The organism is Chlorobiota bacterium (genome assembly GCA_016710285.1).
Lineage (GTDB): Bacteria > Bacteroidota > Ignavibacteria > OLB7 > OLB7 > OLB7.
Genome location: JADJXR010000001.1, coordinates 3001544 through 3059214, shown reverse-complemented (window position 1 = coordinate 3059214; position 57671 = coordinate 3001544). Strand labels below are relative to the sequence as shown.

General features: G+C 56.8%; 49 protein-coding genes, 1 tRNA gene and 1 pseudogene (1 of these 51 cut by a window edge). 19 read left to right on the top strand and 32 right to left on the bottom strand.

What is annotated here, in order from left to right:
- Positions 1-437: 437 nt before the first annotated feature.
- From IPM61_11205 to dnaA, 5 genes are all read right to left on the bottom strand, one after another.
- Positions 438-719 carry a cell division protein ZapA gene (locus tag IPM61_11205; GenBank protein MBK8911882.1) on the bottom strand — a complete coding sequence of 94 codons (282 nt, stop codon included), beginning with the start codon at positions 717-719 and terminating at the stop codon, positions 438-440.
- A gap of 300 nt (positions 720-1019) precedes the next feature.
- Positions 1020-2462: a hypothetical protein gene (locus tag IPM61_11200; GenBank protein ID MBK8911881.1), complete on the bottom strand. Its 1443-nt coding sequence runs from the start codon at positions 2460-2462 to the stop codon at positions 1020-1022.
- 88 nt (positions 2463-2550) lie between these two features.
- The gene (locus tag IPM61_11195) at positions 2551-4947 is read right to left on the bottom strand and encodes a phenylalanine--tRNA ligase subunit beta (GenBank protein MBK8911880.1); all 2397 of its coding nucleotides are present in this window, start codon (positions 4945-4947) and stop codon (positions 2551-2553) included.
- A gap of 93 nt (positions 4948-5040) precedes the next feature.
- Positions 5041-5421, bottom strand: a complete 381-nt coding sequence (locus tag IPM61_11190) for a tRNA-binding protein (GenBank protein ID MBK8911879.1) — start codon at positions 5419-5421, stop codon at positions 5041-5043.
- A complete protein-coding gene (gene dnaA / locus IPM61_11185) occupies positions 5421-6863 on the bottom strand; it encodes a chromosomal replication initiator protein DnaA (protein ID MBK8911878.1) in 1443 nt (480 codons plus the stop codon). The genes IPM61_11190 and dnaA overlap by 1 nt, the downstream gene beginning before the upstream one ends.
- A 259-nt stretch (positions 6864-7122) precedes the next feature.
- Between dnaA and rpmH the strand changes: the two genes are divergently transcribed.
- The 4 genes from rpmH (at position 7123) to yidC (ending at position 10088) form a co-directional block, all read left to right on the top strand.
- Positions 7123-7278 carry a 50S ribosomal protein L34 gene (gene rpmH, locus IPM61_11180; GenBank protein ID MBK8911877.1) on the top strand — a complete coding sequence of 52 codons (156 nt, stop codon included), beginning with the start codon at positions 7123-7125 and terminating at the stop codon, positions 7276-7278.
- 133 nt (positions 7279-7411) lie between these two features.
- Positions 7412-7885, top strand: a complete 474-nt coding sequence (locus IPM61_11175; GenBank protein MBK8911876.1) for a ribonuclease P protein component — start codon at positions 7412-7414, stop codon at positions 7883-7885.
- Entirely contained in the window at positions 7860-8138 is a 279-nt protein-coding gene (gene yidD, locus IPM61_11170) for a membrane protein insertion efficiency factor YidD (protein ID MBK8911875.1), read from the top strand. Before IPM61_11175 ends, yidD begins: the two co-directional genes overlap by 26 nt.
- A gap of 78 nt (positions 8139-8216) precedes the next feature.
- Positions 8217-10088, top strand: coding sequence for a membrane protein insertase YidC (gene yidC / locus IPM61_11165; GenBank protein MBK8911874.1), 1872 nt, complete (start codon positions 8217-8219; stop codon positions 10086-10088).
- A 73-nt stretch (positions 10089-10161) separates the two neighbouring features.
- Here the strand turns inward: yidC and IPM61_11160 are convergent, their stop codons facing one another.
- A complete protein-coding gene (locus IPM61_11160) occupies positions 10162-13269 on the bottom strand; it encodes a hypothetical protein (GenBank protein ID MBK8911873.1) in 3108 nt (1035 codons plus the stop codon).
- Between the two features lie 72 nt (positions 13270-13341).
- Complete coding sequence (locus IPM61_11155) at positions 13342-15018, bottom strand: T9SS type A sorting domain-containing protein (protein MBK8911872.1); 1677 nt, start codon at positions 15016-15018, stop codon at positions 13342-13344.
- A gap of 821 nt (positions 15019-15839) precedes the next feature.
- On the opposite strand from IPM61_11155, the gene IPM61_11150 reads away from it, so the two are divergent.
- From IPM61_11150 to IPM61_11140, 3 genes are read left to right on the top strand one after another with little or no spacing between them, the layout of a single operon-like run.
- Positions 15840-16346, top strand: coding sequence for a DUF4397 domain-containing protein (locus tag IPM61_11150; protein MBK8911871.1), 507 nt, complete (start codon positions 15840-15842; stop codon positions 16344-16346).
- A gap of 35 nt (positions 16347-16381) precedes the next feature.
- Positions 16382-17413 (top strand): DUF4397 domain-containing protein, encoded by a 1032-nt coding sequence (locus IPM61_11145; GenBank protein MBK8911870.1) that lies wholly within the window; start codon positions 16382-16384, stop codon positions 17411-17413.
- Positions 17414-17445: 32 nt separating this feature from the next.
- Positions 17446-18450 carry an aspartate-semialdehyde dehydrogenase gene (locus IPM61_11140; protein ID MBK8911869.1) on the top strand — a complete coding sequence of 335 codons (1005 nt, stop codon included), beginning with the start codon at positions 17446-17448 and terminating at the stop codon, positions 18448-18450.
- Between the two features lie 121 nt (positions 18451-18571).
- On the opposite strand, the gene aroC is transcribed toward IPM61_11140, so the two are convergent.
- The 6 genes from aroC to IPM61_11110 all read right to left on the bottom strand — a co-directional run bounded on the left by aroC (position 18572) and on the right by IPM61_11110 (position 26251).
- Positions 18572-19654: a chorismate synthase gene (gene aroC / locus IPM61_11135; protein MBK8911868.1), complete on the bottom strand. Its 1083-nt coding sequence runs from the start codon at positions 19652-19654 to the stop codon at positions 18572-18574.
- A gap of 28 nt (positions 19655-19682) precedes the next feature.
- Complete coding sequence (gene aroQ / locus IPM61_11130) at positions 19683-20129, bottom strand: type II 3-dehydroquinate dehydratase (GenBank protein ID MBK8911867.1); 447 nt, start codon at positions 20127-20129, stop codon at positions 19683-19685.
- Between the two features lie 62 nt (positions 20130-20191).
- Positions 20192-21643 carry an aminopeptidase P N-terminal domain-containing protein gene (locus IPM61_11125; GenBank protein ID MBK8911866.1) on the bottom strand — a complete coding sequence of 484 codons (1452 nt, stop codon included), beginning with the start codon at positions 21641-21643 and terminating at the stop codon, positions 20192-20194.
- On the bottom strand, positions 21640-22617 hold the full coding sequence (locus IPM61_11120; protein ID MBK8911865.1) for a hypothetical protein: 978 nt from the start codon (positions 22615-22617) through the stop codon (positions 21640-21642). The genes IPM61_11125 and IPM61_11120 overlap by 4 nt, the downstream gene beginning before the upstream one ends.
- Positions 22618-22686: 69 nt before the next feature.
- Entirely contained in the window at positions 22687-24018 is a 1332-nt protein-coding gene (locus tag IPM61_11115; GenBank protein ID MBK8911864.1) for a metallophosphoesterase, read from the bottom strand.
- Between the two features lie 199 nt (positions 24019-24217).
- The gene (locus tag IPM61_11110) at positions 24218-26251 is read right to left on the bottom strand and encodes a tail fiber domain-containing protein (GenBank protein ID MBK8911863.1); all 2034 of its coding nucleotides are present in this window, start codon (positions 26249-26251) and stop codon (positions 24218-24220) included.
- 539 nt (positions 26252-26790) lie between these two features.
- On the opposite strand from IPM61_11110, the gene IPM61_11105 reads away from it, so the two are divergent.
- From IPM61_11105 to IPM61_11090, 4 genes are all read left to right on the top strand, one after another.
- Positions 26791-26877: transfer RNA gene (locus IPM61_11105), tRNA-Ser, on the top strand.
- A 105-nt stretch (positions 26878-26982) separates the two neighbouring features.
- A complete protein-coding gene (locus IPM61_11100) occupies positions 26983-27303 on the top strand; it encodes a YdeI/OmpD-associated family protein (protein ID MBK8911862.1) in 321 nt (106 codons plus the stop codon).
- 177 nt (positions 27304-27480) lie between these two features.
- Positions 27481-28482, top strand: coding sequence for a serine/threonine protein kinase (locus tag IPM61_11095; protein MBK8911861.1), 1002 nt, complete (start codon positions 27481-27483; stop codon positions 28480-28482).
- Positions 28483-28580: 98 nt separating this feature from the next.
- Positions 28581-30209 carry an FAD-dependent oxidoreductase gene (locus tag IPM61_11090; GenBank protein MBK8911860.1) on the top strand — a complete coding sequence of 543 codons (1629 nt, stop codon included), beginning with the start codon at positions 28581-28583 and terminating at the stop codon, positions 30207-30209.
- A gap of 15 nt (positions 30210-30224) precedes the next feature.
- Here IPM61_11090 and IPM61_11085 read toward each other — a convergent pair whose 3' ends face one another.
- The 8 genes from IPM61_11085 to murA form a co-directional block, all read right to left on the bottom strand.
- On the bottom strand, positions 30225-30758 hold the full coding sequence (locus tag IPM61_11085) for a hypothetical protein (GenBank protein ID MBK8911859.1): 534 nt from the start codon (positions 30756-30758) through the stop codon (positions 30225-30227).
- 202 nt (positions 30759-30960) lie between these two features.
- On the bottom strand, positions 30961-31302 hold the full coding sequence (locus IPM61_11080) for a hypothetical protein (protein ID MBK8911858.1): 342 nt from the start codon (positions 31300-31302) through the stop codon (positions 30961-30963).
- A 345-nt stretch (positions 31303-31647) separates the two neighbouring features.
- A complete protein-coding gene (locus IPM61_11075; protein MBK8911857.1) occupies positions 31648-31812 on the bottom strand; it encodes a hypothetical protein in 165 nt (54 codons plus the stop codon).
- 66 nt (positions 31813-31878) lie between these two features.
- On the bottom strand, positions 31879-32283 hold the full coding sequence (locus IPM61_11070; protein ID MBK8911856.1) for a DUF4279 domain-containing protein: 405 nt from the start codon (positions 32281-32283) through the stop codon (positions 31879-31881).
- A 193-nt stretch (positions 32284-32476) separates the two neighbouring features.
- Entirely contained in the window at positions 32477-32827 is a 351-nt protein-coding gene (locus IPM61_11065; protein MBK8911855.1) for a hypothetical protein, read from the bottom strand.
- Positions 32828-32955: 128 nt separating this feature from the next.
- Positions 32956-33876, bottom strand: a complete 921-nt coding sequence (era, locus tag IPM61_11060; GenBank protein MBK8911854.1) for a GTPase Era — start codon at positions 33874-33876, stop codon at positions 32956-32958.
- A 54-nt stretch (positions 33877-33930) separates the two neighbouring features.
- A complete protein-coding gene (locus IPM61_11055; protein ID MBK8911853.1) occupies positions 33931-34854 on the bottom strand; it encodes a M23 family metallopeptidase in 924 nt (307 codons plus the stop codon).
- A 25-nt stretch (positions 34855-34879) separates the two neighbouring features.
- The gene (murA, locus tag IPM61_11050) at positions 34880-36142 is read right to left on the bottom strand and encodes a UDP-N-acetylglucosamine 1-carboxyvinyltransferase (protein MBK8911852.1); all 1263 of its coding nucleotides are present in this window, start codon (positions 36140-36142) and stop codon (positions 34880-34882) included.
- 380 nt (positions 36143-36522) lie between these two features.
- Between murA and IPM61_11045 the strand changes: the two genes are divergently transcribed.
- The 5 genes and pseudogenes from IPM61_11045 (at position 36523) to IPM61_11025 (ending at position 42471) form a co-directional block, all read left to right on the top strand.
- Positions 36523-37791, top strand: a complete 1269-nt coding sequence (locus IPM61_11045) for a PepSY domain-containing protein (protein MBK8911851.1) — start codon at positions 36523-36525, stop codon at positions 37789-37791.
- A 231-nt stretch (positions 37792-38022) separates the two neighbouring features.
- The gene (locus IPM61_11040) at positions 38023-39315 is read left to right on the top strand and encodes a GWxTD domain-containing protein (protein MBK8911850.1); all 1293 of its coding nucleotides are present in this window, start codon (positions 38023-38025) and stop codon (positions 39313-39315) included.
- Positions 39316-39430: 115 nt separating this feature from the next.
- Positions 39431-39736, top strand: a pseudogene (locus IPM61_11035) ((2Fe-2S) ferredoxin domain-containing protein).
- 114 nt (positions 39737-39850) lie between these two features.
- The gene (locus IPM61_11030; protein ID MBK8911849.1) at positions 39851-40432 is read left to right on the top strand and encodes an inorganic diphosphatase; all 582 of its coding nucleotides are present in this window, start codon (positions 39851-39853) and stop codon (positions 40430-40432) included.
- 17 nt (positions 40433-40449) lie between these two features.
- Positions 40450-42471, top strand: a complete 2022-nt coding sequence (locus tag IPM61_11025) for a TonB-dependent receptor plug domain-containing protein (GenBank protein MBK8911848.1) — start codon at positions 40450-40452, stop codon at positions 42469-42471.
- 398 nt (positions 42472-42869) lie between these two features.
- Here the strand turns inward: IPM61_11025 and pckA are convergent, their stop codons facing one another.
- From pckA to IPM61_10975, 10 genes are all read right to left on the bottom strand, one after another.
- Entirely contained in the window at positions 42870-44483 is a 1614-nt protein-coding gene (gene pckA, locus IPM61_11020) for a phosphoenolpyruvate carboxykinase (ATP) (protein ID MBK8911847.1), read from the bottom strand.
- A 246-nt stretch (positions 44484-44729) separates the two neighbouring features.
- Positions 44730-47408, bottom strand: coding sequence for a DNA topoisomerase (ATP-hydrolyzing) subunit B (gyrB, locus tag IPM61_11015; protein ID MBK8911846.1), 2679 nt, complete (start codon positions 47406-47408; stop codon positions 44730-44732).
- Between the two features lie 66 nt (positions 47409-47474).
- On the bottom strand, positions 47475-47768 hold the full coding sequence (locus tag IPM61_11010) for a DUF721 domain-containing protein (protein MBK8911845.1): 294 nt from the start codon (positions 47766-47768) through the stop codon (positions 47475-47477).
- A 74-nt stretch (positions 47769-47842) separates the two neighbouring features.
- Positions 47843-49024, bottom strand: coding sequence for a DNA replication and repair protein RecF (recF, locus tag IPM61_11005; protein ID MBK8911844.1), 1182 nt, complete (start codon positions 49022-49024; stop codon positions 47843-47845).
- Between the two features lie 17 nt (positions 49025-49041).
- Positions 49042-50160: a DNA polymerase III subunit beta gene (gene dnaN, locus IPM61_11000; GenBank protein MBK8911843.1), complete on the bottom strand. Its 1119-nt coding sequence runs from the start codon at positions 50158-50160 to the stop codon at positions 49042-49044.
- 412 nt (positions 50161-50572) lie between these two features.
- Positions 50573-51598: a CPBP family intramembrane metalloprotease gene (locus tag IPM61_10995; protein ID MBK8911842.1), complete on the bottom strand. Its 1026-nt coding sequence runs from the start codon at positions 51596-51598 to the stop codon at positions 50573-50575.
- Positions 51599-51613: 15 nt separating this feature from the next.
- Complete coding sequence (locus tag IPM61_10990) at positions 51614-52606, bottom strand: hypothetical protein (protein ID MBK8911841.1); 993 nt, start codon at positions 52604-52606, stop codon at positions 51614-51616.
- Positions 52607-52718: 112 nt separating this feature from the next.
- The gene (locus IPM61_10985) at positions 52719-53108 is read right to left on the bottom strand and encodes a DUF3037 domain-containing protein (GenBank protein ID MBK8911840.1); all 390 of its coding nucleotides are present in this window, start codon (positions 53106-53108) and stop codon (positions 52719-52721) included.
- Positions 53105-53947 carry an aminotransferase class I and II gene (locus IPM61_10980; protein MBK8911839.1) on the bottom strand — a complete coding sequence of 281 codons (843 nt, stop codon included), beginning with the start codon at positions 53945-53947 and terminating at the stop codon, positions 53105-53107. The genes IPM61_10985 and IPM61_10980 overlap by 4 nt, the downstream gene beginning before the upstream one ends.
- A gap of 119 nt (positions 53948-54066) precedes the next feature.
- Entirely contained in the window at positions 54067-55455 is a 1389-nt protein-coding gene (locus IPM61_10975; GenBank protein ID MBK8911838.1) for a hypothetical protein, read from the bottom strand.
- 118 nt (positions 55456-55573) lie between these two features.
- Between IPM61_10975 and IPM61_10970 the strand changes: the two genes are divergently transcribed.
- Positions 55574-56380 carry a CPBP family intramembrane metalloprotease gene (locus tag IPM61_10970; GenBank protein ID MBK8911837.1) on the top strand — a complete coding sequence of 269 codons (807 nt, stop codon included), beginning with the start codon at positions 55574-55576 and terminating at the stop codon, positions 56378-56380.
- A 38-nt stretch (positions 56381-56418) separates the two neighbouring features.
- On the opposite strand, the gene IPM61_10965 is transcribed toward IPM61_10970, so the two are convergent.
- Positions 56419-56751: a lycopene cyclase domain-containing protein gene (locus IPM61_10965; GenBank protein ID MBK8911836.1), complete on the bottom strand. Its 333-nt coding sequence runs from the start codon at positions 56749-56751 to the stop codon at positions 56419-56421.
- Positions 56752-56833: 82 nt separating this feature from the next.
- On the opposite strand from IPM61_10965, the gene IPM61_10960 reads away from it, so the two are divergent.
- Positions 56834-57433: an RNA polymerase sigma factor gene (locus tag IPM61_10960; GenBank protein MBK8911835.1), complete on the top strand. Its 600-nt coding sequence runs from the start codon at positions 56834-56836 to the stop codon at positions 57431-57433.
- Positions 57430-57671: the 5' end (the start) of a T9SS type A sorting domain-containing protein gene (locus tag IPM61_10955; protein MBK8911834.1), read on the top strand. Its footprint extends 1213 nt past the window's final position; 242 of the gene's 1455 nt are visible here — the first part of the coding sequence; the start codon lies at positions 57430-57432; its stop codon lies beyond the right edge, outside the window. Before IPM61_10960 ends, IPM61_10955 begins: the two co-directional genes overlap by 4 nt.

Below are 57671 nucleotides of genomic sequence, written 5' to 3'. Positions count from 1 at the left end.
CGTGAGAGGTTCGGTGTGGCAAAGGGAAAGGGACACGAACGGGAAAAAGTGCCGCCTGCTCATCGTGCAAAGGCGTGACCCCTGTGAAAACCACAAGGGCGTTGCTTGCAGGCAAAGGTAGAACCCAACAAGAACACGGTGGGTGACTGCCACCACATCGCTCACTTCCACCGATCCCCCCGCAGTGAACGCGGGAAGATTTTTCTGCTGATGCAGAAAACGAGGCCTGTGATTGACGTGTTGAGCCAATCGCCCATAGTCGCAACTATAGGTTCATGTATTGCGATTTTGCACAATGAGCAGTGCGGGCATTGTTCGCGACGTTCGATGTCAAAGAAAAAGTGGAACGAACGGCACAACCGGCAACGGTTGCAAGGTTCCCCACGGTTGCTTGTGGCCAAGCAATGATTTCAACCAGCAGCGCGCCTGCGCTGGGGTTATTCCATCTCCAGCAATTCATGGATGGAAGCTGCCATCCCGTCCAATCGGCGGGCGCAGTCCTGCAGTTCGGTCCGCGAGCGTTCCTGCTCGCCAATCAACAACTCGGCAGTGTTCAACGCCGCCAGCACAGCGATTGTCGCCGGCGGCTGTGTGGGTGCCTTGCTGGAGATGAATCGCATCTGCTCGTTTATTATCCCGGCGGCTTCTTGAATACGCGTGGTGTCGTCGCCACGCAATTTGTATTCCGAGCCATGTATCTGAACAGTAATGGTCTGCATCGTCCCCAATGGCGGGTTGAACGGTGTATGAAAGTGCTGAAAATCTGTTGCCCCCGCCTCGGTTCCCCGGCCCTGAATCTGAAGATCTGGTTGAAATCGCTTAGGCTCCTTTTCCTCCGTGCCAGCAAGGGTTCATCCCCCTGCCGAACGGTTCATGCGCGGTCACTCCCCTTGCTGGTCGTACCATTCTTCCGCGATTGCTGCCGTTGCCCGTGCCACGGGCAACATGGCTCTTCGCAGGAAGACCAGGGTTAATGACTGTGGGCAATTATACTACAATCGCCGTGGCAAAACAAAGCATTATCCACCCAAGTGGCGATCCAGAAGAGCAATCGCCCCAGCAACGCGGTCGCGAAGCTCCTGGCGTTCCCCTTCCTCCATCCCCTCACCCCCCTTCTGCTGCAACGCTTGGCGGTGGTCGTCCAGCTCTTGAGCCAGTTGTTGGACTTGCTCGTTCAAGTCAAAACAGCGCGCACGAATGGCCTCGGATTCCTGCAACGCGGCAATAGTTTCTTGCTCCTTTCGGGCGGCCATTTCCAAGGCTTCGGTAAGGTCGCGGGTTAGTTGCTCAATCCGGGTTTTCTGCTCGCTGGTTGCCTCCCCTTCCATCTCCTCCATCTCTTTCACCCGGTTTTGCATGGCAAAGATTTGCACGAAGGCTTGGTCCCGCTCGGCCTCCATCGAAGCCACCTGCCGCCGCGCCCGCTCGATCTCCATATCGAACTCAATGTGCTTCTCCTCAAGGGCCGATAGCTTTTGGGCGTAGTCCTCTTTCAGCTTTGTCCCGTCGTTTTGTGCGTCGCGGATTTGGACCTCGCGAGCGTCCAACAGCTCGCGCAATCGGGCTATTTCGTTGTTGGCCATTTGCAGCTCCAGCGATGTCCCCCCCTGCTTCTGCTGGGTGATGGCAAGCTCCTCGCGCAGCTTGGTAAGCTCTTCGCTGGCCGAGGTGAAACGGCGGCGAACCTCGTCGGCTTCGTGGCGAAGCTCGTCCGTTTTTGCGGCGGATTGCTTCAGCTGCAACGACTCCGCCTGCATCTGGGCCGATGCCGCAACGGCAAGGGCAGCCTCGTTCCGGGTCATGGATACCTGGCGCGTGGCCGCATCCAACTTGCTGATGGTCTGCTGATATTTTTCTTCCACCCCCACGCGTTGCTCCCCTAACGTCGCGATTGCCTTGCGCAGTTCGGCTATCTGGGCGGTTCCGGCATCCCGCTGGGCGGTGAGCTTCGCAACCTGATCGGCGCGTTCGGCTTCGGAATGCTCCAACTGCTGGGCGCGCTCGTTGCTCACATTTTGGCTGGCCGCAAGCTGATCGCTCAGCTGGGCAATCTTCATGTTCAACTGCTCCGAATGCTCGTCGAACTTCCCCCCTTGCTCCTGCGCTTCCGATAATTGCCGGCGCAACTGGCCGATAGTGTCCTCCTGCTCGGCAATCATGGCTTCGCGCTCGGCCACCACTTCCTCCAATTCATCCACCCGGTGCATCAGCTCCGACAACCGGCGGTCCCCCTGAATCACCCGCTCCTCCAGCTCGGTCCCGCGCCTCCGTTCTTGATTAACGATCTCCTGGTGGACCGAAATGGTCATCTCGGCAGCGGAGCGTTCTTGCTCAAGTTCGGCAATGCGTTCAAGGTTGCGCTTCCGTTCGCGGCGAAGCTCAAGGTAGCGGTCGGCCAGCGCGTCAATGGCTTGTTGGAATCGCTCTAGAGATTTCCGGAGTTCGGCGGATTCGTTCGTCATCGGTTGCTTGGAAGAAAAGTATCTGCTAAAAATACTGCGTGCATCTGTTGGCTGAATGTGCGGAAGTACGCGAAGCGTGTGGGAAAGGCTACTGGCGCAACCGCGCGCCGTGCTCCGCCGAAACGGCAGCCACAATCTGCCCCATCACGCGCTCAATCTCCGCGTCCTCCAGCGTTTGGTCGTGGCTGGTGAAGCTGATGGAGTATGCCAGCGATTTCTCGGTTGGCTCAATCCCTTTCCCCTGGTACAGATCGAACAGCCGCAACCCGCTTAGCAACGCCCCCCCGGCCACGCGGATGGTGGATTCCACCGCGCCGTTGGGAACCGCCGCCGGGAGAATCACGGCGATGTCGCGATGAACCACCGGGAACCGCGAAGGTGCGCGATAGCTGTTCTGCTGGAACGCATGGTTGGCCACCAACTCAAGGTCCAACAGAAGCAGAAATGGTTGCTTCAGAAGATCGTAGTGTTTGGCTGCCGAAGCGTCCAGCGGTCCCATCCTTCCAACTTCCTGGCCGCCGATGTGGATGGCCAGCGCCGGCGCGCCAATCCCCCACTGCGGGACCTCCACCGGGGCGAACGTGGCTTCCCGAACGGAGAGCCTTCCCAGCAATCGCTCCGCCGCTGCGCGAAGGTCGAACAGGTCGAACTGGCGGGCCGGGGTGTCCCAACCGGAAGGCTCGGCGGCCCCGGAAATCAACGCTCCAAGCTCGGTCATCTCCACAAACCCCGGTATCACCCCCTTCCCCGATTGGGAACGGCGGAAGGCCTTGCCGATCTCGAACAATTTTTGATCGGGGCGGCTGTGGCGTTCGTTCAACCCCGCAACGTTTGCCAGCGTGGGGGCAAGGCTGGTCCGCATGGCACTGGTGTCGCGACCAAGCGAGTTTTTCAGGTGGACGGGGTTTCCAAATTGGGCCGCGATTTCGGGGGAGGTTAGATGCAATCCCACAATTTCTGCGAAGCCGTTATCAACAAGGAATCGGCGGGTTTCGGCAATGGTTTTCAGCAGCGGGTCTTCGGAGGTGTCCATGCTGATTGGGGCGCGGGTATCTTCTGGGATGTTGTCGCATCCGTACAGCCTTCCAATTTCCTCGATCAGGTCAATCTCCCCGTAAATATCCACCCGATAGGAAGGGACGGTAACGTCCGCCCCGTTTTCCGATTCGGCAACGCCAAACCCCAATCGCCGAAGCAGCGCGGCTTGGTCCGGCCCGCCAAGCTCCACCCCAAGAATCTCCACCGTGCGAGCGTACCGAAGCTGGATTGTTTGTGGCGTGTGGGGAAGCGGATATTCATCAACGACCCCGGCAAGGATTTCGCCGCCGGCAAGCTGGGCAATCAGCTGGGCAGCGCGGTTGACGGCATAGAGGGTGATCTCAACATCGGCTCCGCGCTCGAAACGATAGCTGGCATCGGTGGCCAAGCCAAGTTTGCGTGCCGTGCGGCGGATTGAGGAGGGGTTGAAGTAGGCCGATTCGATCAGAACGTTGACGGTTGCATCGGTGATCTCCGAATTTTCGCCCCCCATGATTCCGGCAATCGCCACCGGTTTTTCGGCATCGCAGATCATCAAGGCGTTATCGGGAAGGGTCTGTTCCTTGCTGTCGAGCGTCGTGAACTTCTGGCCGCTGACGGCGCGAACAACAATCTGCTGCCCGGCAATGGTATCCAGATCGAAGGCATGAAGCGGGTGGCCACACTCGAACATCACGTAGTTGGCAACATCCACCACGTTGTTCCGTGGGCGGACCCCCAGCTTCCGCAAAAGGCTTTGCAACCATTCCGGCGATGGGCCAATCCGAACCCCACGCACAACGCGGGCGGAGTAGCGGGGGCAAAGCTCCGGGTCCTCAATTCGGATGCTGATTGCACCGCTGGCTGGGGATTCCGATTCGGAAATTTGCGGGGTTGGCCAATGAACCGGGTTCCCAGTCAGCGCGGAGATTTCGCGGGCAAGGCCGGTGTGGCCCAAGCAATCGGCACGGTTTGGGGTGATGTCAACATCGTAGATCACCTCACCCAGCAGGTCCGCCAACGGCGTGCCAACCTGGGCATCATCGGGAAGCACCAGAATGCCATCGTGCCCTTCCCCCAAGCCCAGCTCCTGCTCGCTACAGATCATCCCCTGCGACTCCACCCCACGGATTTTCCGTTTCTCAATCGTGAAGCCTGCGGTGTGGATAAACGCACCGATTGGCGCAAACGCAATCTTCTGCCCGGCGGCAACATTCGGCGCGCCGCACACCACCTGGAACGTCTCGGCTCCGGTGCTGACGGTGCAAAGCGAAAGGCGGTCGGCATTGGGGTGTTGTTCGCGGGTAAGAACCTGGCCAACAACAAACGGAGCCAACGATTCGCGGCGGTTTTCGGCCACCGTTACTTCAAGTCCAAGTTGAAGTAATCGGTCGCAGAGTTCGGTAGGTGAAAACTGATATGGCGTGATTGACTGCAACCACGATTCAGCAACGCGACGAGTGGGCATGGGAACGCACGATCCTAATGAGAAGATGAAGGTTTGGGTGGCAAATGTAGCGAAAGGGAGGCGCGGAGCAAGCAGGAAGGTGCGGATTCAACGCTATGAAACACGGCTTCCGTTGGGAACCGGGCGTTCGACGCCAAGCAGGACCACCCCTTCCGGGGTTTCGATTCCCAGCACCAAGCATTGGCTTTCCACGCCGGCAACGTTGCGTGCCGGGAAGTTCACCACGGCAATCACCTGGCGTGCGATCAAGGTTTCGGGGGAATAGAGGACCACCAGTTGCGCGCTGCTGGTGCGCAGGCCCAGCGGGCCGAAATCAATCGTCAGCACAAACGAAGGCTTGCGGGCGCGTGGATTCAGTTCGCACGCAAGCACGGTTCCAACCCGAAGCTCGCACGCAAAAAACTGCTCAACCGAAACCGCTGCAAGGTTTTGCGGGGAAATCACCCCTTGCTTCTGGAGCGCGACATCGTCCATCACTGCCCCGGCAGGTTCAGTTTTTGGCGGATAGCAAACAGGGCGCGGCGGGTCGGTTCGTCGCGGTCCTTCAGCGAGTCCACCATGGTGATGGCGTGCATCACCGTGGTGTGGTCCCTTCCGCCAAAATGGTTGCCGATTGTTTTCAGCGAGGTGCTGGTCAGCTCGCGGATCAACGCCATTGCAATCTGCCGCGCCTGCACGATTTCCTGCTTGCGGGTTTTCCCTGTCAGCAGGCTAATCGGGAGGTTGAAATGCTCGCACACCGCACTCTGGATCTGCTCGATGGTAATCACCGGGTCAATCGTCACGGCAATTCCGTTGACGACTTCGCGGGTAAGGTCCAGGGTCAGCGATAAGTTCCGAAGCGAACTTTCGGCAAGGAGCGAGATCAAGCATCCCTCCATCTCACGGACGGAGCTTGTCACGTTGCGGGCGATATACTCAATCACATCGGGGGGAAGGTCGTAGCCCTCGCTGATGCTCATTTTCTGCAAGATCGCCACGCGGGTTTCGAAATCCGGGGGTTGGATGTCGGTGGTAAGGCCCCACTGGAATCGGCTAATCAGCCGTTCGTCAACGCCGCGCAGCTGTTTTGGGGGAACGTCGCTGGTCAGCACAATCTGCTTGCCGGTGTGGTGCAGTGCGTTGAAGGTGTGGAAGAAATTATCCTGCGTTTTTTCCTTATCGCTAAAAAACTGAATGTCGTCCACCATCAGCACGTCAACATTGCGGTAGTAGTTGATGAACTCCTGCGACTTGTTGTGCTGAATGGCGTTGACGAACTCCAACGTGAACCGCTCGGAGCTGATGTAAACCACCGAACTTCCCGGGCGCTGCTGCATGACGTGGTGGCCAATGGCCTGGACCAAGTGGGTTTTGCCCAGCCCGACCCCGCCATAAATCACCAGCGGGTTGAAGCGGGTTCCGCCGGGGTTATCGGCCACGGCTTTTGCTGCGGCGTAGGCAAGCTGGTTGCACTCCCCCGTCACAAAATTCTCGAAGGTAAAGCGCGAGTTCAGATATGTGGATTCCGGCTTTGCTTGCTGCTGGATGGAGGGGGTGGAAAATGGAAGCCCGGTTTGGGTTGCCGGATACTTCACCGTTGCGCCGGCAGCGGCGGCTGCGCGGTTCGGCACGGTGATGAAGCGGGCCTCGGCAGGCTCGTTCGGGTTGTCAACCACGGTGTGGTAGCGCAGCTGGGCCTGGTCCCCCAGCACCTGCACCATGGTTTTGCGGACAAGGGCGTAGTAGTGCTCCTCAATCCATTCATAAAAAAATTGGCTGGGGACCTCAATGGTCAGCGTGGCGCCATCAAGCTGCAAGGGCTTGGTTGGCTCGAACCACGTTTTGAACGCTTGATAGGTGACTTGATCTTTGATAAGCTCAAGGCACCTTGACCACGCAGTATGGGCATTCTGTTGACCAGGGGGTTGTATCATTAGATTTTTGTTGGAAGTAGAGAAAGAAGTTAGAAGCCGTGCAAACAGGAAGAACAGCAGCCGGAAAGCAGTGGGGGCAAATTACGACATGGCCAAAAGCTGAAGCAACAGTTCCACAGTTTCACGCAACTTCCCCTACCAAGAAAATTTGTTAGCTACGGTAAGCGGGCAAAAAAACGTGTGATGGATTGCCGGAGCAAGTGTATTTTTGGCGTTCTTCAACTGAGACTTTCAACAACAACATAACCGGAATACCCTTATGAAACGGACGTATCAACCAAGCCGCCGCAAGCGCCGCAACGCTCACGGCTTCCGCGCACGCATGGCCAGCAAGAACGGGCGGAAGGTGATTGCACGCCGCCGCGCCAAAGGCCGCTACCGCCTTACCGTCAGCGATGCGATGCCACAGGCCTAACCTGATTTTGAGAGCAATGCGAACGCGGATTGTGATCGTTCAACAGTGATCGCAATCCGCGTTTCCGTTGAAATAAGGTTGCAATAAGGCCGCAGATCTTTTCTGAAGAACCCCGCACCGTCCCCAAAAAACAATGGATTCCCAGCAACCAATCGGAACCCCAGCCAGCTTGCCACGCTCGGCAATCCTTCGGGGGAACGAGCCGGTCCGCACCCTGTTCCAACAAGGGAAAGGGTTCCGCCAGGGGGCCATTGTGATAAAATACCACGTGGTGGAGCTGGCCCAGGGGGAACCGCCCCAACAGCAAACGGTGTTGGCCGGTTTCTTTGTCCGGAAGGGGAAGGGCGGGGCAATCCGCCGCAACCGGATTCGGCGGCTTCTGCGCGAAAGCTATCGGCTTGTTCGTCATGGGTTCGTGCAATCGCTTCCGCCGGGGCTTACCCTCCATTTGGCATTCCTTTGGAGCGCGCCAAGCGGGGATCAGCAATCCCCTCCTCCTCCGTTTGCCGATATCCAGAATGATGTTCGCAAAGGATTGGAGCGTTTGCGCCGCAAAGTGATGAAGGATTTGCAAGAAGGACATGAACCCGCAACCGCAGAACTATAACCAGCAACGCCCCGAAGCCACTTCCCCCCCCCGGAAAGGACCGGTTACCGTTGGCTTCATCAAAGCGATTCGGGGCTATCAGCGATTCCTTTCGCCGCTGCTTCCGCCAAGCTGCCGTTTCCATCCAACGTGCTCGGAATACACACGGCAGGCGATTGAAAAATACGGGGCGGCGCGGGGAACATATTTGGGGGTGCGGCGCATCTTAAAATGCCACCCGTTCCACCCTGGCGGCTACGACCCTGTGCCGTAGCCGCAACCGGCAATCTAAACAGAAGTTCGCGCCGTCGTCTGGCGCGAAGTCGTTTTCTTGATTTGAGCAACACACAGAATGGACAAACGGACTATCCTTGCATTTGTGCTGATCGGCGTGGTGATCGTCGGTTGGTCAATGTTCTTTGCCCCAACCCCAGAAGAACAAACCGCAAGCCGCCGCGACACCGCCGCGAACACTGCGCCCGCGCCAGCAACGCCCGCAGCACCAACGGCTCCGGCTGCAATCCCGCCCGCGCAACGCCTTCCCGAACAGTACGCCCCGCTGATTGCCACCAGCAGCAAGCTGGTGACGGTGGAAACGCCAACCTACACGGCAGTGCTGAACACACGCGGCGGATTGCTTGCGCGATTCACCCTGAAAAATTACAAAACCTGGTATGGCGCGCCGGTTCAGCTGATTGCCGACAGCAGCGGTTTCCCCGGTGTGCTGGGGTTGGATTTCACCGATGCTGCCGGGAAGGAGATCACCACCGGCGATCTGCAGTTCACGATTGACGGGCCGGAGAAGATCACCCTGGGCGCGAACGACTCGGCAGTGGTGACGGCACGGCTGGCAATCCCAAGCTCCGATTCCACCGGAACAGCACGGACGATTGAGAAGCGGTTTGTGTTCCACGGCAGCAACTACGGCATCGGTTTTAGCGTGGCGATGACCGGGATGGAGGGACAGATTGCCGGGGGGAATTACACACTCCGTTGGACCGGAGGGATGAAGTACCAAGAACACAACAGCGTGGATGAATCCAGCCGTGCAAAAGCCCACGCGAAGGTCAACGACGAGCTTCACAACCTGGACCAAACCGAGACCGGAAAAGGGTCCAGCACCGACTACAGCGGCAGCGTTGAATGGGTGGGGACGCACGTCAAGTATTTCGGCAGCGCGCTGATTCCGGCAACGCCCATCAGCGGCGCGAACGTCCGGCTAACAGGATTCGCCTTCCCGGTGGATTCCAACGGCCACGTGGAAACATACGCTTGGGCATTGCGGGTTCCGTTCAAGGCCAACGCACCTTCCCAACAGTTCACGCTGTTTGTTGGCCCGCTGCAGTACGACGCGCTAAAGCAGTATGGCGTTTCCGATATGTTGGATTTCGGCTGGGCACCAATCCGCCCAATCGGCGAGTATCTGCTGCTGCCGATGTTCCGGTTTCTTCACAGCTTCATCCCGAACTACGGCTTCGTCATCATCATTTTCTCCATCCTGATTCGCTTGGCGTTGTGGCCCCTTTCGGTTCCGCAAATCCGCTCGGCGCGGAAGATGCAGCTGCTGAAACCGGTGATGGACGATCTTCGCCAGAAACACAAAGGCGACCCGCAACGCCAGCAGATGGAGACAATGAAGATCTATCGCGAGTATGGCATCAACCCAATGGGTGGATGCTTGCCGATGGTGCTCCAGCTTCCAATCCTGTACGCACTCTACGCCACGCTCAGCAACGCGATTGACCTTCGGCAAGCCGGGTTCATGCTTTGGATCCACGATCTTTCCATCCCTGATGCAATCCTCCATCTTCCCTTCAGCCTTCCGCTGTTGGGGAACGCAATCAGCGGGATGGCGTTGATTATGGGAGTCAGCATGTTCTTCCAGAACAAGATGCTGATCACCGATCCGCAGCAGAAGATGATGATCTACTTGATGCCAGTCCTGCTTACGCTCACCTTCAACTTCCTCCCTTCCGGGCTGAACCTGTACTACCTCACCTTCAACGTTTTGGCGATTGGCCAGCAGGTCTGGATGACGAAGTACAGCAAAACCACTATGACGCTGGAGACGTTGCGGCGCGAGGCATCGCAGAAGAAGAAAGGGTGGCTAGCGCAGAAGATGGAAGAAGCGCAGCGAATGGCCGAGATGCAGCGGAACGGCCAATCTTCCGGCCCACGCAAAGTTGACGGAAGAACACCAGTGGAGCCAAAGAAGAAGAAATAACCGAAAGCATATCGTTGGGGCATGGCACGTGCCATGCCCCAACGACAGTTTCCAAATCCTTCATGTCAACCGATTACTTCACCACAATCAGCACTTGCTCTGCTTGCCAGCTTCCGCTGCGGATTCGGCAGTAATACACCCCAGAGCTTAACCGATTCGCGTTCCACACTATCCGGTGTTCCCCTTCTCCTAATTCCCCAACAAACAACCGCTCCACCACTAACCCACGGCTGTCGCTGATCTCTACTTCCGTCCAGCCCGATAACCCCAACTCAAACTCTATCTCCGTCGTCGGGTTGAACGGATTCGGGTGGTTCGGGTGCAATGCGTACCCCGACGCACCAACCTCCATCAAGCGATTACTCAAGCCGCAAATCGAATCTACTCCAATCCGACCCGGAACCCATGACAGCGTTCGGCACTCCATCGGCTCCACACTTCCGCCGAGTCGTAACTCGCTCACGACTGAGTCTCCAACAAACCCACCGAACTTCAGCCGTGCAACCTCACCACTTCCCAACAAGCCTTGCCCGCCGGGCGGGATCAAAAGCATTCGCACTTCCCCCAGGCTGTCACTGCTCACCGTCAGGCTCCAGCCAATCGTTGCTTGGCCAATCGCGACTCCTTCGGTTCCCCACTCCTTTGCCAGACTCACCACTCGCGGGTTCCACTCCATCACCAACTCAATCCCCGTCATCATGCTCGATGATGCTCCCTCGGTCACGATGCTCACCTCACTCGTTCCGCCAACACCAACACGGTAGTCACGGCCAATCGAAAACTCTCGCTGCTCGGCGGGGGTGATCCTCACTGTGACGCTATCCTCAACCCAGCAGCCCTCTTGGCTTTGCACTCGCACATGGTAGGTGGTGGTTGCTGATGGGCTGGCGGTTGGCGTGGCGCAGGTGTCGCAGCTAAGGCCAATGCTCGGGGTCCAACGAATTTGCGCACCCGCTGCGTTGCTGGAAACACTCAGCTGTGCCACCCCGCCACCACACATCGCCGTGTCGCCCGATGCCACTGCCAACAGCGGCAATGCCACCCTGACGGTGATGCTGTCGCGGGCGGTGCAGCCGTTAGGGGTCCTCACCGTTGCGGTGTAGGTGGTTGTTTGGGTTGGATTGGCTGTGGTGGTTCGGCAGGTGTCGCAACTAAGGCCAGTGCTTGGGGTCCATTGCACGTCCCCGAAGTCGGCGGTTGCGACCAGTGTGGTGGATTCGCCTGCGCAAAGCACCGGTTTCCCCTGCATCGCAAGGCGAATGCTAGGCTGCGGGTGAACCACCACCAGCACCGAATCTACCAGCGGAGCACCGCAGGCCGTGACGGCGCGCAGGTGATAGAGCGTTGTTGTCGCCGGCGTTGCTTGGGTTGCCATGCAGGTGTCGCAGTCAAGGCCGGTGCTTGGGGTCCAGCCTATCAGCCGTGATCCATTGGAAAGGACTCCGCGAAGGGTGATGCTTTCCCCGGCACAGATGCTTTCAACGGGGTCAATGCGCAGGCTGCCACTGTCGGCCACGGTGACGGTGATGGTGTCGTGGGAAACGCAGCCGTTGCTGTTGCGGGCGGTGAGGATGTAGCTGGCTGATTGACGCGGAACGGCAATCGGGTTGGCGCAATTCCAGCAGGAGAGATCGTTGGTGAACGCCCACGTAAGCGTGCCGCTGCCGCTCCCTTGCAGTTGGAGCGTATCGCCCGGGCAGATGGCCGTGTCGCGTCCGGCGTTGACGGTTGGCGGGGCAACCACACGAAGGGTGGCGCGTGCGGTGTCGGTGCCGAACTCGTTGAAGACGACCAGTTCCACGGTGTAGGTCCCGGGTGAATCGTAGCAGAGGGGCGGAGGGATTGGGAGGGTTGAGGTATCGGGGGTTGCCCCCGGGAAACGCCAGAGCCTGCCGGAAGGTGGACCGAAGGTTGCCGATGGCCGCGAGGTATCTTGCAAGCGGAAGCACTCCCCAAGGCAAAGCACCGAATCGCTGAGGGAGAAGCGTGCTTGTGGCGGCAAGCAGCGGATCGGGTTGGGGTCGTACCAGCTGTCAACAAGGTTGGGGAGGATTACCGCCGATGCCCCTTTCAAGTCCAACCATTGTTCCACATATCGGCACTGGGGTCCAGGCTCATCGGGGCGTTCAAGCATTGCAAGGTAGTACCCCGGCCCCCCAACAACAATCATTCCATTCGGGGCAATTTGCAGACAGTAGAGACCTCCTGTTTTATGCACGACATCATAGGTAGCGATCAACGTTTTCGTGGACAAGAAATCGGGAGCGTTGAGGTCGAACTGGAAGAGGCTATCCCGAAAATTCTCATCATACAAACCAATAACGTACAATTTTGAGCTATTCGGAGAGAAGCTCAATCCGAAGGTCTGTTGCCCGATGGGGATGAGTTGGGAGTTTGAGACAACACCAGTAGTGTTGTCAAAATCAGCAAGTTCAATCGTTCCATCCTGCATGATTGCCGCAGCAAGTTTCTTCCCGTTGGGGGAGATTTTCAAGTAGCCACGAGCGTTGTGGGTTTTTTTATCACGATACTCATGGTTGACTCCGGTGCGGGAGATGACCGGCCCGGCAATCCCGGTGTCGCTGACGTGGTAGGCGTAGTAGCGATCATCGTTCCAGCCATGGGCCAGCACCCAGTATCCCTTGCCAGTGCAGTCTTGGGTGGCAGCAAGTTTCTCAGCGGCGGGCTTAAAGAGTGGAATGTTCTTTTGCACGACATCCCCCAACCCACCATCCCGCCGCATATCCACCACGGAGTAATTCACGCCACGCCGTTGCACTCCTGCGGAATCATCAAAATATGGCTGCCAGTCGGCGGTGAAGATATAGTAGAGCATGGTATCGGCGGGATCAGGAAGGATGAGTGCCGATTGTGAGGATGATGTATGTCCCCAAAGAGCCCCAACCGCCCAGTTCGCATTCGGCATCGTTGTGTGATTGCGATTCCACACCTCTTCGCCGTTGGTATAAAAGAGCCATTGCTTCCCGCTACGGTTGGCAATGCTGGCAATCCCTTCGCCAACATCTGTCGGCTCACTCAATCCTGGGAACGTAGTTGGTGGGGTAGTATTAAAGTCTATTCCAACGTTGACGGTAATCCAGATATTTCCTTCTTGCTGGGCATGGAGAAGCATTGCTGTCACCCACAACACAAGTGGAAGCATCACTATTTGTCGTTTCATCACGACCTCTATGAAAAAATGCCACACACCCTCGGCACATTCCCGTGCCGAGGGTGCATAGCGTGTTGATGATTAACGACGCAGGATGAACGTGCTGTTCATCACTGTTTCCCCGATTTGTATCCGAACACGGTAGCTGCCCGACGGCCAATCCGAACCGTCCACCCGAAGGTCGTTCAGCCCTATTCGGAGGTTTTGTTGTTGCGCACCCATCAGGTTCCCATCCGCTCCATAGATGCTCACCAACGCCGGCCCGCTTCCGGAAACCAGCATCAGCGGTATCGTGGTAAGCCCCGTTGTCGGGTTCGGAACCGGCTCCCCTACGGTTGCCACCACGCTGCTCTGTGTGGTTCCCGCACTGCTGAACGTCGGTAGCTCTGGCGTGGCTTGCTTCATCGGCGGTAGCCCGATCCCCGGCCACGGGTCTTCATCCCAGCCCCCGGTGCTATCAACGGTGATCGTGTCACCGCTGGTGGTCATCGTGATCCATTTTACAACGCCAAGGTTCGTGCAACCGCAGAGCAAGAACTTGATGCAGTCGCAAGGATCAACCGGTGGTCCATCAAAAACCCAAACCGTAGATGGAGGTATTGGAGGGATTGCTGCTTTCCAAGCAGGCCCATGCGGTGGCAGAGCAATAACCCCTGTGCAGGTTGTCCCAACATCAATGACGACCTTATCAAACTTCTTGTTCCCCGTCCCTTTGCTTCCGCCGCACTGGGTGTTGCTGGTGTTCTTGTTGCAGATCTCTAACGTGTCGCACCCGGGAACCGCTGTCCTGCCCAATCGCCCCTCATCCTTGTCCAAGTAGCAGTCAGGGCAATCCAGCTTCGGGAAGGTGTGCTGAATCTGTGGAGGATGATCCCCACTGGCTCCACCAGAACCGCTCCCCGGACTCCAATAGCCACAGAACCCTTCCCCTGGCTGCACATACACCGTCTTCTCTCCCTCGGTACAGCAGAACGGTATCTTGATCTTGAACGAATCGCACGGCTTAAGTCCTTGATTCGTTGACGCAAACGCGAAGTACGTTTTGCCATTGATATACTGCGATTGCGTTGTCACCCAATCGCGGAACTGCGGCTTGTTTGCCTTGGAGCAAATCTCCAGCCCCCCTACCCAAAACTCTATCCGCCGCATCGGGCCGCACTGCGGGTAGCCGTGGTCGTTCTTTACGGTGATTTCTACGTAATCGCACCCGAACTTCACATCCCAGCTGTTGCAGGCCGAGGCGTAGAACTGGCACGCCCCACAGTTCCCCGCATTGCACACCGGCGGGCGAAGTGTCACCCGTTCATAGTTCCGACCGCTCGGCGGACCGGTTTCGTCTACACAGCTTGGATTCCCGTTGGCATCGCTGAAATAGACCTTCATGTCGAACCCGCCGTTGGCACAGCTTGAGTCAATCGACCCGGTGATACACCCTATGCAGATGAGGAACGTGTCAATCTCGCATCGGGCAAAGTCTGGGGCTGGCACGACAGGATCCCGCTGCCACGTTATTTTATTAGGATGATCCGTTGTGTAGGCGTAGTTGGGGTAGTACGTGCCAGATGAATCATACACCCAAGTACTGTCCTTGACCGGGCTAATCTGCACGTTCACGTCCTCGAAGCAGGCAGGATTGACAAGCTCCATGGTGAGATACCGTGCGGTGTCATATGTCGCGCAGCGTGAAGCGACTCCACTATGTTGATGGTTATAGACGATCAAGCGATAGCAGGTGGAGTTATTTTGCAGAGTGGCCACCTCCAACTTGGCTTCGATGCAGTTGGTGGTTTGATCTTGGTCACCCAAACATTTGGCACATTGTCCCCAAAGTGCTGTAGAAGAAGTCCCGAACAGCAGAAGTGCTGTTACAAGGAATATGAAAGTTTTCATTGTCTTTGTTCATGCTTAGTTTAGTATTGTAGTTGGTTACGTCGGCGAATCGGCCTCGGTGGGCCGCCAATAATTCCGTCGTTCGATTGGGGAATCGAGTGTAGTTCCAAGCAGCTACAGATGTGAGTTATGGTGCGCGGTCCATCGGGGCCTCCTTATTTGGTTGATTATGGTTGTTGTGGTATGGCAATGAATGCCGCAGCCCGCTGCGGTGCCAACGGCACGCGGCAGCCAAGAGCCTTAACACACAAGCCCTGAAAAACGAAACGGTTCTGAGCGAAAGTTGCAGCGCAGCGGTATCGAAGCCCCAACGGGGCTTCGTGGAAGAACTTCGTGGAAGAACAGGATTGCAAGAATTCTGCCGAAGTAGGCGATGGTCGTTCGGGTTCATAGGGTCGCTGTACAAAAAACAATGACAGGTGTACCAATCCGATAACGTCGCGGAAGAATCTACGGGCAAAGCTAAGCAGCCCGGATAGACGAAGCAAGGACAATGTGAAGCAATGTTAATTTTTTTTCTTTAACTGACAATAGGCCCATATTTAAGAATAAAACAGCGTTTTGGGGGTGATGTGAGGGAACCCACGGCACCTCCACTGCGGATGTTCATCATCTGCGTTATCTTGTGTCATTCTTGCAACGTGGGGCTTAAATTCCCCCGGCTCTGACACCGAATCGTAGCGTTACCGATGAACAGCACTCTGCTTCGCACCGCCGGCTTGGCCGCCTTCTTTGTTATCGGGTTGCTCCTTGCTTCCTGCTCGCCCGATGACCCTTTTGTCCCAACCCCAAAACCTGACGACACCGTCGTGGACCTGAAGGGGAAAGCCTTTCTGCGGGTCGTTCACGCTTCCCCCGATGCCCCCAACGTCACGGTCCTCCTTGCCGGACAGCCGCTGTTTGGCAACACGCCGCAGCAGTATCTTTTCTTCCAAACCAATATCAACGAAGCCAAATATTACCCGGTGGATACCACTGGCGCGGCGGGCAAAACGTTGGCATTCCTGAACGCTGGAGCGTTGGTGGCGCAAACAACGGCGCGGATGGATAGCGGAGCCTACTACACCGCATATTTGTACGGCGTTTCGGGGGATTACCGCGTGCTGCTTACCGCCGACACACTTTTCCCCACCCCAGCCATTGACTCGGCTACCGTTACCGCATCATCCACCTTTCTCCCGATGCCGGCGCGGTGAATGTGAAGGTTGGCGACCCCAAAGCAAGTGCGGAGTTGGTGATCACCAATCTGAGCTACGGCCAGGCCAGCGCGTACGTCAACAGCCGGTCCTACATCCTGGGGCAAGGGACCGGATTGTACGTGCTGGATGCAGCAACGGGGGATGGCTTATTCGACCTGCCCGCACCGTTTGTCAACCTTCCCGGAACCGCCGCCTTCACCATTGTGATGACCGGCAACGCAAAGCCAAAAGGTGAGCAGCCCTTCCTGTTCTTTAACCTGTTCCAGGAAAACCGCGGCCCCGACAACAACAAACTCTACGGAGGCCTCCCCTTCCGCATTGACTTCGGCGCGGTGCGGACGGTGAACCTTGCGGCCACAAGGGATAGTGCCCTTACCACCACGTTCTACGACCCCAACCGGCTGGCGAAATACGCCACAAACGAATATTACCGCCGGGACTTCACATCAAGCCAGAGAATCGTGTACAACCGTCCGTTTTGGGAGAAGGTCACCGATGCCGAGGAGAAGCAAGGCCCCTACTTTTTACTCAGTCTTCTATTCCGTCGTGATTGGCCGTACCGTGTTGAGATTCACAGGCCATACACCGACTATAACGTCTTCAATTTTGGATACAGCACTCCGCTGGTTGATGGGCCACAGCCATTAAAAATGGAGCCAAACAACCGCTACACCATCTACGTCAGCGGTCCGTTCGACACCACCAAGGCGCGTTCAACCGTTGTTCGCGATAACCTGCCGGTGCCGTCGGGTGGGAACGTGCGGCTGCGGTTCTTCCATGCAGGGTTCAACGATTCCGCAACCACGCTGCAACTTCGGGTAAGCGGGGTGGCAACGCCGCTGCAATCGTACGCCGCCGCGCCAAGCAACACCGCCGCAGCATCGGTGCAGGTTGCCGCCGGGACAATCACCGCCCAAGTGGTGGATGCTTCCGGGAATGTGGTGGCCAGCCGTAACGGGATCGCCCTTCAAGCGGGAAACAACTACATGATCGCCTACTCCAACGACCACGATGGAAACGGGCGGGTCATCTCCGTAATCCCCGAAGAAGTGTTCATCAAGTAACACGCGTTCCCTTTTCTACCAAAACCATTTTCATGAGCTACTCCATTGCCATTGTTGGCGCAACTGGCCTTGTTGGCCGCACCATGCTGCAGGTCCTTGAAGAACGGAATTTCCCAATCGAGAAGCTGACGCTGCTGGCCTCGAAAAACTCCGCCGGAAAGAAGGTGAGGTTCCGCGGGAAAAGCCACACTATCCAAGAGCTTACCCCCGACTCGTTCGCCGGGGTGCAGATTGCGTTGTTCTCGGCGGGGGGAAGCGTCAGCCGCCACTACTGCCCAATTGCCGCAGCGGCTGGGGCGGTGGCCATTGATAACAGCAGCGCGTGGCGGATGGATAAAAAAACCCCGTTGGTGGTTCCCGAAGTCAACCCCGGCGCAGCATTGAAGCATCGCGGAATCATCGCCAACCCGAACTGCTCCACCATCCAGCTGGTGGTTGCGCTGAAGCCATTGCACGAATCCTTTGGGCTGAAGCGGGTGGTGGTTTCCACCTATCAAGCAATTTCTGGAGCGGGGCAAAGCGGGGTGGACCAGTTGATGGCCGAGCTAAAAGGGAAGCAACCGGCCAAGCCGAAGTTCCCCCGCCCGGCGGCCTTCAACACCATCTTCCACAGTTTTTTGGAGGGGAGCGATTACAGCGAGGAAGAGAACAAGATGATGAACGAGACGCGGAAGATTATGGAGCTGCCGAAGCTGGCCGCAACCATGACCTGCGTCCGAATCCCCACGATTGCCGCGCATGCCGAATCGGTCAATGCTGAGTTTTCGCAGCCGGTAACTCCGGCAAAGGCACGGAAGATTTTGCAGAAGGCCAGCGGCGTTATCGTGATGGACGATCCGGTGGCGGACCTCTATCCAACGGTGCTGGATGCCGAGGGGCGCGATGAAGTTTTTGTTGGCCGCATCCGCCGCGACGCTTCGCAGCCGAACACGCTGAACCTGTGGGTGGTTGGCAACAACGTCCGCAAAGGGGCAGCAACCAACGCGGTCCAGATTGCAGAGTTGTTGGTGGAAAAAGGGCTGGTGCAAAAAAACTGATCGGGGGGATTTCCCGGCAATGGCGGCCGCCCCGGGATGCCCGGGGCGTTCCGCATTTTTTTTTGAGGAACGCATCAAGGCTTCAACAATCGCATCCCTTTCCCCCTCGCTTTCCCCCCCGTCAACCACCCCTTGCCGATGCACGATGCAGCAGCCAAAGGTCGGCAATCGTCATCAGGGTCATGGCTTCCACCACTGGCACGGCGCGGACCACAATCGTGGGGTCGTGCCGCCCTTCAATCGCGTGTGTCACGGCTTCCCCGCTGCTGCTGCCGTGTTGCTGCGGAACCGCAATCGAAGATGGTGGCTTGAACGCCACGCGGAACCGCACCGGCATCCCGTTCGAGATTCCCCCCTGCACGCCACCGCTGTTGTTCGTTGCCGTCCGCAGCCTTCCCTCCACCGCAACAAACGGATCGTTGTTGGCCGAGCCACGGCTGTTGGCAACGGCAAACCCGGCACCCATCTCAAACCCCATTGCCCCGTTGATGGAGATCATCGCGGCGGCAAGGCGGGCGCTCAGTTTATCGTAGATCGGCTCGCCAAGCCCGGCGGGAAGGCCATCAACGTGGACGGAGATGACCCCACCGGTGGAGTCGCCAGCGGCGCGGAGTTCGCCAATCAGTGCCGCCATCGCAGCGGAAGCAACGTCGTCGTGGCAACGGACGGGTGAGCCGTAGATCTGCTCCGGGACCATCTCACCAATATCACGTTGGGCAACCACTCCCCCCATTGCTGTCACGGCCACGCGCACCGTCAGCGGCATTTGCTGTTGCAGCATCATCCGGGCAACCGCGCCCCCCACCACCCGCGCCAACGTCTCCCGCGCCGAAGCACGACCGCCGCCGCGGTGGTCCCGCACGCCATATTTTTCGGCGTAGGTAAAATCGGCGTGCGACGGGCGGTAGAGATCGGCAAGGGGGGCGTAATCGCACGAACGTTGGTCGCTGTTCCGCACCAGCACGGCGATTGGCGATCCGGTGGTGAGGCCTTCAAACAGGCCGCTTATCACCTCCGGCTCGTCGGCTTCGTTCCGCTGCGTGGTAAGGGCTTGCCCGGGGCGGCGGCGTGCAAGGTCACGGCGGAGCATCTCCAGATCGAACGGAATCCCCGCAGGGCAACCGTCAACCACCGCGCCAATGCCGGGGCCGTGCGATTCGCCGAACGTCGTCAGCCGGAACAGTGTGCCAAAAGTGTTCGCCATGTGGTGCCGAGGGTGCGTTGCGGTTCGGTTAGTTTTTTTGCTGAAGAAGGTCGCGCAGATACTCCACCGCAAGCAGATACCCCCTCCATCCCAATCCCTCAATCCGACCACGGCAGACCGCTGCAACCACCGAACGTTCGCGGAATGGCTCGCGCGCGTGGATGTTGGAAAGATGGACCTCGATCACCGGAATCTCAATTGCCGCGATAGCGTCGCGAATGGCGATGGAGTAATGGGTGTAGGCCCCGGGGTTTATCACCACGGCATCGGCATGGTGGGTGTGGCGCGCGGCGTGCAAAGCGTCAATAATCGCCCCTTCGGAATTGGATTGGAAGAACCGAAGCGCGACCCCTTTCGGCTGGAACGCCTGCCGCAATTTCTCCTCAATATCAGCCAGCGTTTCGTGGCCGTACAGCTCCGGCTGGCGCACGCCAAGCAGGTTCAGGTTCGGGCCGTTGATGATCTGGATTTCCATGGGCGCATCGTTGGTTGAAAAGTTGGCGAATGGCTTGGCGGGCGTTTGCTCCATCCCTCTATCTATCTATCTGCCTCTCCATTCTCTCTGTCGGGTTTCTCGGCGGGGGCGTTCATCAGCCGCTCGATCTCCTGCGCCGTCCGCTCCAACGCTGCCGACATATTGTGCGGGCCTTGCTCGGTCACCAGAATGTCATCCTCGATGCGGATGCCGATGTTCCACCATTTGGGGTCGCAGGGGCTTCCTTCTTTGATGTAGATTCCTGGCTCCACCGTCAGCACCACCCCGGGAACCAGCGCGCCGTAGTCGCCAACGTCGTGCACGTCAAGGCCCAGATAGTGCGAGGTCCCATGCATGAAATACCGCCCCACCTGCCCGCTGTTTTGGATGATCCCCAACTTGATTAACCCATCGGCAATCACTTTGGTGGCGGCGCGGTGCGGGTCGCGGAAATCGTTTCCGGGAAGGCATTCGGCAATGCCCGCGTTCTGCGCCTGCAGGACAAGATCATAAAGGGTCCGTTGCTCCGGCGTGAACGTTCCGTTTACCGGAAACGTGCGGGTGATGTCGGCACTGTAGCCGTGGTACTCCGCGCCGCAATCCATCAGCACCAGGTCCCCTGGCTCCGACTTCCGGCGGTTGGTTTCATAATGGAGGATGCAGGTGTTCGGGCCGGAGCCGACGATGCTGGGATACCCGGGCCAACGCGCGCCGTTCCGCTGGAATCCGTACTCCATCACCGCCTCGAACTGATACTCGTACATCCCTGGCTTGGCGGTCCGGATCGTCTGCCGGTGCCCCTTAATCGAGGCATCAATCGCCCGCTGCATCAGCGCAAGCTCGTTCGGCGATTTCACCAGCCGCAGCGGGTTCAGGATAATCCCCGCGTTCTTCACCACAAGGCTTGGATTGATTGCCTCCAACTGCTTCAGCATCTGCTCCTCCCAGGCGTAGGCCGTTCCGGTCAGCGGCTCGCGCTCCACGTTAAATTTCCAGTCGTCGTAGTACAGCGTGCCGATGGTTGGAAGCAACTGCTTCATCTGCTGGGAAAGCTGCGAGTAGGGGAGCACTGTTTGGATTCCCGTCACCTTTGCTGCGGTTGCCGGCCCCATGGTGATCCCGGTCCAGACCTCGCTGCTGGCATTCCGTTCTTTCACAAACAGGACCTCCTTCGTGACGGTTCCATTGATCGTGATTCCGTGCGGGACAATCAGCAGCGCGCTTTCATCCTCCGTCACTCCTGTCAGATACAGGAGGTTATTCCGCTGGCGGAATTCGTAGTCAATATCGTTCGAGCGGTTTTTCACGTCGGCGGCGCGGACCAGCAAGGCGGCGCGGTCCTCCAACGCGGAAAGCACGCGGCCACGGCGTGCGGCATATTCGGCACGCGGAGGAAGGTCGGTATCGTAGATGGTGTAGTGGTCGTACCGGCCCGGTTCCTGGGCTGCGGCGATTCCGGCAAGGGCGGTCCAGGCAATCGCCACCACGCTGAGTACTCTTCTTCTGTCGCTCATTTCGATTCCTCCTCCATCAACCAATACTCCATCCCGATAATATGCCGCCCGGTGGCGTGCTGCCCGGTGGAGGTCTCGAAGGTGATGTTCCCGAACGTCACGTAGCTTCCGCCAACAACCCTTCCCTCCTTTGGGGCAAAGTAGTAGTGGCCCGCAGCGTTCACCGCCGTTTGTGTTGTCACCTTCTGGTTATCGGGATGGGTGATGGAATAGACGACGTTGCCCGCATCGGAGAAGGCAACGCGAACCGTCTGCTGGCCCAGCGTATCCACCCGCGCTTCGGTGGAGCGGATCGAGGTGTTGCTGGATTGCAAGGTTGGATAGACGTTCTCCAGCAGCAACGGATCGGTGCGCATTCCTCGGGTCTCGCCAACAAAAGAATGCTCGGGGCCAAGCTCCGGAAGCAGCAACGGCTGGAACGGCGCGCCCGGGGCGGTCCCGTAGGCTTGCGGCGTTGCCGAGGGGATAAGCCGCAACCGCTTTCCCGTTGGGGAGATCACAACGCTGATGTAGCGTCCAACCCAGGGGTGGGTGTCGCGGATTACTGCCGGAAGCGTGTCGGCGCGTTCGGTGGCGATGTAGCTCATCACGGTCATCGTCATGGCGTAGCCGTCGGGGACGATGGAGTCGCAGCGGTAGCGGACAACCTCAGTTCGTTCCCGCACAATCAGCCGGTTGGTGCGGCTGAAGATCATGATGGAGTCGTACGAGAGGGAGCGGTAGCGGACCTCCTGGCCCGGCTTGAACTGATACCGCAGCAGAACGCTGTCAAGCTCCATCTGTGAGCTGTCGGTTCCCGCACCTTCAGTGCTTGGCAATGGCACGTTGGAGAGGGGCAAGGTGAAGGGGTTGTTGGAGTATCCGTTGGAGGTTGCAGCCGGGGTTTCGGCGTGCGGCGCGGCGGAAGCAACGGCCACAGAAATCGCGGCAACGAAGCATGGGGTCCAAAGAGTGCGAAGGAAGAATTGAGTCATGGAACGATTGGGAAGAATCAGCGTGCGCGGAATTTGGTTCGGCAAACTACCACAAAGGAACGGTACTGGTTACACCAGCACGATGCGGGTGATTTCCGGCGGGCAGTTCAGCCGCATGGGAATGCCAACCGTGCCGATCCCACGCGACACGTACAGCTGCGAGGTTCGGTTGCTGCGGGCGCGGTACAGCCCCGCCACATACTTGGAGGCAAGCGAAGCGAACGAGACGTTGACGCTATCCAGATGGGCCAGCACCACTTGCCCGCCGTGCGTGTGGCCGCTGAACATGGCATGGACCCCAAGCTGGCTGTACTCCTCGAACGGATAAGGCTTGTGGCACAGGAAAAGTTTGGTTCCGTTTTCGGGGATGCCGCGGGTTAGGTTTTCCAGCGTTCCGGTCTCGGTCTTCCCCTCTTTCAGGTATCCGTTGATGTCGTAGATGCGGTCATCGTCCATCCCCATCAGCCACAGCTTGGCACCGCCCCGTTCAATCGCCAAATTTTCGTTCCGCAGCAGCCGGATTCCCCCCTGCCCAACTTCTTCCGCCACGGTTTTGATGTCGCCGGTGTAGTAGTCGTGGTTGCCGGTAACGCCAAACACGCCAAGCGGTGCACGCAGCCCAGCGAACGCCTCGGCAAAGGGATAGACCTCACCCACCTTGCTGTTGACAAAATCGCCGGTGACGAAGATCAGATCGGGCTTCAGCTTCATTGTTTCGGCGGCGTATTTCTCCATCTGCTCCCGGGTCATAAACACCGAGGAATGGACGTCGGTCAGCAAGGCAATCGTGGTCCCTTTGAACGGCGCGGGGAGGCCAGGAATTTTCATCACCACTTGCTCAACCTGGTGTTCGTGGGTTGTGCCCAGGGCTTTCAGCATGGTGTTGTTGGCGATCACGCCGCCGGTGGCCAACGCAGCCGTCTGCAAAAATCGCCGCCGCGATGCCGGGTGGATTGCCCCCAACCGTGGCACGCCAGCAAGTGCCGGGGCAGCAAGCGGCGCAGATGCTGGCGGCGCAGCAACAGCTTCGCCCGTGGCGATGTCCGTTCCCTTGCGTGTTCGGCTCCGTTGCGCACGCCAGCGTTTCCACCAACCATGCAACATCCATCCCCCACCCACCACTGCCACGTTGCAATGGAGCAGCACCAGCGGGGTTGCGAAACTTTGCATGAACTGGTCCAGGAAATGGGGATTCCAGAGTTTATACACCAGCATGGTGTGGGCGATTGGGAAATCAAGGAAAAGGATAAACAGGGCAAGCCCACCCACCAAGAAAGTTTTGGAGGCTGGGGTGGATGGCTCAATCAAGCGAACCACCTTCCGCGCCAGCAGCAGGTGGAACCCGAGCGACAATCCAACGGAAATGCAAAACGAGATATAGAGTGCAAGGCGGCTTGACATCGTGCTCGGGATGACGCGGAAGCTATCGGTTGAATTTTGGTTGATGGAGTTCGCCACCTCACTCGCCCCCTCCAATTAGGCGTGAGGTCCGGAGAGAACGGGATCAATCAGGCAAAGAAAAACGAAGAGGAACTCCGCTGGTGGGCGTAGTTCCTCTTCGTAAAAATCATTGATGATCTTCCCGACGGGAAGGGGTGAGTTATTTCACCACAACCATCTTCTCGCTGCCAACGATGTTGCCATCGGCAACAAGGCTGTAGACGTAGGTTCCTGCGCGCATTCCTTTCACGCTGATGGTCACTTTTGCGTTGCCACGGTCGGCAAGCGGGATGCGCTGAAGCTCTTTGCCATTCACGTCGGCGATGACAAGCTCACCGGCCTTCGTGGTGGTTGGAAGCGCGTAGCTGATGGTGGTCTCATCGCTGAACGGGTTCGGCGTGTTTTGGCCAAGCGATGCAACGGAGTTGCTGATTGGCGTGCCTGGTGCATCGGAGATGCGCCCAACGTTGAGCAACGAGTCAACCGAGTGGCGAAGGTTCTTCAGCTCGGCAAGGGCGGTGGCCATTTGCTGCTTCAGGTCGTTGTTCTCGGCCTTCAGGTCGGCAACGTCGTTCTTCAGCGTGCTGTTTTCGCTGCTGAGGGTTTCGATCTGCTTTTTGATGTTGGCATCTTCGGTTGCCAGCGCACCAACTTGCGTTGTCAGGTTGGAGACGTTGGTTTTCACGTCGCTGACATCCTTCTTCAGGTCGGTAACTTCTTCATGGTTGGCGGTGACGACATCGCGTTGTTCGCGGATTGCCTCGGCCATCACCGGCACAAGGCCGATGTAGTTGATCCCTTTGTACTCGGTGGAGTTTTCCTCATCGGCACCTGGAACGAAGTTCGTGGTGACCAATTCTGGGAAGACCTTCTCAACTTCCTGGGCAATGAAGCCAACCTGAGTTCCGGTTGGGAGGTTCATGCCGGCGATGTCGGTTTTGAAGGTGTAGCTTTTTGGAGCAAGCTGGGCAACCTTATCAAGCATTCCGGTCAGCGGTTCCACGTTTTCCTTCAGGCGGGCATCGGAGACGCTGCTGAGGGTTCCGGTGTATTTCAGGTTGCCGTTGGCATAAACCGCAGCGTAATCGGCTTGTGCGTTGCTGCCGACGGTGGTTCCATACACGCCATAGACCTGGCCAAGTCCGGTTCCGGTCGCGCTTCCCCAAACGCCAACTTTCATTCCGTTGGTGCTTGCGCCGTCGGCAATGCCGTTCACGCCACGGGTGGAGGACCAGAAGTTACCGGCGGTTCCGGTTCCCGCTGCTGCGTACACATCCAGCTGGCTGGAAGGTGCGGTGGTGTTGATGCCGACCTTGCCGCTGTTCTTCACGTACACACCGTTGATCCAGGTGATCGGTTTGCCGGTGCCAAGAAGCTGCGCGGTGCGGAGGAAGACATCGCCATCGCGGGTCATGCCGATGCTGGCGGCTTCGTCCTGCATGATGCGCTTGTCAACAAGGTCCGTATAGACGTTGTAGGACATCGCCTTGTAGGCCGCATTATCCTGGAAGGTCCAGCGGTCGCCAATCTGAAGAATTTCTTTGGGATCAGTGTTGGCGATACCGATACGCCCTTGCGCGGTGATGCGCATCCGTTCGGTGGTTCCGTTGGTGGTGTTGACGCGGAAACGGAGGCCGTCGTTCTGGACCGTGGTTTTCACGTCAATGAAGCCGGCTTGCGTGATGCCGTCAACAAGCCCGCCGAAAATTCTCATGCCGTTCTGCCCGAACTCCGGCGTGCCACCAAAGTAGAGGTTGCCGTCGGTTGAGCCGCTACCGGAAGGAAGAAGCAGGTTGCCATTGGCAAGGGTTAGGCGTTGCGTTGGGTCGGTGGTTCCAATGCCCAAGCTGCCGGCACCGGTGAAGGTGAAGCGGGGCATGTTCTCCCCTTGCACCATCACGATGTAGTTGGAGTAGCTCCAGAAGTCAACATCCACCAACCCGAAGCGGGCTTGGCTGAATTTCAGATAGTGGCTGGCATCCATTGACCCGCGGAGCTTCAGCGGAAAGTCGTTCATGGCCAAATCGCCCAGAACATCCAGTTTGGCGATTGGATATTTGCCGATCCCAACTTTACCGCCACGCCAGACCGGATCTTCCAGTGTAGCTTGGCCATCCCACTGCTGTGCGCGGGCCGTTCCCGACAGAGCCAGCAGCGCCAGTGCCGATGCACCGAGCAATTGCATGTTTCTCACGATTCGCATGTTGTTTCCCAGAATGGTTTATGTGTGCGTGATCTTTACGTCTTTGTTTACGTCTTTGTTTGCTTTCTTACTTCCGTAAACCCGCCCCCAGCGTGTTGTTCTGGAAGGGCAAAAAGGCTTGCCAGCTGGTGGAATGGTGGCAACAATGCTACGCAGCGTGTGCGGGGAAAGGAGGTTCGGGCGATGGTATCGGTACCGTGTAGCAATGCCGGCAATAGGTTCAAGTAACAGCAACAGCGCGGGCCACCAAGCACGCCGCCATAAAAACGGCTGCAATGTTATTGAATTTCCGGCAGATATTCAATAACTGTTCCGTTTTCCTTCGATTGGCTCAAATCATTACAGGATGTGGGATTCCGTTGGCTCCCCTTTCCCTCTATCAATTCACCACCGTGAAGCCGTTTCACGATGCGTGAAACAACGGCACATCGCTCATCACTCCCCCCTTCCCCGAAAAACGATTCGTTGCGTTTCCATTGTTGATCCCTGGCCTTTTGGCATCATTCGTTGTGTATATTTGCAGCCCTTCCGGAGGGGTGCCAGAGTGGTTGAATGGGACGGTCTCGAAAACCGTTGTGCTCTTATGGGTACCGTGAGTTCGAATCTCACCCCCTCCGCAATCATCATGTTCCGTTGAAGCCGTTGAACCACTATGTGATCTTCAACGGCTTCTGACTTTCCCGCCTATCGGGCAGGAAGGCTTCACCCACCACTGTACGCCAATGACCACCGTAGAAGTCGCAACTGGAGTTGTACACGATCTGCCGCCGGACTTGCAGCAAGCCCTTGTGGCGGACCCAAACGCGCTGCTGAAATGGAACGGCCTTACCCCCCTTGCCCGCAATGAATGGATTTGCTGGGTGATCTCCGTAAAAAAGCAAGAGACCCGGGATGAACATGTCGAACGGGCAATCGCAGAACTGAAGGAAGGGAAACGCCGCCCATGCTGTTGGCTTGGCTGCATTCACCGGACCGACAAGCCGATGAGCTCGTCGCAAGAATACATCACGAACAAACGGCAGAAAAAGAAGCCCGAAGCATGATTGCCCCCAAGCATGGTTGATCCCAGCAAAAAAGGGATCACCATCCACGCGACACCGAACACAGCCTTGTTGGCGCGACGCAAAATCCGTCCCCTTCAAGGCTGTTTTGTTTGATGATCGCTGCGCTGCCCCCACTTTGCTCCCCTTCCTCCACCCGCTCTGCCGTATCTTCACGCCATGAACCTGGAACCAGACCGCTCAGTAGCCGATTTCCACAGCCTGATCCCCGACCGCGTGCTTGATTATGCCGAGGCCGCGCTGGGCCGCCGATGCAGCTCCATCTGCCGCCCATTGAACAGCTACATCAACCGCGTCTTCGAGCTGCAGACCGATAACGGGGAAGGCGTGATCGCAAAGTTTTACCGCCCCGGACGCTGGACCCACGAAGCATTGCTGGACGAGCATGAGTTCCTGCTGGAACTTGCCGAACGGGAGATTCCCGTTGTGCCGCCGCTGACGTTGCAGAACGGCCAAACAATCGGCCAAGCCGGCGGCATCATGTTCGCGCTGTTCCCCAAACGGCTTGGCCGCGCCTGCGATGAGTTCCAAGATGAGGAGTGGGAGCAGTTCGGGCGGCTGGTGGCGCGGATGCACCGCGTTGGCGAAATGCACCCGCCCCGCAATCGCATCACCATTGCCCCCTGGGCCTCCACCCGGGACCACCTGCAAACAATCTTGCAAAGCGGGCTGGTCCCGCAGGCATTCCGCAACGAGTACGAGTCGGCAGCCCAGGCAATGATTGCCGCCGTAACGCCGCTGTTCCAGGGGGCGGAGATGTTTCGGATCCATGGCGATCTGCACCGTGGGAACATCGTCTATCGCCCCGGCGAATCGTTCTTCCTGATTGACTTCGACGACATGGCCGTGGGGCCTGCCGTGCAAGATTTCTGGATGCTCCTTCCCGATTACGCTCGCGGTTCGTTGTTGGAGATTGACCTGTTCATCGAAGGCTACGAAACGTTCCGCACGTTCGACCGCCGGACGCTGCGGATGATCGAGGGGCTGCGCGGAATGCGCTATCTCCATTTCACCGCATGGCTGGTGGCCCAGGCCCGCGACGGCAACGTTGCCCGAATCGCCACCGGCTGGGGAACGCCCGATTACTGGCGCGCCGAAACTCGCTACCTTCGCGAGCAGTTGCAGGAAATCGCCGCAACGGAAAATCCGATGGGATGGTGAGGGGGGGATTCCCGCCGAACCACAGAACCCACCGGTACGCACGCACCAATCGGCCACATATCACACAACAGAACTTCAACGCAACAACAACGCGCACCATGCCAACTATCCGCCGCCCGTTTGCTTCCAGCGCAGCCCACACTCCGTTGTTCGATCTGCTTCGCCGTGCAATCCGCACCGCCGCGCACTCCATGCAGCCGGGCGCGCCGCCGGAAGATGAGTTGCTGGCCATGCGTGGGCAGTTCACAGCATCGCGTCGTGGATTCCTGAAGACCGTTGGCGCGGCAGCGATTGGCGTGGGGATTAGCGGATTCCTTCCGGGATGCCGCACCATTGAGCGGGGCAAGCAAACCGTCCGCTTGGCGATTGTTGGGGCGGGAATGGCGGGGCTGAACGCCGGCTGGAAATTGCGGAACGCCGGAATTGAACCGATGATATTTGAAGCCAGCCGCCGCACCGGTGGGCGGATGTTCACCGCACGCGACATCATGGCCAAAGGGCTAACCACCGAGCTTGGCGGGGAGTTTATTGACACCACCCACACGGAGATGCTGGCGCTGGCAACGGAGTTCGGGTTGCCATTGCACGACACCCTTCGGCCCAGCGAGGCAAGCCTGGTGCGTGAGATGTTTTTCTTCGATGGCAAGGTCTATACCGAAGCCGAAGTGATTGCCGACTTCAAACCCCTTGCCGCACGGATCAAAGCAGACTACGACCAGCTGCCAGATGTGATAGATTTCCAACGCACCGACGGCGCAACGTTCGACAATCAATCCATTGCCGACTACCTGACGGCGATTGGCGCAACCGGGCGGCTGCGGAAGCTGCTAGAGGTGGCCTACGTCACCGAGTACGGTCTGGACCTGGACCAGCAATCGGCCATCAACTTCCTGTTCCTGATCGGCGAGGACCTTGCCCCTGCTGGCGAAGCGTTCAGCATCTTCGGCCCCAGCGATGAACGCTACAAAGTGGAAGGTGGAAACCAGAGGATTGTTGATGAGTTGGCCACGCGGCTTGCCGAGAATATCCAAACGGAGCACCGGTTGGAAGCGATTCGGCCACACGGGGGGCGGGGGCTTACGCTTACCTTCCAGCAGGGGAACGGCGCGGCGGTGGATGTTCATGCCGAAGCTGCGATTATCACCCTGCCGTTCAGCGTGCTCCGTTCGGTTGATCTTTCGGCACTGAACCTTCCGCCAGTAAAACGCCGTGCCATTGCCGAGCTTGGCTACGGAACCAACGCTAAGTTGATGGTGGGGATGAAACGCCGATTATGGCGGGAGCAAGGATATGTCGGCTACTGCTTCACGAACGAGGCAGCGCAGATGGGATGGGACAACAGCCAGATGCAGCCCGGGACCGAAGGGGGTTTCACCCTGTTCAGCGGCGGCGCAGCGGGGCTTACCGTGGGCAATGGAACGCCAGCCGCGCAGGCGGAGCGGCTGCTTCCCGGCATCGAAAAAATTTACCCGGGGATTACCGCCCAGCAGAACGGGAATATCGAGCGATTCCACTGGCCAAGCTACCCGCACGCGTTAGGGAGCTACAGCTGCTACAGACCTGGGCAATGGACCACGATTGCTGGGGCCGAAAAACTCTCCATTGGCAACCTGTACTTCGCTGGCGAGCATTGCAGTTATGATTTTCAAGGATTCATGGAAGGAGCCGCCGCCACCGGCAAAAGCGTTGCCGAAGAGATCATCGCGGTGGTGAGGAATAAGGGGTAGGGTGAAGCATAATCTCTATGAAACGCTCCGCAGTAGCTCTCTAGCTTCAGTTATTGAATAGAGGCTGGGAAGGCCAGGTTTTCTATGCCTTAAATGCAGAAGAATAAATTTTTTAGAAAGCTCCATTTGATTCAATCTTCGATAGGAATTAGCGATGCGAAACCTACAATCATTCAACAACGACTCTGCCCACCTCTTTCCTTCTCCACATTCATCATATGCTATTTTTGAGACACCTCTTCGAAGAAGTTTTTTCAATATATGAATTGACTCCTCTTCCCTGTTTATCATATCTAAAGTTGTGGCCAAATCCCAAAGAACCAATGGGCAATGAGGCTTGATTTCTATTGCTTTCAATGACACATCTAATGCTTCTTCATACTTATGCTCCTCATAATATGTTGAGCTTAATCTGGTTAACAGCCAATGGTTCTGGGGGTCTTTTGTCAATTCTTTCACAATAAGCCTTCTTGCTTTTCCCCATTCATTTCTGTCAAATAAATCATTGATGATTTTCGATCGAATTCTATTTTCAATTACTGCTTTCATTGTCTTCAAAATTTAGTTTTTATGATTTTTTATATGGGCCAGTCATCTGCTGGCCGTGCCAGACGGCTAATTGCTCCTTGCTCCCACCACCCACGGGTACGCCTGACCTACGACGCTGTCTGGCAATGGCCTCGTGGTACAGACACTTTTGCTGGCACGCCACATGGCGCGGCTGGATTGATCTCCCATTACTAACCCACCGTCAAATGAACCGGTAGTCTTTTATGACTCCATCCCACTCCTCTCCATAGGTAATAAATTCAATGAACTTGATCTTCTCATCTGATACATCCACTTCATAACCTATGCCATATTTTAATCCTTGAATCTCAATATTCTCATTCGTACTTATACAACCATCAGAGATTTCGAGGCATGGAATAGAGACTTGCGGATCTTTTACATAGCAAAAATCCACATACATACCTACTCCTGTAACCTCTCTATTCAGCACTCTTAGAAAAGGTATGTGTTCCTGTATTGTCGGGTATTTCACCGATAATTTGCTTAATATCGCTTTCTCAAGTTCGTTTAATTCTTCCATCTTAGGGTTCTTTTCTACTAAATGTAGAGCCATTCACCATGGATTTATATACTTACCTGAACATGATAATATTAACACCGCACTTAAAAAAATCAATAAACATGCATACCTAACCTTTACATCATTCCAATAAATAATAATTGATGATAGTAGTGATAATGCAATTATTAATTCTATAATTAAATAGAACTCATGCATTATCATTCTCATCTCATCTATTTGCACACCAAAATAAATTACAATATCAATAACGCATATGGTTATCAATAATGCGATTCCGATTATCAATATCGTCCTTTTCATTTATTCCACCTATAACGCACATTACTATACTACTTCGCTTTCCTACTTCAGATACTCCGTTGAATACAGAAACACATTCCGCCGCCAAGCGGTGTCGCAGAAGGGGCTGGTCATCTGTTGGCCGTGCCAGACGGCTAATTGCTCCTTGCTCCCACCAAGCAGATACTGCACCCAGGGGTACGGCTGACCTACGATGCTGTCTGCCAATGGGCCGTGGTAGAGGTAATCTCTACGCAGGTGTTTTTATCTATGGCTGGATATAGCTGATGTTTTTTAGGCACTCCATATAATATCTATATCTATCTCCGCACCGATTTCCGATAAGAATTTTAATTGCCAATTTTCCATATGAACTGATGGAATACTATTCTCACAGTCGTCATATAAAAACACAACGCATTGTAGCTCAATAAAAAATTGCTGAGCAATTTCTTTAACCTTATCCGCTACAGGTTCTAATTGCTTAATAATGATATTCAGTAATTCATCAAAACTATCTCCAACCTTATCAACCCTCAACTCCCACCCATCCTCTTTATTACGATGACCAGTTCTATTAGTCACTAAATCTCCTTTATGCCAGACTTTTGTTGGACATATGTTGAGTAGTGATGTTATGTCTTCATGATTAAGATTTTCTCCAGTAATCCTAATCATCAATCGAATATTATGTTCCATATTTTTTGATATTTATGGTAAGAGGTTTTCTATGATTGATACCATTTTTTGGTTTGATATAAATTTCACCTCTGACAGCAGCTCGTGGTATAGATGTGTCTGCCCCCCTCTCTTATAACGTTGTAGGGGGATCGCCAATCCCAATAACTATTCTCCCATGGGTTTTTGTTCATCTATCTTTAACATCCGGCTGTTATTCCGATTTATAGCAACTCACGGCTAAGCAGCCTCCTATTTTGCTTATTAATTTTAAGTGCTCAGGCTCAAATTCCACGTTGCACTGATCTATATATTCAAAAGCATAATAGAAAACAATTTCAGACCCACCGTAAGTATGCATTGCCTCATGTTGATTTTTGAGCGTTTCCATTAGGATGTCTTGACCATAGACAGATCGTTCATCAGTTTCAAGCAGCGACAACAACAAAATTTTATTGCCAATATCAACTTTTATTTGCTCACTGAACAGAGCTGTCTGGAGATAATTTCCAATATCAAAATTATCTCCAGAGATTGTTACGTAATAGCTTATCAGATTGACCATCTTGATTTGCAAACCCTTCTACTGGGGTATCAGTATTTTCTGTTGGCCGTGCCAGACGGCTAATTGCTCCTTACTCCTTGCTCCCGCCAAGCAAATACTGCACCCAGGGGTATGAGGAAATAATTCAATCAATACCCAAAACTCCGGAGCCGGCTTTCGCTGCCGCGCCAGTTTTCGCGGACTTTTACGAACAACTCTAGATAAACCCCTTGCCCCAAAAATTCCTCGATTTCCGTGCGTGCCCGCTGGCCTAACCGCTTCAGTGCCTCCCCTTTGTTGCCGATGATGATCCCCTTCTGGGTGTCGCGCTCAACAATAATTTCCGCGCTGATGAAGAGCTTCTCCGGCTGCGGACGCTCCTTGAATTGCACGATGTTCACCTCCACCGCGTAAGGGATTTCCTGCTTGTACAGCTGCATCACCTTTTCCCGAATTAGCTCGCTCACAAAAAACCGCTCTGGCTGCTCGCTGATGATCTCGGGGTCGTACAGCGGCTGGCCCAGCGGCAGATAGTTCGCCAGCACCTCCATCAGCCGCTCGGTGTTTTGGGCGTACAGCCCCGAAGCCGGAACCACCTCGGCAAACGCGTTCATCTTCAGGAATTTCTCCATGATTGGCAGCGCCTCCTTTTTATCCTTCAGCAGGTCCATTTTGTTCAGCAGAAGGATGATCGGCTTGCGGAGCTTGGTGATGTCGCCAACGGGGGTGGTGGCAAGTCGCTCAAGGTTGGGATCGTTGACGTCCATCATCAGCAGAATCACATCGGCATCGGCAAGGGCGCTGGTGACGTAGCCAACCATTTTTTCCTGCAGCAAGTAGCGCGGCGTAAGCACCCCGGGAGTGTCGTGAAAAATGATCTGGGCGCGGTCGTTGGTGGCAATCCCCAACACACTTTTGCGCGTGGTTTGCGGCTTTTTGGTGACGATGGAGAGCTTCGCGCCAAGCAACGTGTTCAGCAGTGTTGATTTGCCAACGTTTGGCTCGCCAACGATAGCCACATACCCGGTGCGGAATTGCTCGGAAATCGGTTCGGAAGTTGGTTCAGACATGGAGGAAATAGAGTATCGGTTGTTTTGGTTATCGTTGGGAAGCCTTGTTGCTGCTTACGGCAGCATCGTCATCGGGTTCATCCGTTGCCGTTCTTTCCAGACTTGGAAATGGAGGTATCGCCCCCCTTTCGGTCCGCCAGCTTTGCCGATTTGCTCGCCACGGCGCACGTTGCTTCCACGGCGAACCGTGGCCGATGCAAGGTTGGCATAAACGGTGCGGTAGCCCGCGCCGTGATCCACAATCACCACCGTTCGGTAGCCAGGCATCCAGGTCACCAGCGTGACGCGCCCCGGCCCCGCGCTGCTGACGTTCCCCTGCGCATCCGCCCGGATGTTGACCCCCGGGTTGATCGTCACGGTGTTCGTTTTGGGGTTGTACCGCTCGCCATAATCCAGCAAGATTTTTCGGGAATCCATCGGCCAATCTAACTCTGCACCCGCGCTGCTTGGCGTTGCTTCAGGAGGCTTCGGTGATAGGCCTGTTACTGGCGGCTGGGGGGGGCGGCTCCGTTGCTCCTTCGCCTGCAGTTTGCTGATGATCTTTTCAATTTTATCCCCCCCCTTCCCCGTGATTTTTTTTGGCGCGGCCGGCTTTGTTGCAGCCGACTTCTGCGGGCGTGGCTTGGGCTTGCTGGCCGTGGCGTTTTTTTGCTTTGCCGGTTGCCCCTTGTTTAGCAGCTGTGTGATTGCATTGGCAAGGGAGTCGCGCTGGGCGCGGAGCTTGGCAAGCTGTTTACGGGAACTGCTGGTTGGTTTCCCTTTTTCCAGTTTGCTGATTGCCCGGTTCAGCGAATCGCGCTGGGCACGCAGCCGCCGAAGCTCACCCTGGCGTGCGGAAGTTTTTTTGCCAGGCTGCTGTTGCGCAATCTCTGCGGCACCGTTGCCAACCAACGCCACCCCATCCCGATGCTGGCCGGCATGGCACGCCGCGCCAATCGCCAGCAATGCTGCAAGCATCAGGGTGGGCAATCGCTTCATGGCTCAAGCGTTGGGTTGCGGGCCATCATAACTCATCGGTTTTCACGCGGCGGATGTCGGCCCCAAGTGCCTCCAGCTTCAGCTCCAGCGATTCGTAGCCGCGATCAAGGTGGTAGATCCGCAGAACCTCGGTTTCCCCTTCGGCCACAAGCCCGGCAAGGACCATTGCAACGGAAGCGCGAAGGTCGGTGCTCATCACGGTTGCGCCGGTTAATGGCTTGCCGCCGCGGATGGTGGCCACGTTATCGCTTACGTGGATATCGCAGCCAAGCCGCGAAAGCTCCGGCACGTGGCTGAAGCGGTCCTTGTAGATGGTCTCCTTCACCGTGCTGGTTCCCGCCGCGCAGGTCATCAGCGACATCCACTGGGCCTGCATATCGGTTGGGAATCCGGGATAGACGGAGGTAGTGATGTCCACCGGCTTCAGCTCGTCGGGGGCGGTTAGGGTTATCTCATCAGCACGGATATCAAGCTGGCATCCGGCTTCTTCCAGTTTCTCCAGCACCAGCGCAAGGTGGTACGGATTGGCGTTGGTCAGCGTTGCCTTCCCTTTGCTCATGGCAACCGCCACAAGCAAGGTCCCTGTTTCGATTCGGTCGGGGATGGTTTCGATGTTGGCGGGCTTCAGGTCCTCCACCCCTTCAATGGTGATGGTGGAGGTCCCAAGTCCCTCAATCTGCGCCCCCATTTTTTGCAGCAACCGCCCCGCGGCCGTCACCTCCGGCTCGATTGCTGCATTGTTGATAACGGTGCGCCCGCGCGCCAACGTTGCCGCCGCCATGATGTTGAAGGTTGCCCCCACCGAGGCGATGTCGAACGTGACGGTTGCGCCGCGAAGCCGTTCAGCACGGGCAATAATGTATCCCCCTTCAAGGGCTATCTCCACTCCTAATTTCTCCAGCCCTTTCAGATGGAAATCCACCGGGCGTGGTCCCCAAGCGCAGCCGCCGGGAAGCGAGACTTTTGCGTAGCCATAGCGTGCAACCAGCGGCCCAAGCACGTGGATGCTGGCGCGCATCTGCTTGACGTAGGAGTAGGGGGCTTCCTGCGACGTGATGTTGCCGGTGTTGATATGAAGGATGTTATCGTTCAGCTCGCAGTGAACGCCCATGCTGGCCATCAGCCGCGACATGGTCCAGACATCGCGGATGTTGGGGGTGTTGGTGAACTCATACGCCCCGGGCGCAAGAAGCGCGGCGGGCATAAGCTCAAGGGTTGCATTTTTTGCGCCGGAGATTGCAACGGTTCCGTTAAGGGGCGTTCCCCCTTGCACAATGAATTTATCCATACGTCGGCAAGTTTACTGATTTCTTGTTGATAGAGGTTCCTGGCCGGGGCGGCTTCGCCCACAACAGCCCAGCCCTTTCGCCTATTTGGCAACCTGGTTGGCAAAGGTGAGTGCCCTTATACCCGATTCCCCAGGCATCGTTCCCGCACGCCGGCTGTAAGATTTTTTTGTGATGCGGATAATCCTTCCCGGAAGGGCTGGGTCACAGCCGCCACTTCGCATTGCATTTCCTGTTTGGCATCCCGCTCTTTCACAACTCCCTGAAGCATACTGCTAACCACTGCGGCCCGTTCACCGTTACCGGTGACGATGGATGCCCAAAAGGGAATGCAGCGATGAACAGGTAACCGATACACTGAATACGCTCTTAGAGGTATCCCATGAACAACACTTGCTTGGCCCGCACACGAAGCGGGCTGATGATAATTGCTATTGCCCTAACCGCACTGCTTGCCAGCTGCTCGGACCCCGCAACCTCTCCCGATTCCATTTCCACTTCCGGCTACGACGGCACGGTGGCCACCAGCGACCCCGTTAGCAAAGCCGAAGCCGATAGCGTCCGCGCCAATGCCGACCGGTTTTGGGCCGACAGCACATTGTTCACCATTGACCAAGTCATCCAGATTATCCGCGCACGGTATCACAATGCCGAAATCTTGGGGATCAACCTGAACACCGACCAAGACCAGCGCGTGTACGAAGTCGTGATCCGCACAGGGGGGCAGGTAATCGTGGTGGTGATTAACAACAACAGTGGGCACGTGACGGCAACCGAGCCGATCACCAACTACTACTACCCCGCCTCCATTGTTATCACCCAACCGTGTGTTGATATTCGCATCATCCGCCACAAGCTGAAGGTCCAGTTTGATGGCGAAGTGGTGGAATGCAACATGCAGGAGATCGAGAACCGCGCAACGTACGTAATCGTTATCATCACCCGCGAACATCGCTACGTCACCATCTACATTGATGCCCACACCGGAAAACCATGCAAGGTGGATGACGATGATGACGACGACGATGACAATGGCCACGACTGCGACAACCACGACGGAAAACACAAGCACAAAAAAGGTCGCGGACACTACCGCCACGGCAAGGGGCATGGCTACGGCCACCATTACCACCACCACTGCGATTGCGACCACGATGATGATGACGACGATCATGGCCACGACAGCGACAGCTGCCAGAGCGACTCCACAGCGGTTGGGGTTGCCATCATCACCCGCGACTCCGCGCAAACCATTGCCGCCGGAATGTTCGACAGTGCCCAAGTCACCACAACCCATCTTCGGGTCCAAAGTGACTCCGTGATCTGGTACACCGTCTCCATGAAACGCGACTCCAACACCTACAAGCTCACCATTGATGCCCGCACGGGAATGCTGGTGGCGGTGGAGCAGGAATCGGGGGATTTCAACAGCGGTGAGTTCACGCCAACGCACACCGACCCCGCGCTGATTCCCCTTTCGCAAGCACGCGCTGCGGCACTGGCCAACACGCCGGGGAACGTCACCGATTGGACGCTGGAGCAAGAATCGGGGAAGTGGGTGTATGCGTTTGCCATTGCGCCAACCAACGGCGGGCCGGCCACGCACGTTGTGGTGGATGCCCAATCGGGCCAGATTGTGCGCGCTGGCTAAAAGCCGGAAGAATCGAACGATCTATAATCGAACGCTCTCCTTCAGGAAAAGCCGCACGGGAAATCATATCCCGGGCGGCTTTTTCATGTTCCACACTGCTACGGTGTTGGGGGGATTCTACATGAGCTTCCTTCCGTATCTTGGCGGCGTAAACGTTTAGGACAGGATCAAGATAGATAGAGGAGTTTACCGCGTAAGGCCGGCGCTGGCCGTGCGGTTGGAACATTGCTTATGAGACAAGTTTTGCTTGTGATTGGGTTGTGGGCCGCAGTGGTGGCCGTACCGCTCGTTGGTCCGCTTGCCGCGCAATCGCTGGACCGGGAAAGTATCTTTTTTGATGCCATCCCTTTTGCCGGCAGAACAAAGGATTCTGCGCGGATGGACCTCTATCTGGCACTCCCCTACGCCACGCTAAAGTTTGAGCGCAACGGCGGGAAGTACCAAGCCCGCTACCAGGTCACCTTCACCGTGCAGGGGGAAGGGAAAAAATGGCTGGACACCACCTTCACCCGCGACCTTTCCACCGCTTCCTACGATGCCACCGTTGGGCGGCCGGCACGCTACGAATTCTTCCAGCGGAAGGCATTCCTCCCCCCCGGAAACTACACCGCCACGGCGGAGATTGTGGACGTGAAAAACAACCTTGCCGGAACAATCCGCCGCAACGCCACCGTGCGCGATTACCTTGCCGAACGGTTCGCGCTCAGCGGGTTGATGCTGGTCTCCAAAATTCGGGAGAACGGGAGCGGGCACACCATCACCCCGATGTTCACCGAGAATATCAGCACCCTTCCCGACGGCTACTTCCTGTTTTTTGAAGCCTACAACAACACCAGCGACACCGCCTTCCGGCTGACGGCAAACTACAGCACTCCAAAAGGCGATCCCGTCGCCTCGCTCTCCTTCCCGAAATCGCTTCCCACGGGGCGTTCGCAAGCGTGGGTTCGGTTGCCGTCGAAGAATCTTGCCAAAGGGTTGTTCAACGTGGAGCTGAAGGCCACCACCGCCGCCGACACCAACAACGCGTTGGCAACATCGGCGCGGTTGATTCGCGTTGCCGAGTCGTTGGATGGAATGCCGCTGACCGAGGCCGAGCTGGATGAAAAGATCGTGCAACTCCGCTACGTCGCAACCCAGAGTGAGGTGGACGACATCCGCAGCGGATCAAGTTTCGACGAAAAGAAACGGCGATATGCGGCCTTCTGGGAACGGCTTGACCCCACCACAGGAACGCAAAAAAATGAAGCGATGATTGAGTACTTCCGGCGGATTGAATACGCCAACGACAAGTTCCGCAGCTACGCCGCCGGCTGGCTTACCGACATGGGCCGCGTGTACATCATCTACGGCCAGCCGGACAACGTCCAGCGCGACCCCTTCCGCCGCGACGGGCGCGCGGTGGAGGTGTGGCAATACTACGGCCAGCGCAACCTTCGCCTCACCTTCGTTGACGACAACGGTTTTGGCGATTACCGGCTGGCCACCGCAATCCCGCTTGGGGACAAATACCAGTACAAAGGATAACGGGAGCGGAACGGAAGCCACGCGTGGTGGCCTTCCCTCTTCTCCTCCTCCCCCCAAAAAACATCAACCGCTGTTCATTACCCGACAGCCATTCCTAACCAGCAATTTTCCAGCTATGCGTTACGCCAAACATCTCTTTATCTGCACCAACGAACGTGAGCCCGGGCATCCGCGAGGGTCGTGCAAGAATTGCGGGAGCGAGGAGCTTCGCTCGCAGTTCAAGCAGGCACTGAAAGAGCGCCGCCTTCACGGAACAATGCGCGCAAACTCCGCCGGCTGCTTGGATGCCTGCGAGTACGGCGCGGCAATGGTCGTCTATCCCGACAACGTCTGGTATGGGGGCGTAACCACGGCGGATATTGATGAGATCATCGAATCGCACCTGATTGGCGGCCAGCCGGTGCAGCGGCTTCGCATCCCCCACAAACGCTACACCCCCGAGGACCAGCTCCCGTTTGAAATCGAAGAAGCGCCCAACAACAACGATCAACCATAATTCACACAAACACGCTCCCCTTTCCCAGCAGGCAACAGTATGACCTCACCAATTCCTTTGCTCCAGATTCCATCGGGGGCCAACGTTCCCCAGATTGTCAACGGGATTATCGAGATTCCGCGTGGCTCGCGCAGCAAGTATGAGTACGTCCCGAAGTACAACTGCTTCAAGCTCGACCGGGTCCTCTACTCGCCGATGCACTACCCCACCGCCTACGGGTTTGTGCCAAGCACCCTGTACGTTGATGGCGACCCGCTGGACATCCTGGTGCTGACCGACGAACCGACCTTCACCGGCTGCTTGATTGAGGCCCGCCCAATCGGGGTGATGCGGATGACCGACAGCGGGATCCCCGACGACAAGATCATCACCGTGGCCGCACGCGACCAACGCTACCAGCACTACGCCTCGCTGGAGAATATGAAGCCGCATGAGAAAGTGGAGTTGGAGCACTTCTTCTCCATCTACAAAACTCTGGAAGGAAAAAGCACCAGCATTGACGGCTGGGGCGACGTTGACTACGCCCACCAAGTGATCCACGAAGCCATGGAACGGTACGCGAAGGTTGCTGCCGGAACCCCGTTGCATGAAGTCCTTGCAACCCCGAAAACCCATTCGTGAGAAGCATCCCAACGGCCATGACGAACGGCTTCGCATTGCTTGCACAACGCTTGCTTGCGCCACGGTGGACCGGGCTGACGCTTGTGCGGGGGCTGGTGGTGATCGCGCTGGCAATGGCGTGCGCCGGACCCGCAGCAGCGCAACCCGTGGGCGACACAACATCCACCAACCCCTCCCCCGCCGACACCGTTGCGCGCGCTGGCGACTCGCTTCGCCAGGAGCTTCTTTCGGTGCGGATTGGCGCGCCGTTGGGGAGCGTGGTTCCGGCACGCGGGGAAAGTGGATATCAGCTGTTGAGCAACCGCGAAATGGCGTGGCAGAGCTACTACACGGCAACCGATCTTCTCCGCCCGTATCTGCCCGCCTATCTGTTGTCGCACGGTGCGCCGGGGTTGCGCCGTGGGTTCAGCATTCTTGGCGCGGCCACCGACGCACTTTCCACGGCCTTCAACGGCCGACCGCTGCGGGACCTTGAACGGGACGCAATGGAGTTGGAGTTTTATCCGGCGGAGTTCACCGAGCGGATGGAGGTGCTTTCCGGTGCGCGCGCGCTGCTGTACGGAAGCGGCGAGGCGTTGATGGGGGTGAACATGGTTGCGCCAGCGTTCGACGTTGTTGGAAGCTACGCCAGGGTGTGGTATATCCAAGGTCCGAATAACAACACCGGGGCGGACCTCACGTTTGCCCGCAACACCTCGGCCACAACAAACATCAATCTTGGCTTCCGGCGGATGCCCAGCGATGGCGCGTATGGCAACCAAGATGTTTCCGGCTGGAGCGCGCGCGGAACCGTCCGGTGGCGGCCATCGGCGGGGCTGGGGCTGGCACTGACGGAGTTGTTCAGCGACCACACCCACGGAGCCAACGGCGGGCTGACTCCGGAAAGCGCGTTCAACCCACAAAGCGTCGGGGCCGCCGTGCGCCACGGCGAACTGCACGACGAAACGCTTCGCCACGACCTTACCCTCTCCGCCCAATGGCATCCGTTGCTGGGAACCACGCAAAGCACCGAGAGGAACGGCGGCGACAGCACCACACGGTTCGATGCCAACCTTTACTACTCCTTTGCCGAGCGAAGCCTGCTGGTGGCCGACACCCTTGCCCCGATTGACACCGTGGAGGACCAACCCACCATGATGCGGCGGGACCTTCTTGGAGGAAGGATTGCTGCGCGATTGCCGCTGGCGTTCGCACTGCTGGAAGCCAACGGCCTGGCCGAATTGCACGGCAACGGAAAGCTCTATCTGGAAGCCGGTGGAATGCTGAGCTTGAACGCGTCGGACGTTGCCGAAGTAAGCGGCGCGGCAAAAATTCACCGAAGCCGTGGCGGCGATTACTTCTCGTTGGCAGGGGAAGGAAATCTGCGGCTGGGGGATTCGGTGCGGCTGTTTGGTTCCTACCGGCAAAGCATCGAACTGAACAGCACTCCAGTGGTCCCCGTGTGGTCCCTTCCCGACAGCAACAGCGCGTTCAGCCAGTGGTTTACGTCGTCGTTTCTGGAGGCGGGGGGCGAGCTTCGTGGCGGCGGGGTTTGGCTGCGCGGCGCGGCGTATCTGCGCCAGGCAACGCCCCGTGCCGGCAACGCCAACCTTAAGGCCCACACCATCACCGCTGCGGACCTTCGCGCAAGCATTCCGCTCAGCATTCTTCGGCTTGACATTCACCTTCTTGGAACCCTTCTTCCCGATAGCGACAAGCGGTTTCCGGCATTTCACGGAAGCGGAGATTTATACGGTGAGTTCCGATTGGTCCAGGGGAATTTGAACTTGCGTGTTGGAACAACGTTGGAATTCCAAACGGAGCTGCAAGGGGCGGAGTATGAGGTGATGAGCGGTGAGTTTATCTATCCAAGAACGGCGGCGCGGCAGCCGGAGCAGCTTTATCCAAACTGGGGGGTTTATGCCCGCGCCCGGCTTGGCGATGCGTACCTGCGTGCCGAGCTTCGGAACATTCTTGACGCGGAATTTTGGTCGCTCTATCGCTACCCAATCTGGGAGCGCGCGCTCTACCTGAGCGTGACGTGGGCGTTTGTGGATTAAGGCGGCGACCCGCGCGGTAGCGGCAGGTCTTTAGCCTGCCCAGGGAGCGAGACACCGAAGGCTAAAGACCTTTTATCAATCCCGACGAAGGTCGGGACGGCTACCCGCGCGGTAGCGGCAGGTCTTTAGCCTGCCCAGGGAGCGAGACGCCGAAGGCTAAAGACCTTTTATCAATCCCGACGAAGGTCGGGACGGCTACCCGCGCGGTAGCGGCAGGTCTTTAGCCTGCCCAGGGAGCGAGACGCCGAAGGCTAAAGACCTTCGGCTACCCGTACGGTAGTGTCCCCGATTTTTGTCGGGACGGCGACCCTCAAAAAAAACAACACCGGAAGGATTGGCGGTGCAATTCTCCCGGTGTTGTTTTTTTCATCTCTATCCTTCCCCTCTATCCCGCTTGCTTACCCCGCCATTTCGCGGACACGCGGCGCGGCGGCGCGGATTTCCTCGGCAGTTCCTTCCTCAAATTTCTTGAAGTTCTCGATAAACAACCCTGCCAGTTTGTAGGCTTGGTCATCGTAGGCGTTCGGGTCGCTCCAGGTGTTGCGTGGGTTCAGGACTTCGTCCGGAACGTTCGGGACGCTGGTGGGAACCATCAGGCCGAAGATCGGGTCCTCGCGGTACTCGGCGGTATCAAGCTGGCCGGCAAGCGCGGCGTTAATCATGGCGCGAGTGTAGGCAATTTTCATCCGGCTTCCCACGCCAGCCGGTCCGCCGGTCCAGCCGGTGTTCACCAGCCAGCAGTTCACCCCGTGCTCCTCAATCTTCTTCCCCAACAACCCGGCATAGACCGACGGGTGATGGATCATAAACGGCGCGCCGAAGCAGGCACTAAATGTTGGCTGCGGTTCGGTCACGCCTTTCTCGGTCCCAGCCACCTTTGCGGTGTAGCCGCTGATGAACTGGTACATCGCCTGCGGGGTGCTCAGCTTTGAAATTGGCGGCAGCACGCCGAAGGCATCGGCGGTAAGCATGATGATATTTTTTGGATGGCCACCAGCCGAACCTGGCGCAATTCCCGGGATGAAATCAAGCGGATAGGCGGCGCGAGTATTCTCGGTGTATTTGGCTTGGTCAAGGTCCACTTCGCCGGTTGCCGGGTCCACCACCACATTCTCCAGAATCGTTCCGAACATCTGGGTGGTGGCGTAGATCTGCGGCTCGGCCTCGGCACTCAGCTTAATCACTTTTGCGTAGCACCCCCCCTCAAAATTGAACACACCGTCGTCGGACCAGCCATGTTCGTCGTCGCCAATCAGCAGGCGGTTGGGGTCGGCCGAGAGTGTGGTTTTTCCGGTTCCCGACAACCCGAACAGCACGGCAACATCCCCTTCCTTCCCAACGTTGGCCGAGCAGTGCATCGGCATGATACCGCGCAACGGAAGCAGGTAGTTCATCACCGAGAAGATTGATTTTTTGATCTCGCCAGCATAGGAGGTTCCGCCAATCAAGATCAATTTTTGGCCAAGGTCAAGCAGGATGAACGTGCCGGTGCGGGTTCCGTCAACTTCCGGGTCCGCTTCCATCGAGGGGACGTGGACGATGGTGAAATCGGGCGCAAAGTTGGCATCGCTTCCCCCCGCTTTGCTAAGGGGGATGAAGAGGGTTTGGCTGAACAGATTCTGGTAGGCGTTGGTGTTGACAACGCGGACGTTCAGGCGGTAACGGGGGTCGGCACCGACGTAGCAATCGGCCACGAAAACATCTTTGCCAGCAAGGAACCCTTTGGCTTTATCCAGCAGTGCGTTGAATTTGTCCTGCGGGAATTCGCGATTGACCGATCCCCACCAAACGTGATTTTCGCTTGATGGCTCGCGGACAACAAAGCGATCCTGTACCGAGCGGCCCGTGTGCTGCCCGGTAAGCACCGCAAGCGCGCCGCCACGGGTAAGGTGCCCGTCGCCACGAACCACCGATTCCTCCACCAGCCGCGCGGTGGTGCCGTTGTAGATAATCTCCCCCACGTTCGTGATACCGAACCCCTCCAATTGTTGCCTGATTGCGTCATTGCTCATACGGCGTTCTCCAGAATTAGTAGGATATGTTGAACTGCGTTTTGAAGGTAGCAGAAAGGGAACCGAAGCCAAGCACCACGCTGGTGGATTGGCCTGGCCGTCGGGCATTTCTGAAGGTGAAATGCGGATGCAAAGTTCGCACCCAGACGGCAAACCAAATGTAAGAGAAAAGATGTAAAAGCAAAGGGGATACCTGCAAGAAGTCAGGTATCCCCAGAAGATTTTTTTGCCGGAGTGGTCCAGCCGCTACACGTCTAGGTTCCGAACATAGCGTGCGTTCCGCTCGATAAACTGGCGGCGCGGCTCCACCGAATCCCCCATCAGCGTCTCGAAGATATGGGCGGCGTGCTGGGCGTTCTCGATCGTCACCAGCTGCAGGGTGCGGGTGTCGGGGTTCATGGTGGTTGCCCAAAGCTGCTCAGGGTTCATCTCTCCCAGCCCCTTAAATCGGCTGATGACAATGCCGTCGCGGGTGCGGCCAACCTCCTCATACTCTGGCTCCTCCCCTTCTTCGGTTGGGGCGGCGGTGGCGGCGGCACTGGTGTCCTTGCGTAGGCGTTTCAAGATTTCATCACGCTCGGCCTCGTCGTAGGCATAATATTCCCCTTTCCCTTTCTTCACTTTGTAGAGTGGAGGCATGGCCAGATAGATCTTTCCTTCCTCGATCATCTCCCGCATATAATTGAAGAAAAGCGTCAGCAGAAGGGTGCGGATGTGCGCGCCGTCAACGTCGGCATCGGCCATCAGGATTACTTTGCCGTAGCGGGCCTTGCTGATGTCCAACGTTTCGCCGAAGCCCACGCCAAGCGCGGTAAAAATTGCGCGAATTTCTTCGTTCTCCAGCACCTTATTAATTCGCGCTTTTTGGACGTTCAGCACCTTTCCACGCAGCGGCAAAATTGCCTGCGTACGGCGGTCGCGGGCGGACTTTGCGCTGTTGTGCACAAACACGCCATCGGCCAAGGCAAAATTATGGGTTGTGGGAACTTCAAGATCATAGACATCCATCCCCTGATCCAACCGCTCAATTTTTACAATTCGGTGGTTGTAATTCTGAACAGCCTCAACGGCTTTGCTGGTGTCTCCATTAAAATATCTTTGGCAAAAGGTCTCGAAACTCAACAGCGATTTATTCCGCGTGGCAATGCGGTGATTGCGGTATGCCGCAAGGTCTAACGTGTTGCACGTCACCTCAATTTCTTTTAGGGCAGCAAGAGTGTTGTTGTACTCAGACTTCGGATTCCACACCATCTCATACCCGTTAATGGTGATCCCCGGCTGCTTCATGTCGGAGAGTTTGCGATGTAGCGGCATTAACGAATCGCTGGTTTTTAGTTCCGCAGCGGCTTTATAGCTTCCGTCCCGCAACATAAATCGGTGGTCGGGAGTGCAGACGATTTGCTTCCCATTATCAAGGGTGACACGAATAACCTCAGCATTCGCCTTTGTCATTCGCACGTTGATAATGCGCTCAAGCCCCACCGTCCCATTATGGCGAATCGTATAGCAAAAATTCTCTTTCCCTGCTTCTTGCTCGGCAAGTAGCTCAAAGAAATTGAGATTACGTCCATCAGCTAACGCGATTTTTGTATCTCCAGAAAAACACCCGCCGGCGCTGTCGCCTTCCACCAAGAAAATCTCACAATGTTCGGGGTCTTCAATGGAGCAATCGGCAAGTTTTCCGGGGAGCGTCATGCTTTCCATTGCGTTTTTGCGGCGCACCAGCTCGCGCGATTTCCGCGCAGCTTCACGCGCTTCCGCTGCCGAAAAAACTTTATCAATAATTGCCTTCCCAACTTTTGGATTTTCTTCCAAATATTGCGTTAGCACATCGCCAAAAATGGAGCGGACGATGCCGTCAACTTCGCTGTTCCCCAGCTTGGTTTTGGTTTGGCCTTCAAATTGCGGTTCGGCAACTTTCACGGAAATGACCGCGGTTAATCCCTCACGAAAATCCTCGCCGGTCAGCGTCAGTTTTTCATTTTTCAGCAGCTTATTTTTTTGCGCGTAAGCGTTCAACGTTCGCGTCAGTGCCGAACGGAAACCGCTGACGTGCGTCCCCCCTTCGTGGGTGTTGATGTCGTTCACGTAGCTGAACACATTTTCGCTGTAGCCGCTGTTGTATTGGAAGCAAATTTCCACCGGGGTGTTTTCTTTTTCCCCGGAAATCATCACTGGCTTTATCATGGCCGTGCGGGTGCTGTCAATATATTTCACGAAGCCGACCAAGCCATCTTTATAATGGAACACTTCGCTGATTCCATCCTCCCGTTCATCGGTCATGGTGATGGTGACGGTGGGGTTTAGGAAGGCAAGCTCGCGCATCCGTTCGGCAAGCGTATCCCAGCGATATTCCGTGTTTTTGAAAATGCTGGAATCGGGGCGGAACCATTGGGTGGTCCCGGTTTCTTTTTTGGACGTTGTGCCAATTTCCACAACATCACCTTGCGGGGTTCCCTGGCGATATTCTTGGCGATAAATTTTCCCGTCGCGCTTAATTGTGGAGATCATGTGTTCCGACAAAGCATTCACCACCGAAACGCCCACGCCGTGCAATCCGCCGGAGACCTTGTAGGCATCTTTATCGAATTTTCCGCCGGCGTGAAGGATGGTCATCACCACTTGCAGCGTGGAGATTTTTTGGGTGGGGTGCATCCCCACCGGGATTCCCGATCCGTTGTCGCTAACGGTGATGGAATTATCCTTGTGGATGGTGACGCTGATGGTGTCGCAGCGGCCGGCAAGGGCTTCGTCAATGGAGTTGTCAACAACCTCGTACACAAGGTGATGAAGGCCGCGAACGCCGATGTCGCCGATGTACATTGCCGGGCGTTTCCGCACCGCTTCAAGCCCTTCCAGCACCTTGATGCTGTCCTCGCTGTACCCGTTTCCGTTGGTCGTTGTTGTAACGTCGTGATCTGCCATTAGCTTGGTTGTATGATTGATTGTTGTTGACTGCTGATACCTGCTGCCGATCTGTGCCGCCGAATTTTACCTTACCACAATTTCCTGCACCACATCTGCGCCAAATCGTTCGTTCACTTTCCGTTGTATTTCTTCGCGGCGGAGCATTATTTCGTTCCGCCACGTCGCGCTTTGCACGCTGATAAACATTGTGCCTTTATCAATGCGGTCCACGATTGCGTGTTTGGCAATGGTTTCGCCAACAATTTCCACCCAATAGGTTGGGACCGATTGTTCTTTCAGCTTATCATCAAGCCCGTTGTCGCGAAGCCATTGCTGGATTATTGAACCGATGGAGTTTGGCATTGCATGAAATATCATTCGATGAAACTACTGTTGCTTGCGATCAAAACTGAGAGAATCACGGCCATTCATTGTTGCTGCTGAACAGAGCATTATTGAGTTGCATGTTGGGCTGCTATATCCATAATGCTATCCCCAACCTTTGCCTCGATATTTCCCCCTACCACCTCAATATTTGCCTCCGATTCTCCCAACGTTCTTCCCCGCAGGAAGGGGAGCAGGTCGAACGAAACGACCGTTAAAAACACTTGCGCAAGGTTGCGGGTAAGGTCGTACACACGCTCGGCGCGGCGTGCGTCAAGCTCGCCAAAGATGTCGTCCAACAGAATGATTGGCGTTTCGGCGCATTGGTTGGCAAGGTAGTGGAACTCCGCCACCTTCAGCCCAATCAGCAGCGTTTTATGCTGCCCCTGGCTTGCCGAAACCCGCACATCCCCGCCATTAATCTCCATCCGAATGTCATCCCGGTGGACACCGAACAGCGTTGTGCCGCGCCGTTGCTCCTCGGCAGCCACTTGCTGGCTTCGCAGCCATAGCAGGTCGCGGTAGTCGGCAACGGAGGCGCATGGCGTGCGGGAGCAATCGGGCTGGTAGCGGATGGTGACCTCATCGGCCCCGCCGGCAACATCGCTGGCGGTTTGCCGCAGCAACGGCTTGAACTCCTCGATGAACCGCGTCCGCTCCATCATCAAATGGGCGGCCCGCTCAATCAACCCTTCGTCGTACGTTTCAATCAGGTTCCGGTCCACCGGGCGGCGGTGCTTCAGCGCGGCGGCCAGCACCGCGTTCCGCTGTTTCAGGATGCGGCGGTAGTGGATTAAATCCTCCAGATACCGCCGCTTTGCCTGCGAAATCACCATATCAACAAACCGCCGCCGCTCCCCGGGTCCGCCACCGCTGATTGCCTTCATGTCGGGAGAAAGCACCACCGTTGGGGCCGTGCCAATCACCTGCGCAGCGTTCCCCGCCGGTGTGCCATCCAGCCGGATGGTTTTGCCCAGGGTAGGATCGTAGCGAAGGTCGAACCGGCGGCTTACTCCATAATCGCTTACCCCCTCCACCGACGACTCCAGGAACTTCTCCCCCCGGCGAATCAAGCTGGCATCGTTGGTTCCAACAAAGGAACGGGTAAGGGTGCAAAGCGAGATCGCCTCAAGGATTGAGGTTTTCCCCTGGCCATTCATCCCCGTGATGATGTTCACCCCATCGGCGGCCAGCAGTTGGGTTGCCGTGTGGTTGCGGATATTCCTGAATGTGAGGCGACGGATGCGCATTGGAGTAAGCCCAGGGGTCAGGAGTTCAGCCGCACCGGCATCAGAAGCATCAGCACTTCCTGCCCGTTCGATTTGCCGTAGGGGGAGATCAGCGACGGGCGCAACGGCGTTGAGAAATCGAACGCCACTTCGTCGGCCTCGATGCGGTCCAAGGCCTCGCGCATGAATTGCGAGTTGAAGCCGATCTCCATTTCCGATTCGCTGTAATCGCACGGAACATTCTCGAACGCTTCCCCGCCGGTGTCAACGTCTTCGGCTTGGATGCGGAGGGCGTTGCCGGCCAGCTTCAGCCGGACTTGGCGGGTTTGGGAGTTGCTGTACAGGCTGACCCGTTTCACCGATCCCAGAATGTCGTCGCGGCGGATCACCATTCGTTTGTCGTTGGCTTGGGGGATCACGCTTTCGTAGTTCGGATAGGTTTCGTCAATCAGCCGTGCGGTGATGGTGGTTGCGCCGTCGGTGAAACGGACGTGGGTGGCGTTGGCTTCCAGCGTCATCTGCTCGGCCCCGAAGGCTTTGTGAACCAGCTGCAAGGCTTTTGGGGGAACAATCACATCCACGTTGTCGGCAACGTGGGGCTGCATTTCGTGGTCAATCACCCGCACCAACCGGAAGCCATCGGTGGCAACCGAGCGGATTTCGTTCGGGCGGAATTGGAACAGCACGCCGGTCATCGCCGGGCGGAATTCATCGGTGGAGCAAGCGAAGCTGGTCCGGTCCACCATGCCGCTAAACTTGGCCGACGGAAGGGTGATGGTGATTTTGGGATCGAACGCAGCAAGCTGGGGGAACTCCGCAGCATCCATCCCGCTTAGGCGATACTCACCGCTGCCGGTGTTGAGCAACGTCCGCTTGCTGTTCATGTCGGCATCCATCGTAAGCTCGCCAAGCTCCAATGCCCGAACCGTATCCACCAAGCGGCGAGCCGGAAGAAGCAACGCGCCGTTTCGTTCGCCGCGAACCTCAAGGGTGGTGGTCATGGTGATGTCCATATCGGTAGCGGTCAGCGACAGGATGGAGCCTTCAAGCTGAAGCAGAACATTCTCAAGAACTGGCATTGGCGAGCGCTGCGGAATCGCACTGGAGATGCGGCTTAATGCTTGCGCAAGGTCTTTAACGGGGACGGTAAACTTCATGGTTTGCTTTGCGGTTGGAAGTTGGAAAAATGGTGTTCAGGAAGTGCTCAAAAGTACGAAACGGAGGGGGGGTGGCAATGCCGAATCTTCACCTTTTTTTGGTAAAAATTTTGCCTGCTTCGGACGATCGGCATGAAGAATAAAAAGCGGCGAAATCTTTCACATTTCGCCGCTTTTCTTGTTCTCTGCGAAGCGTCCGTTTTGGCCTGCGGCATCAACTTGCACGCGGTTCTATCCAAGCTCCATTTGGATACCTTCCAACTTGGCTCTTGGCCGCACTCTTTCCGAAGTTTGCTGGCCCCGATTTGCCCAAAGCAATGCCCACTCCACAACTTCCCCACCCCCTTCCCAAGCAACCCACAAAGCAGCGTGCGAAGCCGAACGAACTTCTACTCTAACTGACTTGGAACTCTCACAAGGCAGGAAGCACCGATGCCTCCTCCTTGCTTCCCGTCAGCCGATGCACGGCAAACAGGAGCAGCAGGCAGATGACGGTGCTGATAAGCACCACCTCCATCGAAAAACTGTCCGACTCCCCGGCAAGTTGCGGGTCCATTGTGCCAAGGTACAGAAGCAGAACCACCATGAAGTTGTTGGTGAAATGGGCAACCATGCCCGGAAGCAGGCTTTGGGTGCGGAAGTAGAGATAGCCCAGAAGAATCCCCATCAGCGCAAGGGTTGGAAGCCCAAGCGGCTGGAAATGGAACAGCCCAAACAACACGCCCGTTACCCAGATGCTTCGCGCGCCAAGCCCCCGCTCGAACGTCCGCTGCACGTAGCCACGGAAGAAGAGTTCCTCGCAAATCGCCGGGGTAACGGCGATCACAAAACTGAGCACCAGCAACTCCGGAAACGAACTGGCCGTGAACAACTCCTCCAACTCCTTCATCGAATCCTCCTTTACTCCGAACCAATCCATCAACGCCTGCGAGAGGTAGTTTGCCGGGGGAATGAAGGCGATGGTGAGCAATGGAGTAAGCAGCATCACCCGCCAATTGGCAGCGCGAAGGCGGAGGTAGCGCGCCACGCTTCCAACGGGGCCAACGTGCCACCGGCGCACCACCCACCACGCGGGAAGGGCCATAAACAGATATTGCGAGATCGTAAGGGCAACAAGAAGCGGGGTGCGAAGTTGGATAAGAACATCGGCGGTGTCCAGCTCGCCTTCCGCGCCGGAACCTGCGCCGCCATCAAGCAGCAGCGCGAATAACGAGGGGACCAACAGAAGCACTTGGCCGAACATGTAGATTGCGCCAATCAGCAGCATTCCAACCACCGCAGCACTTATTGGGCTTCGCTGTTTCCGCTCCCAGGTCCCGTCTAATTCTGGTGGAGTAGAATTATCGGCATCGCCAACACCAGCAGCAGCCGGCTCCTCGGAACCGGCTGCCAATTCTGGAAAAAGCGGGAGTTGATTATTGGGCGATTCAGTGTTCATGAAAAAATAGAAACGTTACGAGGGAAGGAAATTATTCTCGTTGTTTTCATGTTCTTCTATTTCTTCCAAATCGCCGTGGCGTGCGCACGCATCATAATACATCACCACTTGGTAGGCGGGTTGCACCATCAGCCCAAGAATTGTTTGAACGCCAATAATAATGCCGAACCCTGGCCCCATTCCCGCAAACATCTCAGCCAATGTGCGGAGTTGTTCCGCTGGGTTGGTGCGGTTTCCCGCAGTAAACATATCCATGTAATTCCCCCAAAATCCTGACATAGCAAATAATTGGATTGGGGTGCTAATAATGGAAATAGCAATGCTGGAAATAATTCCCAGCAATATTCCTATCCCCAGCACGCGCCAGAATTGCCCGCTCACCAAATCGGAACTGCGGCGGAAAGAATCGAGCACGCTGCTCTCCTCGTTCACAATCACTTGCGGGGCAAAAAGCCACCGGGTCCAGCACCAAATCGCTGCAACGATTATCCCAGGGATTGCAAGCAGCGCAAGCCAGGGGGAGATAGAAATAAGCAGTAGTGCCGCCAGGTATATTCCCGTTAACGCCATCCAAAAAAGGATTTGCTGCGCCAGCAATCGCCACATTGCCCCGCCGAACGCATTGCGCAAGGCTTCGTTCCAAGTGATATCCACCCCATCAACTTCGTGGCAATTAATCCGGGTAATTGCCGCCTGGGCCGCAAACAAACCGACGGCGAACAGAAATCCTCCGGTTAGCATTAATGGCAAGGAAGAGAGAAGCGACGTTAGCATCCCCCGCGCTTCCGATTCGGTAAGGGTGGAACTGGTTTCTGCTGTTTCGGCAAAGGAAAGCATCATTGCCGAAAAATCTTGCATGATGTTTCCCAGAATAACCGACAGCACAATCGTCAACGGCAAAAGAATTATTACGGCAACAACCGACGTTCGCTTGATGGTTTTGCCGATAAGTTTTACCGTTTTGTCCAGGATGTCGCCAAGGTCAAGCGGTTTCGTAATAAGTGGCATGATGTGTGTTGTTGATGTGTGTGCCAGAGAATGATTTCATGCAGGATAAACGCTCTATTTTTTTAATAATTCACCTTGATTTTTGAACGTATTTCCAACACCTCCCCCAAAATTAATCGCCGCATTGTTCGTGGCAAAGGCGTTGCAACGCTTCATCCAGATTGCGGCAACGCCCGGGATGCACCGGCGAAGTTTGGATCACCGCCGAACGCGGAGCCGTTAGCCAATGGAACCGCTCCGAAGCCGGAAGCAATCCCACCATTCCCCCCGCCGCCCCGCCATCGCATACCCGCTGGTAGCCCTCCGCAAATCGCTGAAGGAGCGCAACGTCAAAGCCGGGTTGCAGCGCGCCCAGGCGTTGGGCCGAAATATGGAACGCCGCGCGAAGATACCCCGATTGCCGCGCCAGCAGCACCACCCCAATGTTCACAAATGCTCCGGTGTGGACCAGCGGCACGCACCGCACAACGGCATAATCGAACAGATGCCACCCATCGTTCATCGGCGGTACTCCTTGGGAGGAAGGGGGTGGCGTTGCCGCGTTTTCCGCGCTTCTTCGGCGGCGGAAACGAACTCACGCTGGCCGCCAAGCCTCTGCTGGAAATATTGCTGGTAGGCTTGGCGGTTTTCCTCCGGCGTGGGGAACGACGGCGCAACGCCAGCCGGGGCATCCATCAGCAAATCATCGGGGACGGAATTAAGGATTTCGGCGATACGCTCTGGCGGAAGCAGCGGGCGCAACCGCTCGTCGGCCTCGGCAATGCTGCCGGCAAACGGAAGCAGCACGTGGTCGCGGATTGGCGCAAAAGGGGATTGCGACGTGGCATCGGTAACGCCCCCCCAATGATGATGGAAATAGAGCGCGGCCCCGTGGTCAATCAGCCACAATCCATTCTTCCAAAACATCATGTTCGGGTTGCGCGGCGTGCGGTCAATGTTGGTGGCAAAGGCATCCAGCCAAACAATGTTGGCGGCAACGTTGGGGACAACATCAATGATGGTAACGGGGTCGAAGTTGTACGCCCCTTCCAGATAGCGCGCACCAACGTTGATCCCGATGCTTCCGCGAAGGATGTCCTGGATTTCGGGGTCCGGCTCGGTTCGGCCAAACGATTCGCCAATCTGAATCAGCGCAAGCGATGGTGTTGGAAGCCGCAACGCCGTTGCGAACGATCCAACGATAATCTCGGCAATAAGGGCTTTTGCCCCCTGGCCCGCCCCGCGAAACTTCGCCACGAACATCCCACCATCTTCGGTGTCTAGAATTGCCGGAAGCGAGCCGCCTTCGCGAAGCGGCGTTACGTAACGGGTGGCCTGATAGGTTGGTAATGAAGGGTTCATGGGCCGCAACTTACGGGAAAGAATGAAAAACGGAGGGCTGCCTTGGCGTAGCTACGGCAGCCCATTTGTGGTTTGGAAAATTTTTCAGGAGCGTTCGATTGGTGTTTTCCCCATCATCATCACCACCGCCACAACACCGACACCACCGGCGCAATCGCCAGATTCTCAACTGTTCCCCCAAGTGCCGAGGTGAAGACCAGCCCTTCGGTGTTGGCAAGGTCCATGCCAAGCCCGGCGTCGAACGCCCAACGCTCGCCGAACCAACGCGCAGTCACCACCACCGGGGCAATTCCGCTTGACTCCAGAACGTAGCCTTCGGCAGCCATTTTGAATCCGCGCCCCAGAGTGATATCGCCGCCAATGGCCAGCACCGCCGCCTTCCGGTTGAACGTCTCGAACGGCGTGACGTGGTGCTTCCATGTGTAGCCAACAGCAAGGTTCAGCCGCGCCGTGCGGTCGCCATAGCTTGCAACGGTGAACGGAGCCGCAAGGGTGATCTCCGATTCAGGAATGGAGGAATATCCCAAATGTCCCCCAGCCGCCACGCTCAAAGCCCCTTCGCGCAGGAACTCCCACTTTGCGCCGATTGTCCCAACCAGCAGCTGGCTGATTGCCGCCGGCACGTAGCTTCCCCCGCCAATCACCGTCAACCGGTCGGTGATGCCGTAGCCGCCAATCAATCCAACCACGTCGTAGCTGCCGGCGAACGCCTGCCCCTTCCCCACCGACTCGGCTGTTGGCATGACGATGTTGCGGAAGGTTGTGGGATCGGTCAGCGGCGGAAGCAGCGCACGGATGGAATCTTTCGTGCTGATGACTGGCGGCGGCGGTGGCGGCGGAACCGGAACGCTCTGGGTTGTGATCGGTTTCTCGATGGTGTAATGGGTTAGCCCGCCGTTTGGCTCACCCCGCCGCATGGCAAGCCGGATGGTGTCGGTGCGGTTCTCCACACGCTCGGCACGGAAGCAGACCTGATATTTGAAGTCATCCCCCCGGGCAATCCATTTGCCATGTTCTTTTGGTGGCATAATCACCCGATACTGCGGGTTGGTGACGAAGATCGAGTCAACTTCGCGCGGGTCCGAGGTGTTGATGAAGCATTGCAGGCAGGTGTCGCGGCCAATCATCACGGGGCCGGAACGCTCGTGGCGGATCGTCCAATTTTCGGAGTTCACGCTGACCGATGCAAACTCCCCATCGCAATCAAATACCGTGAAGTTGACCGTCTCAACCGGGCTGGAGTTCAGCACCAGAACACGGACGTTCACCTCCTTCGGGCAGCCGGTGATGTTCGGGGCAAACGGCTGCACACCCCGTGTGCTGGTTGCCCGAATCCGCTCGATGCCACGCGGGTGCTTGATGGTGACGATGTTCTCGCCGTTGTAGAGAATCGTGGGGTAGATGGTCGGTTGCGCCTGGGCAATCAACCCGGTAATGGCGGGCAACAGCAGCAGCAACAGCGGGCGAACCCGCCGGTTTCTGGATTGAGGAGCAGAGCAACGGTGCATGATGGGAATCGGGTCGGTAGTTGACTTCGCGCGTGAAATTACCCGATGGGTAGAACTTTGGTTACGCCGTGCGTAGTTTGTGCCGAAGCAATCCGAACGACGCAAGAACAACAAGGCCATGATAACACCAACCGAACAAACTTCCCAGCCCCCAGTTTCCACACGGCTGGAGCGCGCGCTGAACCCCGCGCTGATGATGAACTACCGCCGCGAATACCTGCGGCTGACCACCACGCTGACCTACGGATTCCTGTTCACCCTTCCCCTTGTGCTGATCTACGAGCTTGGCACGTGGATACTTCACACCGGCGGGATCAGCAATATCCAGAACGGAGCCGACGTGATGGTGAAGCGGGTGTTGGAGATGGTGGGCCTAAGCGGAACCCTTGCCGTCAGTGCGTTGCTGCTGCTGCTTGGGGGAATCATTTATCTGTACGAACGCCGCCACAACTACCCGATCATCCCTCGCTACTTTGGCTTCATGGCTGCCGAAAGCGCGGTCTATGCCGTGGGGAGCGGGCTGCTGGTCCAGACGCTGGTGGCGAACCTGTTCAGCTTGAACATCCCCGCGCTATCGGCTGGGCCAAGCGGGCCGGGATTTTTCGAGGCGATTGTCCTTTCCTTTGGCGCGGGCTACTACGAAGAGTTCGTCTTCCGGCTGCTGCTGGTGACGGGGCTGTACGGGGTGATGCAATGGGCAAAAAACATCGGCGACCGCAGCCGATACGCCATTGCAGCGGTTGTTGGGGCGTTGATCTTCAGTTGGATCCATTACATCGGACCGCTGGGCGATCCGTTCGAGCTGTGGAGCTTCACTTTCCGGTTCCTGATGGGGCTTGCGTTCAACGCGCTGTTTCTGCTGCGGGGGTTCGGCGTTGCGGCCATGACCCACGCCCTGTATGATGTCTGGGTGATGGCGTTGTAATCGCCGCTGCGGGCCGGTCGCTATCTCTATTTCCATCTCTATTTTTCTTGCTCCATTTCTTTCCGCTCCGAATCGTCAGGAACCGGAAGGAAATGGAGCGCGACCAAGCAAACAGCAATCGTTTCGATGATGAAGAACAGCAGTTCCTCAACCGGCAAGTGGTCTATCCGCAGCGCCACCCGCTCTTCGGGGAACTGCCAGATTCCCTGGCCGATAGCCCAGTTATCCCACGGGAACGTAAACGCCACCACCACAAGCAGCACAACCCCCAGCCAGCGAAGATGAACGCGCCGCAGCCGTTTCCGCGCCAGCCAACCAAGCAGTGCCAACAGCGGCAAATTGAAGTACAGATGAAACTCGAAGTAGGTCATCGCAAGATTTTTTTTTTCGCCAATGTAACCTTTCCCCCGTGCGTGTCACTTCCCCGCAAACAGATCGCAAGATTTTAACCCAATGGCCTCCGAACTCCATGATCGTCAGCAGCGTTTTATGGCACTGCTACGCCCTCTTCAGCCGAACCTTGACCGCTTCGCCTATGCGATGGCACGGGACCGGGAGGAAGCGCGCGACATCGCCGGGGAAACGATCCTGATTGCGTGGGAACGGTTTGAGAGCGTCCGCCAGCCCCAAGCATTTCTGAGCTTTCTGTTCACCATTGCCACCCGGGTTCACCGGAAACGCCGCGCCTACCAGCAGCGGCATCCCCAACTTCCCGATGGCCACGTTGCCGATTTGTACGACACCTCCACCCCGCCAGACATCGCCGCCGATGTTGGGGCGCTCCACACCGCGTTGCAGCAACTCCCCGAAAAACAACGCGAAGCGGTGATGATGTTCGAGTTGCTGGGATTTTCGATGAAGGAAATCCAGCAAATACAAGGGGGGACGCTGGTTGCCGTAAAAGTCAGGATTTCGCGGGGGAGAAAGCGATTGGCAGAATTATTGGGAGTGCGCAAAACCCAACCTGACCAGAGCCACAAACGGGAAATGGAAACGGAAATGCCCAGCGGCATCGAAACATTGAAATTCTCATCATTTCATTCTAAGCCATGATGAACACGAACCGCACCATAGAAGAGGTTTTCAGCAACGCTCGCAAAACCACGCCCAAACCACTCTACTCGGTGGAGCAGGTGCAGGCAATGATTGCAGAAAATGGCGGCGCGGGGCAGCAAGCGTTTTCCAAATCACTCATTAAAAGGAGAATTGTCATGGGAGTCGTTTCCTTGACCGCAATTGCTGGAATTATTGCGGGAATTTCGTGGTGGGGTGGCGCAGATACGCCCCAAAC

What these genes read in the sequence shown, in the direction of transcription:
- IPM61_11205 (MBK8911882.1), bottom strand. Translation starts at nt 719, where the DNA reads ATGCAGACCATTACTGTTCAGATACATGGCTCGGAATACAAATTGCGT.
- IPM61_11095 (MBK8911861.1), top strand. Translation starts at nt 27,481, where the DNA reads ATGAACCTGGAACCAGACCGCTCAGTAGCCGATTTCCACAGCCTGATC.
- gyrB (MBK8911846.1), bottom strand. Translation starts at nt 47,408, where the DNA reads ATGGCAGATCACGACGTTACAACAACGACCAACGGAAACGGGTACAGC.
- IPM61_11175 (MBK8911876.1), top strand. Translation starts at nt 7,412, where the DNA reads ATGGATTCCCAGCAACCAATCGGAACCCCAGCCAGCTTGCCACGCTCG.
- IPM61_11125 (MBK8911866.1), bottom strand. Translation starts at nt 21,643, where the DNA reads ATGAGCGACAGAAGAAGAGTACTCAGCGTGGTGGCGATTGCCTGGACC.
- IPM61_11010 (MBK8911845.1), bottom strand. Translation starts at nt 47,768, where the DNA reads ATGATATTTCATGCAATGCCAAACTCCATCGGTTCAATAATCCAGCAA.
- IPM61_10965 (MBK8911836.1), bottom strand. Translation starts at nt 56,751, where the DNA reads ATGACCTACTTCGAGTTTCATCTGTACTTCAATTTGCCGCTGTTGGCA.
- IPM61_11080 (MBK8911858.1), bottom strand. Translation starts at nt 31,302, where the DNA reads ATGGAAGAATTAAACGAACTTGAGAAAGCGATATTAAGCAAATTATCG.
- IPM61_11200 (MBK8911881.1), bottom strand. Translation starts at nt 2,462, where the DNA reads ATGACGAACGAATCCGCCGAACTCCGGAAATCTCTAGAGCGATTCCAA.
- IPM61_11040 (MBK8911850.1), top strand. Translation starts at nt 38,023, where the DNA reads ATGAGACAAGTTTTGCTTGTGATTGGGTTGTGGGCCGCAGTGGTGGCC.
- dnaN (MBK8911843.1), bottom strand. Translation starts at nt 50,160, where the DNA reads ATGAAGTTTACCGTCCCCGTTAAAGACCTTGCGCAAGCATTAAGCCGC.
- IPM61_11090 (MBK8911860.1), top strand. Translation starts at nt 28,581, where the DNA reads ATGCCAACTATCCGCCGCCCGTTTGCTTCCAGCGCAGCCCACACTCCG.
- IPM61_11070 (MBK8911856.1), bottom strand. Translation starts at nt 32,283, where the DNA reads ATGGAACATAATATTCGATTGATGATTAGGATTACTGGAGAAAATCTT.
- IPM61_11055 (MBK8911853.1), bottom strand. Translation starts at nt 34,854, where the DNA reads ATGAAGCGATTGCCCACCCTGATGCTTGCAGCATTGCTGGCGATTGGC.
- IPM61_11120 (MBK8911865.1), bottom strand. Translation starts at nt 22,617, where the DNA reads ATGACTCAATTCTTCCTTCGCACTCTTTGGACCCCATGCTTCGTTGCC.
- pckA (MBK8911847.1), bottom strand. Translation starts at nt 44,483, where the DNA reads ATGAGCAATGACGCAATCAGGCAACAATTGGAGGGGTTCGGTATCACG.
- recF (MBK8911844.1), bottom strand. Translation starts at nt 49,024, where the DNA reads ATGCGCATCCGTCGCCTCACATTCAGGAATATCCGCAACCACACGGCA.
- IPM61_11150 (MBK8911871.1), top strand. Translation starts at nt 15,840, where the DNA reads ATGAACAGCACTCTGCTTCGCACCGCCGGCTTGGCCGCCTTCTTTGTT.
- IPM61_11195 (MBK8911880.1), bottom strand. Translation starts at nt 4,947, where the DNA reads ATGCCCACTCGTCGCGTTGCTGAATCGTGGTTGCAGTCAATCACGCCA.
- era (MBK8911854.1), bottom strand. Translation starts at nt 33,876, where the DNA reads ATGTCTGAACCAACTTCCGAACCGATTTCCGAGCAATTCCGCACCGGG.
- yidC (MBK8911874.1), top strand. Translation starts at nt 8,217, where the DNA reads ATGGACAAACGGACTATCCTTGCATTTGTGCTGATCGGCGTGGTGATC.
- IPM61_11100 (MBK8911862.1), top strand. Translation starts at nt 26,983, where the DNA reads ATGACCACCGTAGAAGTCGCAACTGGAGTTGTACACGATCTGCCGCCG.
- IPM61_10980 (MBK8911839.1), bottom strand. Translation starts at nt 53,947, where the DNA reads ATGAACCCTTCATTACCAACCTATCAGGCCACCCGTTACGTAACGCCG.
- IPM61_11115 (MBK8911864.1), bottom strand. Translation starts at nt 24,018, where the DNA reads ATGTCAAGCCGCCTTGCACTCTATATCTCGTTTTGCATTTCCGTTGGA.
- dnaA (MBK8911878.1), bottom strand. Translation starts at nt 6,863, where the DNA reads ATGATACAACCCCCTGGTCAACAGAATGCCCATACTGCGTGGTCAAGG.
- IPM61_10960 (MBK8911835.1), top strand. Translation starts at nt 56,834, where the DNA reads ATGGCCTCCGAACTCCATGATCGTCAGCAGCGTTTTATGGCACTGCTA.
- yidD (MBK8911875.1), top strand. Translation starts at nt 7,860, where the DNA reads ATGAACCCGCAACCGCAGAACTATAACCAGCAACGCCCCGAAGCCACT.
- IPM61_11065 (MBK8911855.1), bottom strand. Translation starts at nt 32,827, where the DNA reads ATGGTCAATCTGATAAGCTATTACGTAACAATCTCTGGAGATAATTTT.
- aroQ (MBK8911867.1), bottom strand. Translation starts at nt 20,129, where the DNA reads ATGGAAATCCAGATCATCAACGGCCCGAACCTGAACCTGCTTGGCGTG.
- IPM61_11160 (MBK8911873.1), bottom strand. Translation starts at nt 13,269, where the DNA reads ATGAAACGACAAATAGTGATGCTTCCACTTGTGTTGTGGGTGACAGCA.
- IPM61_11085 (MBK8911859.1), bottom strand. Translation starts at nt 30,758, where the DNA reads ATGAAAGCAGTAATTGAAAATAGAATTCGATCGAAAATCATCAATGAT.
- IPM61_11190 (MBK8911879.1), bottom strand. Translation starts at nt 5,421, where the DNA reads ATGGACGATGTCGCGCTCCAGAAGCAAGGGGTGATTTCCCCGCAAAAC.
- IPM61_10990 (MBK8911841.1), bottom strand. Translation starts at nt 52,606, where the DNA reads ATGCCACTTATTACGAAACCGCTTGACCTTGGCGACATCCTGGACAAA.
- IPM61_10975 (MBK8911838.1), bottom strand. Translation starts at nt 55,455, where the DNA reads ATGCACCGTTGCTCTGCTCCTCAATCCAGAAACCGGCGGGTTCGCCCG.
- rpmH (MBK8911877.1), top strand. Translation starts at nt 7,123, where the DNA reads ATGAAACGGACGTATCAACCAAGCCGCCGCAAGCGCCGCAACGCTCAC.
- IPM61_11025 (MBK8911848.1), top strand. Translation starts at nt 40,450, where the DNA reads ATGACGAACGGCTTCGCATTGCTTGCACAACGCTTGCTTGCGCCACGG.
- murA (MBK8911852.1), bottom strand. Translation starts at nt 36,142, where the DNA reads ATGGATAAATTCATTGTGCAAGGGGGAACGCCCCTTAACGGAACCGTT.
- aroC (MBK8911868.1), bottom strand. Translation starts at nt 19,654, where the DNA reads ATGGCGAACACTTTTGGCACACTGTTCCGGCTGACGACGTTCGGCGAA.
- IPM61_10985 (MBK8911840.1), bottom strand. Translation starts at nt 53,108, where the DNA reads ATGAACGATGGGTGGCATCTGTTCGATTATGCCGTTGTGCGGTGCGTG.
- IPM61_10970 (MBK8911837.1), top strand. Translation starts at nt 55,574, where the DNA reads ATGATAACACCAACCGAACAAACTTCCCAGCCCCCAGTTTCCACACGG.
- IPM61_11030 (MBK8911849.1), top strand. Translation starts at nt 39,851, where the DNA reads ATGACCTCACCAATTCCTTTGCTCCAGATTCCATCGGGGGCCAACGTT.
- IPM61_10995 (MBK8911842.1), bottom strand. Translation starts at nt 51,598, where the DNA reads ATGAACACTGAATCGCCCAATAATCAACTCCCGCTTTTTCCAGAATTG.
- IPM61_11045 (MBK8911851.1), top strand. Translation starts at nt 36,523, where the DNA reads ATGAACAACACTTGCTTGGCCCGCACACGAAGCGGGCTGATGATAATT.
- IPM61_11140 (MBK8911869.1), top strand. Translation starts at nt 17,446, where the DNA reads ATGAGCTACTCCATTGCCATTGTTGGCGCAACTGGCCTTGTTGGCCGC.